Annotated in this window: 68 protein-coding genes, 1 tRNA gene and 1 pseudogene (2 of these 70 cut by a window edge); 67 read left to right on the top strand and 3 right to left on the bottom strand. The window is 48.8% G+C overall.

What is annotated here, in order from left to right; all coding sequences use genetic code 11:
• The 16 genes from BU251_RS09210 to BU251_RS09140 form a co-directional block, all read left to right on the top strand.
• Window positions 1–187 carry the final stretch of a 5-formyltetrahydrofolate cyclo-ligase gene (locus BU251_RS09210; RefSeq protein WP_128700890.1) on the top strand. 377 nt of this gene lie to the left of the window's left edge, so 187 of the gene's 564 nt are visible here — the last part of the coding sequence; the start codon falls outside the window, past its left edge; it ends in the stop codon at window positions 185–187.
• Between the two features lie 87 nt (window positions 188–274).
• The gene (gene rny, locus BU251_RS09205; protein WP_128700889.1) at window positions 275–1,849 is read left to right on the top strand and encodes a ribonuclease Y; all 1,575 of its coding nucleotides are present in this window, start codon (window positions 275–277) and stop codon (window positions 1,847–1,849) included.
• Window positions 1,850–1,976: 127 nt separating this feature from the next.
• Complete coding sequence (locus tag BU251_RS09200) at window positions 1,977–2,798, top strand: TIGR00282 family metallophosphoesterase (RefSeq protein ID WP_128700888.1); 822 nt, start codon at window positions 1,977–1,979, stop codon at window positions 2,796–2,798.
• Window positions 2,773–3,900, top strand: a complete 1,128-nt coding sequence (gene xseA, locus BU251_RS09195) for an exodeoxyribonuclease VII large subunit (protein WP_128700887.1) — start codon at window positions 2,773–2,775, stop codon at window positions 3,898–3,900. The genes BU251_RS09200 and xseA overlap by 26 nt, the downstream gene beginning before the upstream one ends.
• Before the next feature lie 29 nt (window positions 3,901–3,929).
• Window positions 3,930–4,148 carry an exodeoxyribonuclease VII small subunit gene (xseB, locus tag BU251_RS09190; RefSeq protein WP_128700886.1) on the top strand — a complete coding sequence of 73 codons (219 nt, stop codon included), beginning with the start codon at window positions 3,930–3,932 and terminating at the stop codon, window positions 4,146–4,148.
• A gap of 6 nt (window positions 4,149–4,154) precedes the next feature.
• On the top strand, window positions 4,155–6,041 hold the full coding sequence (gene dxs, locus BU251_RS09185; protein WP_128700885.1) for a 1-deoxy-D-xylulose-5-phosphate synthase: 1,887 nt from the start codon (window positions 4,155–4,157) through the stop codon (window positions 6,039–6,041).
• 5 nt (window positions 6,042–6,046) lie between these two features.
• Entirely contained in the window at window positions 6,047–6,250 is a 204-nt protein-coding gene (locus BU251_RS09180) for a 4Fe-4S dicluster domain-containing protein (RefSeq protein WP_228767810.1), read from the top strand.
• Between the two features lies 1 nt (window position 6,251).
• On the top strand, window positions 6,252–7,331 hold the full coding sequence (locus tag BU251_RS09175) for a 3-methyl-2-oxobutanoate dehydrogenase subunit VorB (protein WP_128700884.1): 1,080 nt from the start codon (window positions 6,252–6,254) through the stop codon (window positions 7,329–7,331).
• A 1-nt stretch (window position 7,332) separates the two neighbouring features.
• Window positions 7,333–8,061: a thiamine pyrophosphate-dependent enzyme gene (locus BU251_RS09170; RefSeq protein WP_128700883.1), complete on the top strand. Its 729-nt coding sequence runs from the start codon at window positions 7,333–7,335 to the stop codon at window positions 8,059–8,061.
• A gap of 6 nt (window positions 8,062–8,067) precedes the next feature.
• The gene (locus tag BU251_RS09165) at window positions 8,068–8,619 is read left to right on the top strand and encodes a 2-oxoacid:acceptor oxidoreductase family protein (RefSeq protein ID WP_128700882.1); all 552 of its coding nucleotides are present in this window, start codon (window positions 8,068–8,070) and stop codon (window positions 8,617–8,619) included.
• A gap of 59 nt (window positions 8,620–8,678) precedes the next feature.
• Window positions 8,679–9,977, top strand: coding sequence for a glutamate--tRNA ligase (gene gltX / locus BU251_RS09160; RefSeq protein WP_164908953.1), 1,299 nt, complete (start codon window positions 8,679–8,681; stop codon window positions 9,975–9,977).
• Between the two features lie 156 nt (window positions 9,978–10,133).
• Window positions 10,134–10,277, top strand: coding sequence for a hypothetical protein (locus tag BU251_RS09480; protein WP_164908952.1), 144 nt, complete (start codon window positions 10,134–10,136; stop codon window positions 10,275–10,277).
• 342 nt (window positions 10,278–10,619) lie between these two features.
• The gene (locus tag BU251_RS09155; protein ID WP_128700880.1) at window positions 10,620–11,450 is read left to right on the top strand and encodes a GGDEF domain-containing protein; all 831 of its coding nucleotides are present in this window, start codon (window positions 10,620–10,622) and stop codon (window positions 11,448–11,450) included.
• A gap of 183 nt (window positions 11,451–11,633) precedes the next feature.
• A complete protein-coding gene (locus BU251_RS09150) occupies window positions 11,634–12,281 on the top strand; it encodes a class I SAM-dependent methyltransferase (protein ID WP_164908951.1) in 648 nt (215 codons plus the stop codon).
• A 50-nt stretch (window positions 12,282–12,331) separates the two neighbouring features.
• Entirely contained in the window at window positions 12,332–13,858 is a 1,527-nt protein-coding gene (locus BU251_RS09145; protein ID WP_128700878.1) for a glycosyltransferase family protein, read from the top strand.
• 110 nt (window positions 13,859–13,968) lie between these two features.
• On the top strand, window positions 13,969–14,226 hold the full coding sequence (locus BU251_RS09140; protein WP_128700877.1) for a hypothetical protein: 258 nt from the start codon (window positions 13,969–13,971) through the stop codon (window positions 14,224–14,226).
• 61 nt (window positions 14,227–14,287) lie between these two features.
• Here BU251_RS09140 and BU251_RS09135 read toward each other — a convergent pair whose 3' ends face one another.
• Window positions 14,288–15,811 carry a DUF1846 domain-containing protein gene (locus BU251_RS09135; RefSeq protein WP_128700876.1) on the bottom strand — a complete coding sequence of 508 codons (1,524 nt, stop codon included), beginning with the start codon at window positions 15,809–15,811 and terminating at the stop codon, window positions 14,288–14,290.
• 487 nt (window positions 15,812–16,298) lie between these two features.
• On the opposite strand from BU251_RS09135, the gene BU251_RS09130 reads away from it, so the two are divergent.
• Window positions 16,299–16,373 (top strand) — tRNA-Gln (locus tag BU251_RS09130).
• Here the strand turns inward: BU251_RS09130 and BU251_RS09125 are convergent.
• Together BU251_RS09125 and BU251_RS09120 are read right to left on the bottom strand one after the other, a co-directional pair.
• Complete coding sequence (locus tag BU251_RS09125; RefSeq protein WP_128700875.1) at window positions 16,338–18,029, bottom strand: recombinase family protein; 1,692 nt, start codon at window positions 18,027–18,029, stop codon at window positions 16,338–16,340. The genes BU251_RS09130 and BU251_RS09125 overlap by 36 nt on opposite strands.
• 72 nt (window positions 18,030–18,101) lie before the next feature.
• Window positions 18,102–18,446 carry a hypothetical protein gene (locus BU251_RS09120; RefSeq protein ID WP_128700874.1) on the bottom strand — a complete coding sequence of 115 codons (345 nt, stop codon included), beginning with the start codon at window positions 18,444–18,446 and terminating at the stop codon, window positions 18,102–18,104.
• Window positions 18,447–18,948: 502 nt separating this feature from the next.
• Between BU251_RS09120 and BU251_RS09115 the strand changes: the two genes are divergently transcribed.
• The 50 genes and pseudogenes from BU251_RS09115 to mgtE form a co-directional block, all read left to right on the top strand.
• Complete coding sequence (locus BU251_RS09115) at window positions 18,949–19,521, top strand: RNA polymerase sigma factor (RefSeq protein ID WP_128700873.1); 573 nt, start codon at window positions 18,949–18,951, stop codon at window positions 19,519–19,521.
• Window positions 19,522–19,583: 62 nt separating this feature from the next.
• Complete coding sequence (locus BU251_RS09110; protein WP_128700872.1) at window positions 19,584–19,859, top strand: hypothetical protein; 276 nt, start codon at window positions 19,584–19,586, stop codon at window positions 19,857–19,859.
• 444 nt (window positions 19,860–20,303) lie between these two features.
• A complete protein-coding gene (locus BU251_RS09105) occupies window positions 20,304–20,747 on the top strand; it encodes a helix-turn-helix domain-containing protein (RefSeq protein WP_128700871.1) in 444 nt (147 codons plus the stop codon).
• Window positions 20,748–20,981: 234 nt separating this feature from the next.
• Entirely contained in the window at window positions 20,982–22,289 is a 1,308-nt protein-coding gene (locus BU251_RS09100) for a site-specific DNA-methyltransferase (RefSeq protein ID WP_128700870.1), read from the top strand.
• Window positions 22,282–22,908, top strand: a complete 627-nt coding sequence (locus BU251_RS09095) for a hypothetical protein (protein ID WP_128700869.1) — start codon at window positions 22,282–22,284, stop codon at window positions 22,906–22,908. Before BU251_RS09100 ends, BU251_RS09095 begins: the two co-directional genes overlap by 8 nt.
• A 46-nt stretch (window positions 22,909–22,954) precedes the next feature.
• Window positions 22,955–23,692: pseudogene (locus tag BU251_RS09650) on the top strand (phage terminase large subunit family protein); the annotation flags it as partial.
• A gap of 24 nt (window positions 23,693–23,716) precedes the next feature.
• The gene (locus tag BU251_RS09615) at window positions 23,717–24,727 is read left to right on the top strand and encodes a terminase gpA endonuclease subunit (protein ID WP_320416946.1); all 1,011 of its coding nucleotides are present in this window, start codon (window positions 23,717–23,719) and stop codon (window positions 24,725–24,727) included.
• Window positions 24,727–24,984 (top strand): zinc ribbon domain-containing protein, encoded by a 258-nt coding sequence (locus BU251_RS09085; protein ID WP_128700867.1) that lies wholly within the window; start codon window positions 24,727–24,729, stop codon window positions 24,982–24,984. Before BU251_RS09615 ends, BU251_RS09085 begins: the two co-directional genes overlap by 1 nt.
• Before the next feature lie 177 nt (window positions 24,985–25,161).
• Window positions 25,162–25,371, top strand: a complete 210-nt coding sequence (locus tag BU251_RS09080) for a phage head-tail joining protein (protein ID WP_128700866.1) — start codon at window positions 25,162–25,164, stop codon at window positions 25,369–25,371.
• Window positions 25,368–26,954: a phage portal protein gene (locus BU251_RS09075; RefSeq protein ID WP_128700865.1), complete on the top strand. Its 1,587-nt coding sequence runs from the start codon at window positions 25,368–25,370 to the stop codon at window positions 26,952–26,954. Before BU251_RS09080 ends, BU251_RS09075 begins: the two co-directional genes overlap by 4 nt.
• 50 nt (window positions 26,955–27,004) lie before the next feature.
• Window positions 27,005–28,138, top strand: coding sequence for a hypothetical protein (locus BU251_RS09070; RefSeq protein ID WP_128700864.1), 1,134 nt, complete (start codon window positions 27,005–27,007; stop codon window positions 28,136–28,138).
• 18 nt (window positions 28,139–28,156) lie between these two features.
• Window positions 28,157–28,510 (top strand): Rossmann-fold NAD(P)-binding domain-containing protein, encoded by a 354-nt coding sequence (locus tag BU251_RS09065; protein ID WP_128700863.1) that lies wholly within the window; start codon window positions 28,157–28,159, stop codon window positions 28,508–28,510.
• 27 nt (window positions 28,511–28,537) lie between these two features.
• Window positions 28,538–29,497, top strand: coding sequence for a hypothetical protein (locus BU251_RS09060; RefSeq protein ID WP_128700862.1), 960 nt, complete (start codon window positions 28,538–28,540; stop codon window positions 29,495–29,497).
• 73 nt (window positions 29,498–29,570) lie between these two features.
• Complete coding sequence (locus BU251_RS09055; protein ID WP_128700861.1) at window positions 29,571–29,918, top strand: hypothetical protein; 348 nt, start codon at window positions 29,571–29,573, stop codon at window positions 29,916–29,918.
• Complete coding sequence (locus BU251_RS09050; RefSeq protein WP_128700860.1) at window positions 29,894–30,520, top strand: hypothetical protein; 627 nt, start codon at window positions 29,894–29,896, stop codon at window positions 30,518–30,520. Before BU251_RS09055 ends, BU251_RS09050 begins: the two co-directional genes overlap by 25 nt.
• Window positions 30,517–30,975, top strand: coding sequence for a hypothetical protein (locus BU251_RS09045; RefSeq protein ID WP_128700859.1), 459 nt, complete (start codon window positions 30,517–30,519; stop codon window positions 30,973–30,975). Before BU251_RS09050 ends, BU251_RS09045 begins: the two co-directional genes overlap by 4 nt.
• Before the next feature lie 13 nt (window positions 30,976–30,988).
• Complete coding sequence (locus tag BU251_RS09040; RefSeq protein ID WP_128700858.1) at window positions 30,989–32,131, top strand: hypothetical protein; 1,143 nt, start codon at window positions 30,989–30,991, stop codon at window positions 32,129–32,131.
• Between the two features lie 16 nt (window positions 32,132–32,147).
• On the top strand, window positions 32,148–32,573 hold the full coding sequence (locus BU251_RS09035) for a hypothetical protein (protein ID WP_128700857.1): 426 nt from the start codon (window positions 32,148–32,150) through the stop codon (window positions 32,571–32,573).
• A gap of 307 nt (window positions 32,574–32,880) precedes the next feature.
• A complete protein-coding gene (locus BU251_RS09030; protein WP_128700856.1) occupies window positions 32,881–34,425 on the top strand; it encodes a phage tail tape measure protein in 1,545 nt (514 codons plus the stop codon).
• Window positions 34,422–34,760, top strand: a complete 339-nt coding sequence (locus BU251_RS09025) for a phage tail protein (protein WP_128700855.1) — start codon at window positions 34,422–34,424, stop codon at window positions 34,758–34,760. Before BU251_RS09030 ends, BU251_RS09025 begins: the two co-directional genes overlap by 4 nt.
• Entirely contained in the window at window positions 34,760–35,371 is a 612-nt protein-coding gene (locus tag BU251_RS09020) for a phage minor tail protein L (protein WP_128700854.1), read from the top strand. The genes BU251_RS09025 and BU251_RS09020 overlap by 1 nt, the downstream gene beginning before the upstream one ends.
• Entirely contained in the window at window positions 35,275–35,775 is a 501-nt protein-coding gene (locus tag BU251_RS09015) for a C40 family peptidase (RefSeq protein ID WP_128700853.1), read from the top strand. The genes BU251_RS09020 and BU251_RS09015 overlap by 97 nt, the downstream gene beginning before the upstream one ends.
• Window positions 35,724–39,389, top strand: a complete 3,666-nt coding sequence (locus BU251_RS09010) for a TipJ family phage tail tip protein (protein WP_128700852.1) — start codon at window positions 35,724–35,726, stop codon at window positions 39,387–39,389. Before BU251_RS09015 ends, BU251_RS09010 begins: the two co-directional genes overlap by 52 nt.
• A gap of 2 nt (window positions 39,390–39,391) precedes the next feature.
• Complete coding sequence (locus BU251_RS09005) at window positions 39,392–39,607, top strand: protein kinase family protein (protein WP_128700851.1); 216 nt, start codon at window positions 39,392–39,394, stop codon at window positions 39,605–39,607.
• Between the two features lie 35 nt (window positions 39,608–39,642).
• On the top strand, window positions 39,643–39,882 hold the full coding sequence (locus BU251_RS09000) for a hypothetical protein (protein ID WP_128700850.1): 240 nt from the start codon (window positions 39,643–39,645) through the stop codon (window positions 39,880–39,882).
• Window positions 39,851–40,423 carry a hypothetical protein gene (locus tag BU251_RS08995; protein ID WP_128700849.1) on the top strand — a complete coding sequence of 191 codons (573 nt, stop codon included), beginning with the start codon at window positions 39,851–39,853 and terminating at the stop codon, window positions 40,421–40,423. The genes BU251_RS09000 and BU251_RS08995 overlap by 32 nt, the downstream gene beginning before the upstream one ends.
• 586 nt (window positions 40,424–41,009) lie before the next feature.
• Complete coding sequence (locus BU251_RS08985) at window positions 41,010–42,296, top strand: radical SAM/SPASM domain-containing protein (protein ID WP_128700847.1); 1,287 nt, start codon at window positions 41,010–41,012, stop codon at window positions 42,294–42,296.
• Between the two features lie 3 nt (window positions 42,297–42,299).
• Window positions 42,300–43,652, top strand: a complete 1,353-nt coding sequence (locus BU251_RS08980) for a B12-binding domain-containing radical SAM protein (RefSeq protein ID WP_128700846.1) — start codon at window positions 42,300–42,302, stop codon at window positions 43,650–43,652.
• A gap of 2 nt (window positions 43,653–43,654) precedes the next feature.
• Entirely contained in the window at window positions 43,655–43,945 is a 291-nt protein-coding gene (locus tag BU251_RS08975; RefSeq protein ID WP_128700845.1) for a hypothetical protein, read from the top strand.
• A gap of 14 nt (window positions 43,946–43,959) precedes the next feature.
• Window positions 43,960–44,514, top strand: coding sequence for an Lcl C-terminal domain-containing protein (locus BU251_RS08970; RefSeq protein WP_128700844.1), 555 nt, complete (start codon window positions 43,960–43,962; stop codon window positions 44,512–44,514).
• A 13-nt stretch (window positions 44,515–44,527) separates the two neighbouring features.
• Entirely contained in the window at window positions 44,528–44,710 is a 183-nt protein-coding gene (locus BU251_RS08965; protein ID WP_128700843.1) for a hypothetical protein, read from the top strand.
• A 4-nt stretch (window positions 44,711–44,714) separates the two neighbouring features.
• A complete protein-coding gene (locus BU251_RS08960) occupies window positions 44,715–44,999 on the top strand; it encodes a hypothetical protein (protein WP_128700842.1) in 285 nt (94 codons plus the stop codon).
• Window positions 44,983–45,189, top strand: a complete 207-nt coding sequence (locus tag BU251_RS08955; protein ID WP_128700841.1) for a hypothetical protein — start codon at window positions 44,983–44,985, stop codon at window positions 45,187–45,189. The genes BU251_RS08960 and BU251_RS08955 overlap by 17 nt, the downstream gene beginning before the upstream one ends.
• Window positions 45,190–45,273: 84 nt before the next feature.
• Window positions 45,274–45,606: a hypothetical protein gene (locus BU251_RS08950; RefSeq protein WP_128700840.1), complete on the top strand. Its 333-nt coding sequence runs from the start codon at window positions 45,274–45,276 to the stop codon at window positions 45,604–45,606.
• A gap of 197 nt (window positions 45,607–45,803) precedes the next feature.
• Window positions 45,804–45,971: a hypothetical protein gene (locus BU251_RS09475; RefSeq protein ID WP_164908949.1), complete on the top strand. Its 168-nt coding sequence runs from the start codon at window positions 45,804–45,806 to the stop codon at window positions 45,969–45,971.
• A gap of 66 nt (window positions 45,972–46,037) precedes the next feature.
• The gene (locus BU251_RS08945; protein ID WP_128700839.1) at window positions 46,038–46,583 is read left to right on the top strand and encodes a hemerythrin domain-containing protein; all 546 of its coding nucleotides are present in this window, start codon (window positions 46,038–46,040) and stop codon (window positions 46,581–46,583) included.
• On the top strand, window positions 46,570–46,899 hold the full coding sequence (locus tag BU251_RS08940; protein ID WP_128700838.1) for a cupin domain-containing protein: 330 nt from the start codon (window positions 46,570–46,572) through the stop codon (window positions 46,897–46,899). Before BU251_RS08945 ends, BU251_RS08940 begins: the two co-directional genes overlap by 14 nt.
• A gap of 2 nt (window positions 46,900–46,901) precedes the next feature.
• Window positions 46,902–47,243 carry a DUF488 domain-containing protein gene (locus BU251_RS08935; RefSeq protein ID WP_128700993.1) on the top strand — a complete coding sequence of 114 codons (342 nt, stop codon included), beginning with the start codon at window positions 46,902–46,904 and terminating at the stop codon, window positions 47,241–47,243.
• 85 nt (window positions 47,244–47,328) lie between these two features.
• The gene (locus BU251_RS08930) at window positions 47,329–47,964 is read left to right on the top strand and encodes a DUF6448 family protein (protein ID WP_194946678.1); all 636 of its coding nucleotides are present in this window, start codon (window positions 47,329–47,331) and stop codon (window positions 47,962–47,964) included.
• Window positions 47,965–47,984: 20 nt separating this feature from the next.
• Window positions 47,985–49,445: a potassium/proton antiporter gene (locus BU251_RS08925; RefSeq protein WP_128700837.1), complete on the top strand. Its 1,461-nt coding sequence runs from the start codon at window positions 47,985–47,987 to the stop codon at window positions 49,443–49,445.
• A 21-nt stretch (window positions 49,446–49,466) separates the two neighbouring features.
• A complete protein-coding gene (locus BU251_RS08920) occupies window positions 49,467–50,135 on the top strand; it encodes a response regulator (protein WP_164908947.1) in 669 nt (222 codons plus the stop codon).
• Window positions 50,136–50,137: 2 nt separating this feature from the next.
• The gene (locus BU251_RS08915; protein ID WP_128700836.1) at window positions 50,138–51,169 is read left to right on the top strand and encodes a sensor histidine kinase; all 1,032 of its coding nucleotides are present in this window, start codon (window positions 50,138–50,140) and stop codon (window positions 51,167–51,169) included.
• 197 nt (window positions 51,170–51,366) lie between these two features.
• Window positions 51,367–52,095, top strand: a complete 729-nt coding sequence (locus BU251_RS08910; RefSeq protein WP_128700835.1) for a response regulator — start codon at window positions 51,367–51,369, stop codon at window positions 52,093–52,095.
• 224 nt (window positions 52,096–52,319) lie between these two features.
• Window positions 52,320–52,445: a hypothetical protein gene (locus BU251_RS09600; RefSeq protein WP_275405390.1), complete on the top strand. Its 126-nt coding sequence runs from the start codon at window positions 52,320–52,322 to the stop codon at window positions 52,443–52,445.
• 289 nt (window positions 52,446–52,734) lie between these two features.
• Window positions 52,735–53,271, top strand: a complete 537-nt coding sequence (locus BU251_RS08905) for a DUF2179 domain-containing protein (RefSeq protein ID WP_128700834.1) — start codon at window positions 52,735–52,737, stop codon at window positions 53,269–53,271.
• 201 nt (window positions 53,272–53,472) lie between these two features.
• Entirely contained in the window at window positions 53,473–54,144 is a 672-nt protein-coding gene (locus BU251_RS08900) for a phosphate signaling complex PhoU family protein (RefSeq protein ID WP_128700833.1), read from the top strand.
• Window positions 54,145–54,167: 23 nt separating this feature from the next.
• Entirely contained in the window at window positions 54,168–54,596 is a 429-nt protein-coding gene (locus tag BU251_RS08895) for a GreA/GreB family elongation factor (RefSeq protein WP_128700832.1), read from the top strand.
• A gap of 40 nt (window positions 54,597–54,636) precedes the next feature.
• Complete coding sequence (locus tag BU251_RS09570; protein ID WP_228767809.1) at window positions 54,637–54,915, top strand: hypothetical protein; 279 nt, start codon at window positions 54,637–54,639, stop codon at window positions 54,913–54,915.
• A gap of 23 nt (window positions 54,916–54,938) precedes the next feature.
• Window positions 54,939–55,154, top strand: coding sequence for a GreA/GreB family elongation factor (locus tag BU251_RS09565; RefSeq protein WP_228767808.1), 216 nt, complete (start codon window positions 54,939–54,941; stop codon window positions 55,152–55,154).
• Between the two features lie 11 nt (window positions 55,155–55,165).
• Window positions 55,166–55,722, top strand: partial view of a magnesium transporter gene (mgtE, locus tag BU251_RS08885; RefSeq protein WP_128700831.1) — the beginning only. The gene runs 796 nt beyond the window's last position; the window shows 557 of its 1,353 coding nt (coding positions 1–557); it begins with the start codon at window positions 55,166–55,168; the stop codon falls past the right edge of the window.

Genomic DNA, 55,722 nt, shown 5'->3' with positions numbered 1-55,722 from the left:
GCCGGGCCTGGCCTTTGACAGGGCCGGCAATCGGCTGGGCCGGGGCCACGGATATTACGATAGGTTCCTGGGTCGTCTTCCCAAGGACGTGCCGACTGTCGGTCTTGCCTTCGCTTTTCAGATCCTCGAGGATTTCCCGCCTCTCGAGCCTCACGATCTTTCCGTCACGACGGTCCTTTTTGCTTAACTTGAGGCGCCGGCGCATCATGAATTCCGGCCCGACAATCCCGCATGCATGTTCGTCAAAGCGGGTTCGTGATAGGAGGGGCAAGCAATGTCCACAGGAAATAACGTATTCGTCATGGCAGCTGTTTTTCTCGTCGCCGGCTCGGTCCTCGTTTTTCTGTATTTCATCCTTCGCCGGGCGATGGGGGAGCAGAAGATAAAGAACGCCCACCTCGAGGCGAAGGCGATCATCGACGGCGCCAAAAAAGAGGTGGAAACGATCCGCAAGGAAGCCGACCTGAATGCTAAAGACCAGCTTTTGCGGATGCGTCAGGATTTTGAAAAAGAGACTAAGGAGCGCCGCGAAGAAATCGCAACCCTGGAGAAACGCATGGCGTTGCGCGAGACGAATCTCGAGCGCCGCGTGGATCTTTTGGAGAAGAAGGAGCGGGAACTCGACGATAAGACGCACCAGATCAAAAACCAGGAAGGGGCGCTCAGGGCCAAGGAAGACGAATTGAACAAGCTCCTGGCCGAGGAAAAAGAGAGGTTGCACAAGATTTCCAACATGTCTCCCGAAGAAGCGAAGGTGCTTTTGTTGTCCCGTCTCGACGGGGAGCTTAACAGGGAGAAGGCCGTCCTTATCAAGAAGGCGGAAGACGAGATCAAGGAAACGGCCGACAAGAAGGCCGGCGAGATCGTCGCGCATGCGATCCAGCGCTGCGCGGTCGAGCACGCCGTGGAGTCTACGGTGAGCCTTGTGTCCTTGCCTTCCGATGAGATGAAAGGGCGGATCATCGGCCGGGAAGGCCGCAATATCCGCGCCTTCGAGATGGCAACAGGTATCGATGTGATTATCGATGATACGCCGGAAGCGGTCATGCTGTCGGGGTTCGACCCCGTGCGCCGCGAGGTCGCCAGGATCTCGCTGGAGCGTCTTATTTCCGATGGACGTATCCATCCCGGCCGCATCGAAGAGGTGGTTGAGAAGGTCAAGAAGGAGATGGAGGTCAAGATCAAGGAAGAGGGTGAAAAAGTCCTTTTTGATATCGGGGTGCACGGCGTCCATCCGGAGTTGGTCAAGATGATCGGCCGCCTGAAATACCGGACGAGTTTCGGGCAGAACGCCCTGCAGCATTCCAAGGAAGTGGCGCTTCTCATGGGTGTCATGGCCGACGAGCTGGACCTTGATTCCAAAGTCGCTCGACGCATCGGCATCCTGCATGATATCGGCAAGGCGCTGGATCAACAGGTCGAAGGCACCCACGCCAAGCTCGGCGCCGAGATGGCGCGCAAGTTCGGCGAGACGGACATCGTCGTGCAGGGCATCGAGGCGCACCATGAAGAGGTCGAGAAGACCAGCCTCTACGGCGTTCTGGCCGCCGCCGCCGACGCCATCAGCGCGGCCCGGCCGGGCGCACGGCGCGAGACGCTGGAGACCTACGTCAAGCGCCTGGAAAAGCTGGAATCCATCGCCAATGTCTTCAAGGGCGTTGAGAAATCGTTTGCGATCCAGGCGGGGCGCGAGATCCGCGTCATCGTGCAGCCGGAGAAGATCAACGATACCGACACCACGGTCCTGGCGCGCGACATCCGCAAGAAGATCGAGGAAGGCATGGAATACCCGGGGCAGATCAAAGTCACGGTGATCCGCGAAACGCGTGCGATTGAATACGCAAAATAAGAAAAGACGGTATCAGAGAGTCATAGTGTCAGAGAAAGATGACAATTGAACAGGAAAAGGTTGCGGTTGAAAAGTTTTAACTCCGACACCCTGATCGTTTGATACGTCGACACACCAATAGTTGTTTATGAAAATCTTATTTATCGGTGATATTGTCGGTTCTCCGGGCCGCGCCGCCGTCAAAGGGCTCCTGCCTGGCTTGCGCAAGGCCCGCGGCATCGATGTGGTCATCGCCAATGCCGAAAATTCCGCCGGCGGCTCCGGCATCACGCAGCGCGTCGCGCGCGACCTGTTTCAGTCGGGATGCGATGTCCTGACGTCGGGCGATCATGTCTGGCGCCGGCCCGAGATCGTGGATCTCCTGCATACCCAGACCAATATCCTGCGGCCGTTGAATTTTCCCAAGATGACGCCGGGGCACGGCAGCACGGTTTTCAAGACCGAGGCCGGCGCCAAGGTGGGCGTCATTTGTCTTTTGGGCCGCGTTTTTATCGACGCGATGGTGGAGTCGCCGTTCCGCATCATCCAGGAAGAGATCAAGGTGCTCCGGAAAGAGACGTCTGTGATCATCGTTGATTTGCATGCGGAGGCGACGTCGGAAAAGGTCGCGATGGGCTGGTTTTTGGACGGAGAGGTGTCGGCGGTCCTGGGCACGCACACGCATATCCAGACGGCCGACGAAAAGATCCTGCCCCGCGGCACAGCGTATCTCACGGACGCCGGGATGACCGGACCGTATGATTCGGTGATCGGCCGCAGCAAAGACAAGATCATTGAGCGCTTTCTCACAGGGATGCCGACGAGATTTGAGCTGGGCACAGGCGACATCCAACTGCATGGCGCCGTCATCGAGATTGACCCGGCCACGGGTAAGGCCGTGCGTATCGAGCGCATTCAGGAACATTTTGCCCCCAAGACTGAAGATGCCCAAGATCCTGACGATCAGTGAACTGACGCATGATTTGAAAGAAGTCCTGGAGAATATTTTCCAGGAAGTATGGGTGGAGGGGGAGGTTTCCAATCTGCGCTCTCCCGGTTCGGGCCACAGCTATTTCAGCCTGAAGGACGCCCAGAGCACTTTGCGCTGCGTTTTGTTCCGCAACGCGGCCGCGCGCCTGAAATGCGCCCTTGCAGACGGCATGCACGTGGTCGCGTCGGGCCGCATAGGCGTTTACGGACGTGACGGCCAGTACCAGCTTTATGTCGACACCCTGCAGCCCAAGGGCACAGGCGCCTTGCAGATGGCCTTCGAACAGCTGAAGGTCCGGCTGGCCCAGGAAGGGTTGTTCGACGAGGCGCGTAAAAAACCCTTGCCTTTTCTGCCCGAGACGATCGGCGTCGTCACCTCGCCGACAGGCGCGGTCATCCGCGATATCCTCCAGGTTTTGGAGAGGCGTTTTCCGCGGGCCCGCGTCGTCATCAACCCTGTGCGCGTGCAGGGGGAGGGCTCGGCCGAAGAGATCGCCCGGGCTGTTGAGGAATTCAACGCATGGGGTCAGCCGGATGTGATCATTTTGGCGCGCGGCGGCGGGAGCCTCGAAGACCTTTGGAGCTTTAACGAAGAACGGGTCGCGCGCGCCATCGCTGCGTCCGGCATTCCTGTAGTTTCGGCCGTCGGCCACGAGACGGATTATACGATTGCCGATTTCGTGGCCGACAAAAGGGCGCCGACGCCTTCGGCGGCGGCGGAGATGGTAATGCCTGTCGAGACGGAACTGCGGGAGCGCATTGATCAGCTGGTGAAACATCTCTGGCGCAGCCTCGTCGACGTCGTGCCCCAGCAGAGCCAGCACATCGACGATCTTTGCGAGGAGATGCGGCGCGCCCTGCAGAACAGATTTGAGGCCAAAAAGCTCGAGGTTGACGGTTTCTGCCGCGAGCTGGAAGCGCTCAATCCCCTGGCCATTTTGAGACGGGGCTATAGTGTGACGATGGCCGAGGACGGCCGCACGGCCATACGCCGTACAGACCAGTTGAAAACAGGGGACCGGTTGAAGACGCGGCTCGCAAAAGGGGAGTTCCTGAGCCGGGTGGAAGAGGTCATCGCATAGAGATGCAACAATAACACGCCGAGGGCATTATGGGATTCGAAGAAAGCCTCAAGAAGCTGGAGAAGATCATCGATGACCTTCATTCCGAAAAAATTTCGCTGGAAAAGTCCATTGAGAAGTTTGAAGAAGGCGTCAAGCTGGCCGACCATTGCCTTAAGACTTTGGATGGCATGAGGAAGAAGATCGAGGTCGTTGCCAAGACAAAAGACGGCAAGCTCAAAATCAAGCCGTTCGAAGAGGAAGCCTAGGGGCCCATGTTTTTGGAAACTATCCGTTCGCCGCAAGATTTAAAAAAGATCCCCCGGGACAAGCTGCCGGAGCTGGCTGCGGAAGTCCGCAGCCGCATCATCGGCGTCGTCTCCAAAACCGGCGGGCACTTGGCGTCGAGCCTCGGCGCCGTCGAGCTGGCCATCGCCGTCCATTATTGTTTTCAAGCGCCCGAGGACATCATCATCTGGGATGTCGGCCACCAGGCCTATGCGCACAAGATCTTGACGGGGCGCAACGAGCGTTTCGATACCCTCAGGCAAAAGGATGGCCTGAGCGGTTTTCCTTGCAGGACAGAATCCGTTTACGATCCGTTTACCACCGGGCACAGCTCGACGGCCGTTTCCCTGGCGTTCGGCTGCGCCGCTGCGCGTGACCTGCGGGAGACACACGAGAAGGTGGTCGCGATCGTCGGAGACGGCGCCCTGACAGGGGGTATGTGTTTTGAGGCCCTTAACCACGTCGGGCATCTCGGCAAAGACATGCTCGTCATCCTCAATTCCAACGACATGGCGATCGCCCCCAGCGTGGGCGCCTTGAGCACGTATCTCAACAAGATCATTTCCAGACCCATCTATAACCGTTTCAAGGACGCGCGGGACGCATTTTTAAAACAACGCCTCGGCCGGATCGGCCCGAGACTCCAGAAGCTCGCCGACAAATTTGAAGAACTGCTCAAAGGCCTGATCGTCCCCGGGATTTTTTTTGAAGAGATGGGGTTCAAGTATTTCGGCCCGCTCGACGGTCACAATACGACCCTTTTGATCGACACCCTTCAGAACATCTCCCATCTCAAGGGACCGCTTCTTTTGCATGTCATCACCAAAAAAGGCAAGGGGTTCGCCCCGGCTGAAAACCAGCCCGTCCGTTTCCATGGGACGACTTGTTTTGACATCGCTTCCGGCGAGGTGGCTGCGCCGGAGGAGAAGCCCCAGGCGAGTTTTACGGATGTCTTCAGCGCCGCGCTCCAGGCGTTGGCGCAAAAAGACAAAAAGATCGCGGCGATCACCGCCGCCATGCCCGAGGGCACGGGGCTGACGTCTTTTGCCAAGGTTTTCCCGGAGCGTTTTTTCGACGTCGGGATCGCCGAGCAGCATGCCGTGGGGTTTGCCGCAGGGCTGGCCCGGGCCGGCCTCAAGCCTTATGTCGCGGTTTACTCGACATTCCTGCAGAGGGCTTACGACCAGATAGTGGAGGAAGTATGTCTTCAGAATCTTGGCGTGGTTTTGTGTCTCGACAGGGCGGGAATCGTCGGCGAAGACGGCCCGACGCATCACGGCATGTTCGATATCAGCTACTTGAGGCACCTGCCCAACATGACGGTCATGGCGCCGGCGGACAAGGAAGACCTGGAAGCGATGTTGGCGTTTGCCTCTGAATGTCCGACGCCGGTGGCGATCCGTTACCCGAGAGGGACGGCGCCTTGCCGGAGGGAAAATTTTGCCGTGGCCCCTGTCCGTCAGGGCCGGGCGGAGATCCTCCTGGACGGCGGGGTGGCTACCATCTTGGCCCTGGGCAGTATGGTCGATGTGGCCGTGGATGCCGCGGACATTCTTTCGAGAGAAGGCGTCCGCGTGACGCTTGTCAACGCCCGTTTTGCCAAACCCATCGACGAAGGACTTGTCTTGAAGCTTTATGACGCGACCGAGGCCCTTGTGACTGTCGAGGAGGGCGTTATGGCCGGAGGTTTCGGCAGTGGTGTTTTAGAAGCCTTGCGCGCCGATGGCCGTCTCTTCACATCCGCCAAGAAAGTGAAGTGCCTGGGTTTGCCCGTGTCCTTCATCACATTCGGCAAGCGCAAGGATCTTTTGAAGCAATATGGGCTCTGTGCGGAAGGCATTGCGGCGGCCGTCCGGGAAGCTCTGGGGAGATAGCGGTTATGGCTAAACTGAAGATCAACAGGCAAAGGTGCAAGAGCTGCCAGCTCTGTATCGTCTGGTGCCCCAGGAAAAATCTGAAGCTCGACGGGACTTTAAACGAAGCCGGCGTCTTTCCGGCCGTCGTCATCGACCCGGCCAACTGCACGGGCTGCGGCATGTGTTTTGTGATGTGTCCGGATGCCTGTATCGAGATAGAGGGATAGGATGAAAAAGACGATCCTGTGTTCCGGCAACGAGGCGATAGGGGAGGCGGCGATCCGCGCCGGCCTGAGATTTTATGCGGGTTACCCCATCACGCCCCAAAATGAACTGACCGCTTATATGGCGGACCAGCTGCCTCGGCGCGGCGGCATCTTTATTCAGTCGGAATCGGAGCTCGCTGCCATCAATATGATTTATGGGGCGTCCGCCGCCGGCGCGCGCGTCATGACAAGTTCCTCGTCGCCGGGCATCAGCCTTAAACAGGAAGGGATTTCTTATATTTCAGGGGCCCAATTGCCCGCCGTGATCATCAACGTCATGCGCGCCGGCCCGGGGCTGGGAAACATCTGGCCGGCGCAGTCGGATTATTTCCAGGCGACGAAAGGCGGCGGCCACGGCGATTATCATATGATCGTTCTGGCGCCGGCCAGCGTGCAGGAGTCTTTTGACCTGACCCGATTGAGTTTTGAGCTGGCGGACCGTTATCGTATCGCGGTCATGGTCCTGAGCGACGGCTTGCTCGGCCAGATGATGGAGGGGTTGACATTTGACGAGGAGCTGGCTCCGCCGGCGGCCGTCGAAAAACCATGGGCCCTGACCGGCGCCAGGGACCGCAAGCCGAACGTCGTCCGGTCGCTCTTCATGAAGCGGCCCGATGTCGAGAAGAACAATCTTGTCTTGCAGAAAAAGTATCGCCGGGCCGCCGCGCGGGAAGTCCGTTACGCCGAGACATTCATGGACGACGCCACGATGGCGGTGGTCGCCTACGGTTCTGTGGCGCGCATTGCCGAGGCCGTCGTCCGCCGCCTGCGCGCCAAGGGCCGCAGGGTCGGTTTGTTCAGGCCCGTTACGCTCTGGCCGTTTCCGTCAAAACGCCTGGCAGACCTCAGCCGCCGCGTCAAAAAATTCCTTGTTGTCGAGATGTCCTACGGCCAGATGGTCGAAGACGTCCGCTTGAGCGTCGAGGGCCGCGCCGCCGTTTCTTTTTACGGCCGGTCGGGCGGCGGCGTCCCGACGGAATCGCAGATCGAGCGAGAGACCCTCCGGTGCCTGTCGGCGCCGTTGAAAAAAAGGGGGCGCTAGGATGGCAAAGAGTTATTTAAGGCCTCAGACGCTGACGGATGTGGTGACGCATTACTGTCCCGGCTGCGGCCACGGCATTCTGCACCGCCTCGTGGCAGAGGTCATCGACGAACTGGGTATCCGGAACTCCACTATTGCGGTGGCGCCTGTCGGGTGTGCGGTCGTGGCCTACGATTACTGGGACATTGATTGCGCGGAGGCGGCGCACGGCAGGGCTTTGGCCGTGGCGACGGGCCTCAAACGCGTGCAGCCCGACAAGATCGTCTTCACGTATCAGGGGGATGGTGATCTGGCTGCCATCGGGACGGCAGAGACGATCCATGCGGCGAACCGGGGGGAGAACCTGACCGTTGTTTTTGTCAATAACGCCGTGTACGGCATGACAGGCGGGCAGATGGCGCCGACGACGCTCTTGGACCAGAAGACGGCCACAACGCCGCGGGGCCGCCAGGCTGCGACAGAAGGCTATCCCCTGAAGATATCGGAGATGCTGGCGTTCTTGAGCGGTGTGGTGTCCGTCGAGAGGACCGCGGTCAGCTCGCCCAAAGAGGTCCTCAATACCCGCCGGGCGATCAAAGACGCTTTCATGAACCAGATGGAACACAAAGGGTTTTCTATTGTCGAGGTCCTCTCCATGTGCCCGACATACTGGGACAAGACCCCGGCGGCTGCGGCGCGGTGGATTTCCGAAGAGATGGTAAAATATTTTCCGCTGGGCAAACTTAAGTAGGCAGCCATGACAGAAAAAATCATTTGTGCGGGTTTTGGAGGACAGGGCATCATGGCGATGGGCAAGATCCTTGCCATGTCGGCCCTGCGGGAAGGCAAGAGTGCGACCTGGCTGCCGTCATACGGCGCGGAAGTCCGCGGCGGCACGGCCCATTGCATGGTGGTGCTCTCCGATGGCCCTATCGCTTCCCCGATGGTCGAAAAGGCGGATTCCTTGATCGTCATGAACGATCCCTCGCTGAAACGTTTCCGCACGGCCTTGCGGCCCGGAGGACTTCTTTTGGTTAACGCGACGCTGGCTCAGTGTCTGGGGACATCCAGGCGTCTGCGCGTGGTCAAGGCCCCCCTGACGCAGATGGCGATCGACCTGGGCCTGGAGAAGGTGGCCAACACGATCGCCATCGGTGTTTATCTGGGCCTCAAAAAGATCATTGCCCTCTCGACGATGGAGAAATCCATCGAGGAGGTCCTGGCGCACAGGCCGAATTTAGTCGCCATCAACAAGAGGGCCCTGGAAGAGGGTTTTTTCTTTGCACAAAAACTAAACAAATCCCGCTAGAGAACAAAGTTCTCTGGCGGGACAAAGGCGTCTCAACGAACGGAGTGATTGTCATGCGTGTGAGATTTGCACCGAGTCCGACGGGATACTTGCATATCGGCGGGGCGCGGACTTGCTTGTTCAACTGGCTTTATGCCCGCGCGCAAGGGGGGTCTTTTGTTCTGCGCATCGAAGATACCGACCAGGCGCGGTCAAAAAAAGAATACCTCGAAGAGATCCTTTTTTCCCTCAAGTGGCTGGGCCTTGACTGGGATGAACTGCATTACCAGAGTCAGCGCTTTGACATCTACCGCCAGGTGGCCCAAAAGCTGCTGGATGCCGGTCTCGCCTACAAGGCCGAAGACGGCTCTGGGGCGGTGATCTTCCGGATGCCCCAAAAAACACTTGAGATCGACGACATGATCCACGGCAAGATCACGTTCGACACGGGGCTCATCAAGGACCAGGTCCTGATCAAGTCCGACCAGTCGCCCACCTACAATTTCGCCTGCGTCGTGGACGACGCCGCCATGCAGATCACGCATATCATCCGCGGGGACGACCATATCTCCAATACGCCTAAACAGGTCGTGCTCTACGAAGCCTTGGGGTATCCTTTGCCGAAGTTCGCCCATATCCCCATGATCCTGGGCGCTGGAGGCGGCCGCATGTCCAAGCGCGCAGGCGCTACCGCCATCAGCGAATACAGGTCCATGGGGTTTCTCTCGGGGGCCCTGGTGAACTATCTTATGCTTCTGGGTTGGTCTCCCGGCAACAACCAGGAGATCATTGCGCTCAAGGACGCGATCGCGAAATTCGACATCCAAGATGCCAATAAGACCGCAGCGACATTTGACATGAACAAGCTCTTGTGGCTCAACAGTCAGTATATCAAGAGTTGCCCTATCGAAGAACTGGCCGAGCTCGTCAAGCCGTTCTTGAAAGAACGTAACCTGATTTCCGACAACAATTTTGATGGAAAATATTTAGAGGATGTATTACAATTATTCAAAGAACGGGCGTCGACGCTTGCGGAGTTGAGCGATGCGATGGCATTTTTCTTTGTCAAAGATGTCGCCATGGATCCCGCGGCTGCCGAAAAGTTTTTCGCCCAAGACTTGAATGCCGCCTTCGGGGCTTTGCGGTCGCGGTTTGCCCAATTGTCTGATTTTAGCCCGCCGCGCATTGAAGAGGATTTCCGGCGGACGGCGGCAGAGATGGGGTTGTCGACCAAGCAGTTGATCCATCCTCTGCGCGTGGCGCTTTCCGGCAAGACCGTCGGGCCGGGTATGTTCGAAATGATCGCGACCCTCGGCCGTGACAGGACATTGGAGAGGATAGAGCGCGCGATACAGCTCTACAAAAACAAATCCCGTTAGAGATAACGGATAACCGTAAATATCTATCACCTGACGTTGATGGAAGCGAAAGTTGTTCCGTCGGGTTTGCAGAAAACAAGCGGTCGCCCCGGGGCGACCTATCCCGTTAGAAATCGTGATTCTTAACGGGACCTATCTCTAACGGGACAAATCCGTATGAAGACGCGAAGAGCTTTCAGGCTGGTCCCTTTGGTATGCGCGTTGTTTTTGATGTTATTCTGCCTGGGCTGCGAAACGGTCAAGGGCATGGGCCGGGACATCAAGAACGCCGACCAGTGGGTCAGAGACCATACCTGGTAACGCAGGAGAACTCAAGAAGAACCCGGTATTCCGGGACTTCCCTCGCGTAGTGTGTCTATGCCCGGCGCGTGGCGTGCGCGGCCGGCCGTGACGCCCCCCATGGCCCTTCTTCGCCCGAATTTAATCCCTTGGCCGGAATTCCCTGCCCGCTTTGGGCGGGCGAGGCTACGCCCGTGGATAGGTAATGCCTGCGGCTTTGGCCGCTAGCATAACCATGGCGGTTCGGGACGTCGCCCCACCGGGGCGGACAGGAAAGGACCTACGGGTTATACCCGTGGGGCTCCAGATACCGCAACACAGCTGGACCCCGGTCTTCGCGGATAAGAAGCGAACAGACAGATCATGCTGGACCAGGCCCCAAGAGATATCCTCACCGGATTTTACCAGAGAGACGCCTTGGAACCATATCTGCGGCAGCTGATGGCAGATTCCACGGCGCAAGGCAAACCGTTTTCCCTCGCCCTGATCGACATCGATCGCTTTAAGAAATACAACGACAAATACGGCCATCTTTTCGGCGACGAGATCCTTAAATACGCCACCTCGACGCTGCGGTTGACCTTTTTGGAAGGGCCGTCTTTCTTCTTGCGCTATGGCGGCGACGAATTCATCGTTATCTTCCCCGGCAAGACCGTCAGGGAGGCCTTGTCGGCCATGCGGCAATGCCAACACAACTTGCGCCGCAGGCCGTGTCTTTACGGAAACCGCTTCTACCGCGTATCGGTGAGCTGCGGGATCGCGGGTTTTCCCCAAGACGGCCGGACACCCGACGAGATGATCCGTAACGCCGACGAAGCGATGTATTTTTCCAAAAAGACGGGCCGCAACAGGATCATTCCCTACGGCCGCATCGGTCTTTTGAAATTCCGGCGTATCGCGATGTTTTTGGCCGCGGCACTCTTCGCTGCAGCGGCTGTCACCCTCCTTTATCGCCTTACCTATCAGCAGATCATCCGTCCGAGGCTGGAACAGCTCAAACACATGAAGATCGTGACCGAGCCCAGGAATCTCGATACGGTCATCCTGCGCAACGGCCTGGTCTTCAAGGGCAGCATCCTGACGGAAAATAATGGCGGGGTGGTCCTTCATCTGTATTTTGAAAACGGCGGCGAAGGACAGATGACCATCAGGCGTTCTGAGATTTCCCAGATCAAATATGGCGGCGCCCCCTGATTCATCCCATTTGCCAGAATTTCCTGTCCGCCGTAAGCGGCGGGTGAGGTTCGCGGGGTTTCAGTTCTTCGACGTTTTTTCGTCAATGACATCTTGCGACAGCCGCAGGGACCCCATGGTTATTAGATCCAGGTCATGGCCAATATGGACGGGCAGCAACTTTTCCCTCGGAAGGTGGTCGTTATGATGGACCCTTTTTCAGGCCGGACAATAGATCCGAGAAGGGCGAGATTCCAATATTCCGCGGCCTTTAAGGCGTTTATCAAGAATAAAGGAAGATTGCGTTCGTTTGTTGCGGCCGCCGGCACAGGGCACAGAAGCTTCAAGGTCTACGAGATCACGCGGTTCTTTATTTCCCGCTCGATCGACGGCGACGGGGCGATCTTGGATATCGGCTGCGCCAACGGGTTTTTGCTGCGGTGCCTGCAGGAGTGGTCGGGGCGGTCCTTGGTGCCTTACGGTGTCGACAAGGACGCTTCGCTTGTCCGCAAGGCGAAGCTCCTGTTTCCCCGCCACGCCGCGAATTTCGTCGCCGCCGATCTCTCCATCGAACCGGATTTGGCCAGGATATGGCCGCAGACGCGTTTTGATTACATCTATTGGAATGTCTGGGATAATTATTCCTTCGAGACGCAGAAGGAGACAGAACTTTTGGAGGCATGTTTGCGCCGTCTCAAGGCCGGCGGCCGCCTCATCCTGGGATTTTACGAGTCAGACACGAATAAATCCGCCAAGGTCAGGTATTTGTTGGGCCACGGCTTCAGACAATCCCTCAGAAATTCTTGCCATCGCCGCCAAGGCGAGGTTATTGTCTGGAAAGACGTGAAGTGAGTTTTCGTCGCGGCATGGAGATTTTCCGCAATCGCTAAGGGTGGCGCCGGATGTTTTCCTATGGTTGGCTGTTGTATTTTATTTTCCTTTTGGCAGCTTTTATAAAATTTGTTTTTCACAGCCTTCCGGTTTTCAGGGGTCAGTTCAGGGAAGCGGCGTGGCGGGATGTTCTCCTTGTGGGCCTTGTGACGGCCGCCGGGCTTGTCTTGAGAGTCCGGCACACCTTTCACATAGACCTGGATCCTTACGGCTGGGGATATATCGAGGATGCACTGGCCATCAAGGACATTTTTTTGCTAAAGTTTCCCGCGCGATTCGACCTGGCCGCCGCCTTGCATATACCCGGTTATCCGTTTTTTATATCCCCGGTGCTCGCTGTTGCTGAAAACCTGACAGCGGTTTCATCGTTCAATCTTGCCGCAAGCGTTTTGTCCGTAGGCCTTTTGTATTTCGTCGGCTACGCCTTGACCGCCGATCGCATCGTTTCCTTCCTGGCCGCAGGGCTGCTTGCCGTTTCGCCGCAGCACCTCGTTTACAGCGGGTATGAATTTCCCATGTCGCTTTCCGTATTTCTCGTTGTCCTGGAGTTTTTGTTCTTGATCTGCTTCCTGAAGAGCAAGAGCCGGTTTATCGGCCTGGGCCTTCTTTTCCTTTTTTTTATCACGATCAACATCAAACCGGAAAACATCGTCATGCTTGCGCTGTTCTTGTTCGTCCTTCTCCCAGAGGCGAAGAAAGACGATGCGCTCCGGGAGGCGCTCAAAGGATATCTCGGGATGGCCGTCCTGTTGGCTATTGCAACGTTGTTCTTCTGCCTCCCTTTTATGGTCAACTGGAACGGGATTCAGTCTGCCTGCATCTCTGCCGCCTATCACGGCCGCAATGCCCCCTTTGCCGCGGTTTATTTCATCAAGAACTTTAATCTTTTCCTCTCGCGGACGGGAGGCATGGCGCTGTGGGCGGTCGCAGGCCTGGCCTTGATCCAGATGTTTCACAAGAAAGAACGGATGATGAACGTGGTTGTGGGGTGGTTGTTGGTCAGCCTTATCCCTCTGGCTTATTATGCGCCGGCCAATGCCGAGTGGCAGATATTGCAGATCCTGATCCCTGTTTTTCTTGTGATGGGTTACGTGGTCTCCAAGACGATCGAGCTATTTATCCGCCGCCGCTGGGCGAGGTTTGTCCTGGTTTTCTTTTTGCTGGCCGCGGCCGGTGCGAAGGCTGATAACGATCTGGGGTCTGTCAAGGCGTTCTCATGGAAAGATATCCAAAAGGATTTCCCCGCCTGCCCGGCCCAGGACTGTGTCGTGTCGTTTAAGACCAGCACATCCAAGACCGCGCTCGAATTCTTGTTCCCGCAGGACCGCTGGCTTTTTATCAATGACGCCGGTTTTGAGGATTCTCTGAAACAGTGCAGGGGGGCGATGTATTATTTCAATCCTGTCGTCTATGGTTTGCTGGAAGAGACCGATCGAGAGACCCTTTTGGATGCGCAAGCCGGCCTGTCGCGCAGGTTCGAGGTGGGCAGGAGGGTCGGTCCCCTGGAAATTTTTGAGCTCTATCCCCGCCGCAAGTGAGCGGCGAAGTTGACAAGGCTTGGCAGTCCATAATATAATCCTTGGCAGGCAAGACAATGGCGTCTTGCCGGAGAGCGCGTTGTGCCTGGATCAAGAGAAGGCACAAGAGCATGACGATGAAGTCATCCAAGAAAACAAAGCCGCAGGGGTATCTGTGCCCTTCTTGCGGCGCTCCGACGACGTCGAAGGGGCACCTCTGCGCACCCATGAATGTCCCAGGGACGCCTCGCTGCGGATTTTGCGGAGGCGTTCTGGAGAATCTGCGTCATTCCTGCGCATCCAAATCCGAAAGACCCTCATTTGTCTGCGGCTGTTGCGGAAGGACATCCGCGTCCGAAACAGAGATATGCCATCCGATCAAAATATGACCGCGTTTTTGTTGCGGCATGCCTTCCAGCAAGCGGCATTTCCTTCTTCAAGACAAAACATTTAGACCATAAACAGATTGCGGGAAGAGAATTGGCCGTCTGAGGTGAGGTTGATGCCCAGCTTGTTGAGGCCGATCTGGTCGCCGGGGGTGGGGATGTGAGTCATGTGCATCTCACAGTTGCGTAGTTCCGTCAGTTTCTTCATGGCCAGTTCGGCCGTATGATTGGTCGTTGCGCCGATCGAAAGGGCGATGAGCGTTTCTTGAAGGTCCAGGCTGGTCGATTCCTGCCGCAGGGCCCCTTGTTTGAGTCCCGAGATCTGGTGGATGATCTGGGGCGACAACAGGAGGATCTCGTCGGGTATATTGGCAAGCGTCTTGATGGCATTGAGGATCACGCTCGAGGCCGCGTGCATCAGCTGCGAGTTTTTTCCCGTGATGATCCTGCCGTCGCCGAGCTGGATGGCCGCCCCGCAATAAATGCCTTCGTTGCCTTTACCGTTGGTCTCGGCCTGACGGGCCGCTTCCCTCGCCGGCTCGACGGTCGGCCGGTCGGTCACCTTCAGCCCCAGTTCTTCCATCAGGGACATGGCGCGGTCCACCGTCGGTTTCTTTTCGACCCCCAGGGCGTATTCGGTATTGTAGCGCAAATAGCGCCGTATCAGTTCCTGTTTGGATGCTTCGCGCACGACGTCGTCCTGGACGATGCCGAAGCCTGCCCTGTTGACACCCATGTCCGTCGGTGATTGGTACAGGACGGGGTGCGCTTGTCCTTCGAAGATCCTCTCCAGGATCAGCTTGAGGATCGGGAAACTTTCGACGTCGCGGTTATAGTTGATGGCGACTTTTTTGTAGGCACCCAGATGGAACGGGTCGACGAGGTTGAAGTCCTGGATATCTGCGGTCGCCGCTTCGTAGGCGATGTTCACCGGGTGTTTGAGTTCGATGCTCCAGATGGGGAAAGTTTCAAATTTGGCGTACCCGGCGTTAGTGCCGCGGCGGTGCTCATTGTAGAGTTGGGATAGACAGGTTGAGAGTTTTCCGCTGTTCGGCCCAGGCCCTGTTACGACGACGATAGGCTTGTCCGTTTCAATGTAGTCGTTTTTGCCGAAGCCCTTGTCGCTGACAACGGCGTCTACGTCCACAGGGTAACCCTCAATGGGATAATGGAAGTAGACCTTGATCCCCCTGCGTTCCAGCTTGTTTTTGAAGACGACGGCGGACGGCTGATTGTTAAAGCGCGTGATGACGACGGCCAGGATGTCCAAGTCCCATTTTCTGAGGTCGTCGATCAGCTTGAAGGTGGCGGCGTCATAGGTGATGCCGAAATCCCCCCGCAGCCGGCCGCTTTCGATGTCCCCGGCGTAGATAGAGAGGACGATATTGATCTTGTCCGAGAGCATCTGCAGGAGGCGCAGCTTGACATTGGGGTCATAGCCGGGCAGGACCCTGGCGGCATGGTAATCGAAACACAACTTGCCGCCGAACTCCAGATACAGCTTGTTATCGAACTTGCGGACTCTTTCGGAGATAGCTTGGGCTTGCTCGCGGAGGTATTTTTCGTTGTCGAAGCCGATCCTTTTCATGGTGGGGGGGGGAGCGCCTTTGGTCCCGATGCATTATCATAAGACAGTTGCACAGGATTGTAAAGGACTATAAGAGGTTTTTCGCGGGCCTAAAAAATAAACTTGTCAGGCAGGGGCAGGGATATTACAATAATCATACCGATTTTACCCTTTTCCGTCGTCAGGTCTATTTTTGGGCCTCAGGACGGGCAAAAGCAGTTGATAACCTGGATTGCAATGATTGCCCTGTCCTTCGCGCAGGATGTTGCACCTGGCCTTATCGGAAAGGCCAGTATTACGCTTTCTGCGTAATCGCGCTCAGGGCGGGCAAAAGGTACCTAAAGATTTTTTGTTTTGCCCTGCCCTTCGGCCCAGGATGTAATCGGACCTCGGGACGGGCAAAATGCAAGCTGATAACCTGATGGTGATATTGCCCTGCCCTTCGCACAGGACGGGTCGTGCTCAGGGCGGGCAAAATGCAAGGTAAAATTACCTTAAATATACATTTTGCCCTGTCGTCTAATTGGTAGGACACTAGACTCTGGATCTAGGTGTCTTGGTTCGAGTCCAAGCGGGGCAGCCATTGTTGACAACTATCCGAAACTTCGGGTAGCGATACAGTGGATGCAAGCGCCTTACAGGCTTCTGTAGGGCGCTTTTCGTTTATAGAGGCTATTTCGGTAGGGAGGATGCCTTCAAGAGGTTCGTCAACATACATATTGATTACCAGCCGGTCGCTATACACGTAGATATCCTTGATCAGGGCTTGTATGAGGCTTTTCTGGGTTTCCGGAGAGGCATCTTCGAGGTGTTGTATGGCAAAGCCCATGGTTCGGTATACGAGCTCACCGGAGCAGGCGTTTATGCTGGCAACTCGCTTCTGGGCCTGCAGCTTGTCTATCTCGTCTTCAAGTTTTGCGATCTCGGCTTCCAGGTCATTCATCTTGTCTTTATAGGTGGAGCCTTTGGTGACGGCATTACCCAGGGCTAATTCCAGCAGCTTATTTGCCTGGTGCCGGAACCCGTTTAGCCTGGTTTCCTTTTCTTTAAGGTCTGCCTCTATCTTTTCAAGCTTTGCCTGCGACTCGAGCATTGCGTCGCCAAGGGCTTTTATAATAATGCTTTTGTCCTTGGATGCCCGCCTGAAATAATCGATTATGGCTTTGTCAAAAGTGGTTGCGGAGATGCGCGCAGCCTTGCATCCCAGGGCTTGCTTAGCGCGGCTGCATTCATAATAAAAGAACTTTCTCCGGCCGCGGCCGCCCGAGAAATTGCAGACCATATGGCTGCCACAATCGCCGCATCTGATGATCCCTGCAAGTAGGTATTCGTAGAATCTTTCCTTCTGCACAAAGTTGTGGCCGGGGAGTCTTGCGTTTAATATCTTGTTGGCCCTTTCCCATAGCCACTCTTCTACAATTGGAGGATGAGTGCCTTTATGATACTCTCCGCTGTACTGGATGTAGCCCTTATAGAAGGGATTCTTTAAGATCCTTGAGATAACCTGCCTGCGCCATTCCTTGCCGTTTAGAGTTTTTAGCCCGCGCCTATGTAGTTCAAGGCCTACCTGCGTAAGTGATTTATTATCTGCGGCCATCTCCCAGATAGCTTTAAGATGGAGAGATATCTTCTCATCAAGGACAATCTTGTGTGGCTGGCGGCCGTTAGGTAGAGGTTGTCCGTCTGGTATAAGCTTATATCCGTAAGGCAGCATCCCGCCGACCCATTTGCCTTGGCGCACCCGGGCAATAGCGGAGGCTTTCACGCGCTCGCCGGTAAGCTCCCGCTCAAAGGCTGACAAGATCCCAAGTATACCAATGACCACTCTGCCTATGGCGGTTGAGCTGTCAAGATTCTCGCGTACGGATACGAAAGCGATCTCTTTGGAGTTGAATAGATCAATAAGCCAGTAGAGGTCCCGGGTATTACGGGTCAGGCGGTCAAGACGGAAGAAGATTATTCCGTCAAAAGGGGCAGTTCCTCTACGCACGTGGTCAATAATCATCTGGATGCCGGGCCGGTCAAGATCCTTGCCGGAGTATCCGTCATCGTCTATTCGACCTTTGTTGCCTATCTTGGCGAGCTCATATCCAAAGGCATCCAGCAAGTTTTTGCAGTGGTAGGCTTGGCTGTCCAGGGTAGTAAAATCTCCCTGGGCCTGGTCGTCAGTGGAGCAGCGCGTATAGATAACGTAGCGTTTTTTGTTGGTTGTTTTATCTGTCTTAGGTTTTATGATCATAGATTTCTACCACATTTGAGTGCAGGCATCCGCCAGGCAGAGGAGCGTCTTCTGCCTGGCGGCTAAGAATAGCTATGCCTGGGCTTTCCGCGTTTTGCCTTTGCCCCAGCCAGCCTTCCATCTGGCCACGGCCCCGGCCACAATGGTATCGACAGTCTTTTGATCGCCGATATTCTTTAGCGCGTCGGCGAGCTCCTGCTTGTTAAGCACCCGGAAATTCTTAACTCCGCGCTGCTTAGCCTCTAGCATTAGCTCGTTGCGCGTGCTGCCCGCTGCCAAGATAACGCCTTCTTTAGGAGAGGGAGAATTGTCAACCGGCGCCTTGGCTTTTTGAGTTTTTGATTTTTTCTTGCCGTAATGCTTGGCATGAAGTTTATGCAAAAACTCCCGGTCTTTCTTTTTCTGCTCTGCAGTCATGTGGTAGTCACCTCCTTTCAGATTTTTTGGACACCCCAACCCTATAACAAAACCCCTACAAGTCAAGAGGAATCGATGCCTCTATATGTATATACCGATTTTTTTAACAATTTGTCACAGGGGTGTGACAGTTTGAGAAAAAAATCTGTATACATCTGTAGGGAGCAAATATGGCACGAGGGATAAAAGACGATTTTAATAAGCGATTCGGGAACCGGATTCAGGTGGTTTACGCGAAGAACCTTTCGCCTTCACAGAGAGAGCAGCGAAATAGAAAACTCTGCGAGGCAGTGATAAAAGTTTTGACCGACATCCTGGGCAGAGAGCCAACGCAAAGAGAGCTGTTTGGAATCGATGATCTTACGAAAGTAAAAAGGTATAAATAGCGGTATCTCTTTATATATTTGTGAGACCTCCGTGATTTACTTCATAGTTTTAAAGGGCTAATGTTTACTTAGGGCTCATTTAAAGACACCTCAAGAAATAAAAAAGGAGGTGTCTCATGAGTCTCAATTACGGAGGTTTATTTGAGAGTTGGGAGATTGCGGTTGCCAAGAAAGTTATCAATGATTACAGAAAAGAGCGCACATATTTGGCGCGGGAAGGATTGGATGATTTATTGCAGGAATGTCTTATGCGCTGGCTTGATGTCCGCGATCGCTACGATACAAAGCGTGGCGCTTCAAAAAGGACATATATGGCTGAGGTTGTCAGGAATATGCTTATCAATCTTGCCGAGAAAGCTAGTGCTGATAAGAGGAAAGCGATTTACGAGAGTGTATCCCTGGATGAGCCCTTTAATGACAATGAAGATGAGCCTGCCTTAAAAGATAAACTCACTGAAAGCGATGATGTCCTGCCGCAAATTAAGTCTGAACTCAAGTTAGAGCTTTCCAGAATCTACCAGAAGCTTACTCCGCAGCAACAGAAATTATGCAAGTTGCTTGGCGAAGAAGGCCTGACTATCAGCGAGGCCTCTAGGCAGCTTAATAAACATAGAATGATTATTCACCGTGAGATAGCTCGGATAAGAGAACTCTTTGAAAAGGAGGGACTAAGGGACTACCTGAAATAATTCTTACACGAGGTGTGACAGTTTAAGAAAAAAATCTGTATACATATATAGGGGCAAAGAAAATGACCGATATATGCAAGTTCAAATTCCAGGAAAAGATAGGCAAGAAAGCTATTGAGAAGCAAATTGCCCGCGCCATTGAGACCGCAGAATATACCTTTGGTCCGGCCAAAGTCAGACTGCATGCCAGTTACCTGGCCACGGATGATAAGGTGGCTATCGTTACCTCAAGCGAAGTCGGAGAATACATCGCTCAGATATTTATCGGAATAATGACCCGCAAACTCGGTGAGGATAAATTCACCGTGGAAAGAATAAGGAGGGGTGAGGAGCCATGAAAGTTATTCAGGGACTAAAGAGACTCTATCAAGGCTTGAGCCGGTATAACCGAGATAGACTCATCGAGGCAAACCGGCCGTTTGGCAAGGATCCAAAAGAATTCATAAGGATGCTGATTTGGCTATTTGCAATTTCAGCGATCGTCATCGGCATCGTTTTAATTATCGGAGGGCGGTAGAGAGCAATGGATGATGGCCAGGGAGATTTATTCTTATCCAAGGAGAAGCAACTCTTGAGCTGGTGTAAGCAAAAGAGGATTTTCTCTAAAGCTGAAGTCATCTCCTTTGGCACTAAGAATTATTATCTCCGGGCCGACAGGACGATTCGGGATTTTGTCCGGCAAGGCTTAGTAAGAAAAATAAGCAAGGAAGAATGCATCCGGAGAAATCTCAAAGGCAAGATGGCCTGGTACGAGCTTGTGTCCGTTTAAGAAGGCAGTTTTTATGGGAAGCGAAAAGATTGATATCAGGGATTTGCGCGATGGCAAATTCCTTTGGATAGATAAGGCAGCGTTAAGGATTATAAGTGAGAGCGCTGGCACCATGGGCGTTGCTGTTTATTCATGGCTTTGTTATTACGCTAATTTTAAGGCGCAGGATTGTTTTCCTTCAGTCACTACATTGGCATATCACTGCGGAGTATCCCGGCGCACAATCATGCGCGCTATTAAGCACTTGGAGCAGCTGAAGGCTATCTCTATTGAGAGGAAGAAAGGCAAGCCGAATATTTATAAGCTGCTTAACATGCCCGGGCCGAGAAGTTATCCACAGCCAAGTAGTGACACCGATGTCACCAGTGACAGGGCTGTCACTGGAGTGGTGACACAGGTGTCACCAGAGGTAGTGACGCCCGTGTCACCCGAACAAGAGATATTAAACAAGAGATAACTAACAAAAGATAGTAGTAGAGGTTGTGAAATCTGTGAATAACTCGTTTTTAATGCTTTTGGGTCCTTCCCGGCCGGGTTTGGCGCGGGTCGGGCGAGGCGCGGGCTTTCAGTGATTATGGCTTAAAAAATTGATGTCAATGTCAATGAAAATGGGTCTTACCCGGTAAAGGCGGGGGACTATCTTTTTTATTTAACTATATGTTTCTAAAGAGGTTATGAAAAGGAGGACAGAGTGGCAAAGATTAACATAAAGCCCGAAATCAGTGACATAAAGTTGTCAGAAATAAAGCCCGCTCCCTATAATCCGCGGGAGATTACGAATGAGGCCCTGTCGGGCCTGCGGCACAGCCTGGAGAAGTTCGGTTACGTAGACTTGCTGGTAGTAAATAAACGCAATATGCATATCATTTCAGGGCATCAGCGCTATAAGATTCTGCAGGCAGAGGGTGTTGAGACTGCACCGGCTATTTTGGTTGACGTTGATGAGATCCAGGAACAGGCAATGAATGTGACGCTCAATAACCAGGAGATTGCCGGGCAGTGGACGCAGGCGCTCATTCCGCTTTTGGAGAGGCTGCGCAAGGAGGCAGCTGATGATTATCTTGCTTTGAGACTTAAGAATTTGCGTGACAGCGTTGGAGACATGGGCGTTGAGAATTTAGGCGACGGCAAGACACTACTGGATGATATTCCCGAACCGCCTAAAGAAGCAATTACCAAAAGAGGCGACCTTTGGATTTTGGGCGAACATCGGCTTCTTTGTGGCGATTCTACAAACGAGGGGGATGTGGCGCGGCTTATGGATAATCAGAAGGCGAGTTTGTTTGCTACGGATCCGCCTTACTGCGTTGATTACACCGGCGCTGACAGGCCTACCGGCGGGCATGACTGGTCTGGCGTCTACCATGAGGTTGATATTCCGGATGCCAAGGAATTTATAAAGAAGTTTTATGAGGTGGGCCTTAAGCATATCAAAGAAAATACCGCGCTCTATCTTTGGCATGCCTCAAAACGAAGAGGCATGATTGAGGATATCTGCGATGAACTGGGTATTCTTGCCCATCAGCAGATTATTTGGGTGAAGCCTTGCGCGGTTTTGACATATTCGTTTTATTCTTGGAGGCATGAGCCGTGTCTTCTCATGTGGATTAAAGGACAAAAACCGCCCTATAAACCAAAAGACAAATCTATCGGCAGCGTGTGGATGATAGATTTCTTGCGCTCAGGCGATCCAACTCAAGCAGAATATCATACGGATGTTTGGGAGCTTGACTGGGAAGGCAAGAAGCGCAACCCTGGGCTGCATCATCCAACGGTTAAACCTACGGAGGTCTTCGCTATTCCTATGCGCGTGCATACTTCGCCCGGAGATATTTGTTATGAGCCGTTCAGCGGGTCCGGTTCGCAGATCATCGCAGCTGAGCGGTTAAATAGGCGCTGCTATGCAATGGAGATTGAGCCTATCTTTTGCGACGTAGCTGTCAAAAGATGGGAGGAATTTTCTGGAAGGAAGGCGCATAGAGAAAATAGCAATGGATGAAAAAAGCCAGAACCTAATAGAGATTGCCCGGAAGAAACGCTATATCTCTCTTGTTGAGAAATTGCAGCGGGGAACGCTGTCTGCCAAGGAGCTTAAGGAGCTTGAGGAGTTTGAAAAGTCCGAACAGAGAAAAGAAACCAACGTACTTGACGGAACGGTTGACCTTGGGACAATTTCAGTATTTTTAGAAAAGTCTCCCCGCATGGTCCGGCGTTACATAAAGCAGGGAATGCCGGTTATCCGGGATTCGCAGGGCGAGATATACCGTTTTAAAGTCAGCGAGGTCTTCAAATGGTTTTACGCCTCGCAAAACCCCGAAGACGGCAGCAAGGATTATTGGGAAAACGAATACCGCAAGAACCGCGCCAAACTAAGCGAGCTCGAATTAAAGCAAAAAGAAGGCGAGCTTATTCCTTTCGCAGATCACGCGTCATTAATTAAAAATCAGATAAGGGGAATTAAGGCTGGTTTTTTACGACTGCCGAAATACATCGCGCCTAAATTGTACCAGCAGGAGCCGAAGGTTATCTGCGAGATGCTGGACGCGGAGCTTCGCTATATCATCAATCAGTTTGCGGGAGTAAAAAGTGAGGATAAAGATAGCCAGAGCAATAGTTAATACCGTCCTGCCTTATGCGGCAGAGGAATGGGTTCTGCCGAATAAGATGACGGTGAGCGAATGGGCAGATACGTTCAGGCGCCTTGACGTCAAAACTTCTGCAGAGCCCGGGCAATGGTCAACAACAAGAACGCCCTACTTAAAAGGAATTATGGATGCGTTCACGGATCCGTTTGTCGATGAAATAACAGTCATGGCTGCGTCTCAAGTCGGCAAGACAGAGGCAATGTATAACATGCTGGGCTACGTCATTGACCAGGACCCGGGGCCTACGCTTATGGTTTCGCCGCGGGCCGATGACGCAAAGAGTGTTTCATATAACAGGATACGGCCGATGATTGAAGTTTCGCCGGTGTTGAGCAAGTATCTGCCTGAGAATCTCGATGATATCACGAAACTTGAATATCACTTTGACCGTATGATTCTTTACTTCGCAGGATCCAACTCACCGGCGGATCTCGCATCAAGGCCTATCCGATATCTATTTTTGGACGAGGTGGATAAATACCCGAAATTCTCGGGCCGCGAGGCAGATCCTATAAAACTGGCCTCAGAAAGACAGAAGACATTTTGGAATAAAAAGACTATCAAGGTTTCAACACCGACTACACGCGAAGGATATATTTTCAGGGAATATGAGAAATCAGACCAGAGGCGATTTTATGTCCCCTGTCCTCATTGTGGGAAGCTTCAGGTTTTGCTCTTTGGCCAGATCAAATGGCCGAGAGAGGAATCTTCGCCCGAGAGGATTAAAAACGAGCGGTTTGCCTGGTATGAGTGTTTCTATTGCGGCAAAAAAATAGAAGACTTGCAGAAACAAAAGATAATGCAAAGCGGAGAATGGATTCCCGAGAAGAAAGAGAAAAACAGAAACCGCGGCTTTTGGGTAAGTTCTCTATATTCCCCCTGGCTTACATGGAGCGATATCGCGGCGGAGTTCTTAAAATCAAAAGACTACATCGAGCTTTTGATGAACTTTGTCAATTCTTGGCTGGCCGAGGTTTGGGAGGAGAAGATAGAAGAGACGACAGTGGATAAGGTCCGCAATCTTGCCCGGGACTATGACGAGGGAATTGTGCCTGATGAGGTTTTGGTTTTAACCGCGGGCGTAGACGTGCAAAAGGATCACTTTTATTTTGTTATACGCGGCTGGGGATATTACGAGGAATCATGGCTCATTCGCGCAGGAAGAGCTGAATATTGGGATGATCTAGTAGAGGCTTTGTTTAAGACGGAATACAAAAGATTGACTTCAAATGAGACCTTAAATATTTATATGTCATGTGTTGACTCTGGTTTTAGGACGGATGAAGTATACCGTTTTTGCCGGTCCTGGTCCGATAAGACAAAAGCGATTAAGGGAGTTGAAGAGATCAGCGGAGGCAGATTTTACCGGGCAAATAAAATAGACATCAATTCGCGCACCGGCGCGGTTATCCCAGGCGGGCTTGTCTTGTGGCATTTAAATGTCACGCAGTATAAAGACAAGATCAACCGGCTTGTTACTTCCCGGGATCCGGTGAAATGGCATATATTTAAAAATCCCGGTGAGGAGTATCTGGCTCAATTTACCTCTGAGCATAAGATATTAATCCGTAACCGCACCACCGGCCGGGCAAAGGAAGTCTGGCAGAAGAAAAAAGAAGCTTCGGCAAATCATTTTCTTGACGCTGAGGTTTACGCCTTAGCCGCAGCAGATATTATCCGCGCCTTGAATATCCGCAAAGACGGAGCTGTGAGGGTTTATCAGCCGAAAGCTAAAGGAGAGGAGCATTCAAGGCAGGAGTGGATCCGTAAAAGGGAAGGGTCTTGGCTTTAATGGGGCGATGGCTTGAGAGAAAACCTAACTGGCTGAAAAATGTCGACCGCAACGATTCTGTTGAGCCGCAGAAAAATTCAGGCGGCAGGCCGCAGAATGATTCAAAAGATTACGGCGTCAGATTTATTCCGCTAAAGTGTCCTAAATGCAAAAGCAAAGATATCAAATGTTATTCCAGTCATCCGCCGGTCAGATATCATATCTGCCAGAAATGCGGACATAATTTCAAATCTGTTGAGGCTGAAGACGATGGGTAGTTTTTACTAATTTGTAGTAACGACTATCTTGTCAATTAGAGGATTTCAAGTAATATAGAGTTAAAGATTATATGCGCTAAAGGTTGGCCGCCTTTATAGCGCCCCAATAGTTTTATTAAGCCCGTTACCGTGCACGGCGGTAGCGGGCTTTTTTATTGGGCAAAAAAGGAGTGCATTGTGAGCGCGCCCACAAAACAGGAAATGCTTGACGCTATTGAGACCGCTATCAACGGTTTAAGTTCAGGCGTGAAGTCATACACCATAAACGGCAGGACAATGACTTACCGCGATATCGCCGATCTTAAGCAGATGCGCGACCAGCTTAAGAAAGAATTATCCCCTACTATAGACCGCACAACATACGCGTCTTTTAAGGATCCGTCATGAGAAAAAGTATCGGCGAAAAACTGGCAGGTAGCATTGATAATGTTATCTCTTTTTTCTCGCCAAGGGCCGGTTTTAAGAGACGCATGTTCCGCCAGGCTATCAGCATTTCAGAATCGTTCAGCTCTTACAAAGGCGCTTCAAGGTCAAGGCTCAGGTCAAGCTGGCTTCCAGGGGGAGGCTCAGCAGACGAAGACTTGCTGCCAGAATTAAAAGACATCCGCGAGAGAAGCCGCGACTTAAACCGCAATGACGCGCATGCCTCAGGGATTACCGGCACAATGACTACAAATGTTGTCGGCTCAGGGATAAGGCCGCAGTCAAGAATTGATAAAGATTTATTAAGTATCGATGACGCAGCTGGGAGCAATTTTCAAAAACAAGCTGAGAGGGTTTGGAAGGACTGGCTTCCATATGCCGATGCCGGAAACCGCATGGACTTTTATGAAATCCAGCAGCTCGTGGACAGGCAGATTTTAGAAAACGGCGAAGCGGTTATTATCCCGAAGATGATTAAAGAGCCGGGCAGGCCTTATTCCCTGGCCCTGCAGATTATCGAATCAGACCGGCTTGACACCCCGCCGGGCATGCAGGGGGATAAATCTATCAGGTCAGGCGTTCGAATAGGCGAGAAGGGCGAGCCGGTTTCATATTTCATTCAGAAGACGCATCCCGGAGACATCAGATTCACAAAAAGAGGGGAAAGAGAATTTATAGAGATACCTGTCAAGAACGAATACGGCCGCAGGAATATTTTTCATCTCTACTTCGTTCAGCGCTCAGGTCAAACAAGAGGCGTTCCTTTCTTTGCACCGGTCCTGACTTACTTCAAAGACCTGGCAGAATACGCTGAGGCCGAACTTGTGGCGGCAAGAATAGCAGCGTGTTTTTCGCTTTTTATTACTTCGGAAGCATCGATGGATGTAGCGGTTAATTCAGCCTACGAAAGAAACCCGTCAGGGCAGCTAATCGAATCGCTGGAGCCGGGCATGATTAAACATCTTCTGCCCGGAGAGAATATCACCTCGTTTAATCCGCAGAGGCCGGGAGCTACCTTTGAGCCGTTTGTGGAAAGGATATTAAAGGCTATCTCTGCTGCCCTGGGTCTGCCCTATGAGCTCGTGGCCAAGGATTTCTCAAAGACAAATTATTCAAGCGCCCGGGCAGCGTTATTAGAGGCGCGCAGGTATTTCAGGATGAGACAGGAATGGCTTGCCCGAAAACTCTGCCAGCCGGTTTGGGAGATGCTTTTAGAAGAGGCCTATCTTAGCCGTCAGATAAAAGCGGAGACATTTTATGAAAATGAGCGTTATTGGACGAACGCTTCATGGATTGCGCCCGGATGGGAATGGGTCGATCCTCTAAAAGAAGCCCAGGCTGCCGAGGTGGGGTTAAAGAACGGCATCGTTACTTATTCTGATCTCTATGCGCAGGAAGGCAAGGACTGGGAAGAGAGTTTTGAGCAGAGAAAGCGCGAAGCCACAAAAATGAAAGAATTAGATTTGGAATTTCCAAGCGATGAGAAAGCAAAAGAGCCAAAAGAAGCCAAAAATCCAAGCAGCCAGGAAGATAACGATCAGCAATAAAACGCAGATGGCCATGCCGAAGGAGTTGGATATTCGGATAGGAGAACAAGATGCCAAATAAAGATATTCTTTTTCGTACGGACATAGCACGGGCCGGGGGCGTCCGGGTCAGCAGAAATAACGAGGTGATTGAGGGATTCGCGGTTGTCACCAAAGGCGTCACGCATGACGAAAGGGGGGAGTTTGATGAAACAGCATTAGACAAAATCGTTGAGCTGGGGAATCAGCCGAAGATGGGGATTAAGTCAAGGTTTGGCCATCCCAACATGAGCTCAACTGCCCTGGGGACGTTTCTGGGCAGGGTTAAAAATTTCAGGCGGGACGGCAGCATAGTCCGGGCAGATCTGCATATTGACCAAACCGCGCACAAGACGCCTGACGGAGATTTAGCGGGTTACATCATGGAGCTTGCGGAAAGCGATCCCGACGCGTTCGGCTCTTCTATGGTCATACATTGGGACGAGGAGTACCGGCAGGAAAAAGACGGATCATTGACAAAGGATGAGAAAGGAAATACGCTGCCGCCGCTTATCCGGGTGAAGAAATTGATGTCAGTAGATATTGTTGACGACCCGGCGGCAAATAACGGCCTTTTCGGCATGCCGTTTTTCTCTGAGTCGGTGAAGCCGTCGGCGGAGATGACGGCTTTTCTGGATAAGTTCTTAGAGCAGCCGGATGCGGTTGAGCGGGTAATCGCGTTTTTGGAGAGGTATCGCATGAATAAGGATGAATTTCAAACAATTTTAAAGAAACAGGAGGTGAAAACCATGTTTGAAAATTTAACGGTAGAGCAGTTGAAGAAAGAACGGCCGGATATTTTTGATTCCGTCTTTAAGCTGGGCCTTGACGAAGGAGTCAAAAAGGGCGGCGAGTACGGGCAGAAGCAGGAAAGAGAGCGGGTTGTTTCGATCCTAAAGAAAGCGAAGGCCTTCAAGGATATGAATGATCTTGCTATTGCCGCGGTTGAGAACGGATTGACTTTAGAGCAGGCGACAATCAGTTTTCAGGATAAGCAGCTCGCGGGCCTGCAGCATGCCCAGGCCCCGGATGTCGGGCCTGATAACGATGAGGACAAAGGCAAAAAGCCGACAACCCATCTTGAAAGGGCGCATGCCTATAAACAGGAGCATAACTGCAGCATGACAGACGCGTTAAAGGCGACTGCAGAAAAAAGAAAGCAGTAAAAACGAAGGAGGAGAAAGATGTCACAGTTTAATATCGGGTCAAAAGCGTTTGTGGCAGGCGAAGCATTAGAGGCTTACCGCAGGGTGAAGTTAAGCGCAGGCAGCGGCACGCAGGTCGAATACGCGGATGCAGGAGAGGCCTTTATTGGTTTTACCGCGGCAAAGGCAGCGCAGGGAGAGATGGTCAGCGTAGATCTAAAGACCACGGGCCGGACGTTTAAAGTCGAAGCTAACGGCGCGATTGCTGTCGGCGGGAATTTTTACGGCGCAAACGACGGGAAGGTGAGCGCCACGGTAAGCGGTTCTATTCAGGGCCGCGTGCTTGAAGCAGCGGCTTCAGACGGCGAGATTATCGAAGGGTTGTTGCTGTAAATAAACATTTAAAGACAGGAGGATACAATGGGAGTTGATTATCAGGGTTCAAGAGCAGTGCCGAGGTTAGAGCTGGGCGAGGCTGCATTGGAGTTTATCCAGCAGCAGGATGAGTTTATCGGGACGCAGGTGTTGCCGATATTCCCCACCAAAAAGAAGGCAAGTATTTTTCCCGCGATAACGAGGGAAAGTATTACGCGCGAAGCAGACACCAAAAGGGCCCCGCGCGGAAATTACAACAGAGACGGGTTCCAGGCAAAGGATAAGCAGTATAACTGCGAGGAATACGGCCTTGAAGGGCCTCTTGACGACAGCGAGAGGAGCCTTTATGCGACGGATTTCGACGCAGAGCTTACCACGGTGCAAATTATCACGCGGCGCGTTCTGCAGGCTCAGGAAAGGCGCATTGCAGGGATTGTGTTCAATACGACCACATTTGCCGGGCCCGCGCTATATACCGATAATTCCGGAGCTCCTTGGGATAACCCAAGCTCAGATGTTCCGCTTCAAGTGCGCGCAGCGAGGGAAAAGGTGAGAGCCAATTGCGGCATTGACCCGAATACCCTCATCTGCAGCAAGGCCAATATCGACCGCCTGCTGGCTAACAACAGCATCAAGGACGCGATCAAATATGTGGCCAGGCTTACCGAGGCAGAGCTGCTTAATGCGCTTGCGGATATTCTGGGTGTGCGCCGGATCCTTGTAGGCAAAGGCATCTACAATACAGCCAAAGAAGGCAAGCCTTTCGCTAGCGCGGATATCTGGAATGACGATTACGCGATGGTGGCAACAATCGGGGATTCGCAGCGGCTTTCCGATCCAAGCGTCGGAAGAGTGTTCTTATGGAGCGCTGACAGCCCGGAGAACGCGACGGTCGAGCAATACCGCGACGATGCGGCAAGAAGCGATATTTTCCGCGTAAGGCAGCATGTCGACGAGCTTATTATAGACCCGTATTTTGCGCATCTAATGAAAGTCGACGCCTAAGCAAGCGTCTTAAAACAAGCAATGCGCCGGGAGGCTTTAACGGCCTCCCGGCAAGGCTTGGAAAGCGGGGGCTATGGCTTTCAAGGATAATTTAGCGCAGGATGCGGCAGAAACATTCTTAAACTCGGATGAGTTTGCCGAGGAAATTACCTACACGCCTAAAGGCGGATCAGCGAAAGTTATTAAAGCGCTTGTGAACCGCAAGCGCATAGACCCTGCCTACGAGGATGCGGGCCGCGTTCTCATAAACCAATGTGAGATATTTATTGCCAATGATGAAACATCCGGTGCCGCGTCTATTAACAAAGGCGGGGATATTGTTTCGCTTGCAGAGGTTGTCGGCGGAGGCGCAATTGACTGGGTAGTGGCGGATATCTTAGGACAAGACGAAGGAGTATGGCATTTGCTTTTGCAGAAATGAGCGAGCTAAAACTGGAGATTAACACAAAGAATTTAGAGCGGGCAATCAGGCTTTTTCCGAAAGAGCTAAAATACAAAATTGCCGACGGGATGGATCATGCCACGCGCAAATTCTTAAAAATCTTCAAACAAACACGGCTTCAGGGCCCGCCAGGGATAAAGGGCAGGCCTCATGGGATTTTTACGCATTTCAGCAGGGCAAGCCTCCTGTCGCAGGATATCGAGGGCATGGGCATGGTGATTTTCTCGGATTCAAAGATTGCCCGCATGCATGAACAGGGTGCAACGCTTAAAAATCCAGGGGGCGGCAAGCTTGCCGTGCCGCTTTCGGCAAGGAAAGAACTATTTACCTCTGACGGCAGGCTTAAGAAACAATACAAGCAGCCGCGGCTGCTTAAAAATGTTATCCCCATTCAATTGAAAGGCAAGACATTCCTGGCCAAGGTTAAAAAGAAACTGCGCGAGCTGATCCCTATTTTTGTTTTGAAAAACAGCGTGCGCATCCGGCCAAGGCTCATGTTCTATAAAACATGGGATGACATGCAGAATGAGCGGATAGATATTTTAAACAAATCAATTGAAAAGGCGCTGAATAAAGTATGACGGTCAGAGAAAGCATTTTAGAGAACGTAAAGACAACGCTTGAGGCAATCTCAATCGCAAACGGTTATCACAATGACATTGCCAGCGTGCAGAGGTGGCGGCAGTCCGGGAATTCGCTTGTCTTGATCCCTTGCATAGTGATTAATGCCGGACCCGAAGAAAAAGAGCCGGTGCCTAACCCTTTTACAACCTGCAAGTTTACCGTCTATCTTGATGTCTGGACAAGGCAGGCGCAGGATGATCCGCAGCCGACAGACGCGCTCTTAAATAGTCTTTTGGGAGATATCGAAAAATCGCTTATGGTTGACTACACGCGCGGGGGTTTTGCCAAAGATACGAATATCAAGTCCAATGTCCTTTTTGAAACTTTGGAAGGCCAGCCGCAGGCAGGCATCATCATAGAGCTGGAGATATTTTATCAGCACAAACAAAACGATCCCGAAATTTCGGGATAGAGGAGGTTAAATCATGCTTACACGTAAGCGTCAATTAGCAGCAAAAATAGAAGCGGTAGAAGGCACCGCTGAAACTTTGGCTGCGGCAGATGCCAGGCTTTTAGTCTATAACCCGAAGGTGAGTTTTGATATTGCAATGTTTGAGCGCAACCCTGCCAGACAGACATTTTCGAACATAGGCAAAATCCCCGGCAAGCGGCCTGCAGGATTATCATTCCGCTTAGAGTTACGAGGTTCAGGCGCAGCTGCTACTGTGCCGGAATGGGGCAAGCTGCTTCAGGCCTGCGGATTTGGGGTTAATACTCTAAAGTCCATGAATATAGGTGCGATTACCAACGGGCCTTTTCAGCATGGAGAAACGATTACCGGCGGCACATCTGCGGCTAAAGGGAGAGTTGTTATTAATACCGCTAACGGCGCAACCGCGATCCTGTTTGTTACTATTTCCGGGACCTTTGTCAGCGGAGAAGTAATTACCGGAGGTACGTCAACTGCAACTGCCGCTACATCATCTGTGCCGTCAACTGTCGGCAATGAGTTTAAGCCGATCTCAGATAGCATTCCGTCTCTTACCCAGGGCTGCTACGAGGACGGCCTGCGAAAACTTTTAAAAGGATGCCGGGGCAAGGTAAAGTTTGGCTTTAAGTCAGGAGAGCCGGTACTTCTTGATTTTGATTTTCAGGGCGTAGAAGCAGGGGTAGCGGATACGGCATTTCTTAGCAACGTCACTTACGAAACTACCAAGCCCCCGGCGTTTTTAAGCGCGCTTTTCTCAGTGGATGCTTATTCCGCTAAGGTCGGAGAAATGGATATCGATTTCGGTAGCATCCTGGCAGAGCGAGACGATATAAATGACCAGCGCGGGATCTTGTCTTTTGCTGTTACCGGCAGAAATGTCCTAGGTTCATTTAACCCGGAGATGGTTTTATCTGCTGCGTATGATTTTCATGCCAAGTGGTTTTCAGGCGCTGAGATGGTGGTTGATTTTACAGTGGGATCTGTCGCCGGGAATAAGTTCAGGTTTTATATTCCCCGCGCGCAGTATACCAAGGTTGAAGATGAAGATAGGGACGGCCTGCAAATAGCCAAGAGCACGTTCAGTCTCAACGGCTCGCTTTTATACGGGGATGATGAATTAAGCATTTTAGCGTTATAAAAAAAGGAGGTAGCCCATGCTTACCGGAATAAACATTTATGAAGCCAAGCCTTATAAGTCAAAACTCGATCCGGATAAGGATAATTCCACAATCTTTCACGTCGGACTTTTGGATTCTTATTTAAGGGCTTATATCGAGGATCAAACCACGTCTTTTGAATTCAGCTCCAAGAACCCGAAGGATCCGGCTAAGGCAAATATTAACGCCTCAAAGCGTAATCTTTTAGTGGTCAAGTTCGGGCTTAAGGGTTTTGACAACTTTTTGGATCCGCGGGATAAGAAGCCGCTTAAGTTTGACACGGTTTCAACGGCAATAAACGGGAAGAATTATACGGCTGTTACCGATGAGATTATTTCGATGCTGCCCAAGGCTTTGATAGACGAGCTTTCGGAAGTGATTTTAGCCGAGAATTCGTTGAGCGGGGACGAAGAAAAAAACTGATCCTGGCGGTCGGGCTGCACAAGTTTAAGCTCGACTGCCAGACGTGCTCAGACGCTTTAAAGCTGGAGCGCGGCTGCGAGGAAGATTCGCCGATTGAGGGCGTCTGGAAGTTAAAGGACTGGGAATTCAGGCGGTGTCCAAGGAAACTTGTTACTAGAGCGAGCATAGAATATTTGAACGCGTATCTTTTTTTCGAGAAAGGATATCTGCCTAATCCCGGCGGCTGGTTAGATCAGCCGCTTAAATTTATCCAGGCAATGAAGATAATCGAACGCGAGATTGCGCTGGCAAAAGAAAAAGAGGATTAATGCCTACTAACAGAGAACTCGAAATCATCATGAAATTAAAAGACGAGGTCTCAAAGCGCCTGCAGGGGATAGAAGGCAATCTGCAGAAGTTCGCCAATTCCTGCAAGCAGCTTGGTGGCACGCTTCGTCAGGTAGGCAGAGAGATAGCGCAGGTCGGCCAGAACCTTGTTTTTATGGGCGGCGCATTGACCGGGCCCCTTGCTCTTGCCTTTAAATCCGCAGAGAAATATTCCCTCTCCGTTTCAAACGAGCTTAAACGCCTTGATAACGCCTTTATCGGCCTGCGGGTAAGTATTGCCGAGGCATTAGTGCCGGTTGCGCATAAGCTGGCCAATGTCTTTGGCAATCTGCTTAATATGTGGAATAGCCTGACACCGGCAACACAGCAAATGATCGTTCAGACTATTGCAGTGACTGGCATTTTTATGACGCTTAGCGGAGTTGTAGTTGCTTTGATAGGGCGGCTGATACGTTTGAGCGGGCTTATTATTGGCTTGGTCGGCAAGCTGGCCTTATTTGCCCTGGCGCATCCTTGGATTGCCGGGATTGCTGTTGCCGTATCAATTCTTATTGTTGTATTTCTCAAATTCAGAGATGCAGCGGTGCCGGTCCTGAATGCAGTTGAGATCGGCGCGGAGATGGTCTACATCGGATTTGTCAAACTTATCAAATATCTCTTGGTGGGTTTTGACAAGCTGGCCCTTGGGCTAGAGAAATTTTACGATGTTTTGGGCAAGCTTCCCGGAAAACTCGGCGAGCCATACAGGGAGGCATCAGAGCACATCAAACGCTTCCGCGATAATCTGCAGGGCCTGATCAAAGCCTCTGATGCGGAGATGGACAGGGTAGGCAATAAGATTTCAAACGTCCTGGTGACCGGCGAGGGCAGCCTCGTTAAAGGATACGACAAGGCAAAGAATGCGATAAATGGTTTTATTGATGCCCTTAAGAATTTAGGCAAGGATGTAAAGATTGAGGAAGTGGCGCAGAAGTTTGACGCGATTCAGTCTATGGGGGAAGGCGTTGCCCGGTCATTGGGAAGCGTATTTAAGCACTTTTTTAGCGATGCGTTCAAAGGACAGATTGATGATGTAAGAGATTATTTCGCTGAATTAGGCAATATGATGCTGGAGGTCCTTGCTGAGGTCTTGGCCAGGATGATTCTTGTTAAGACTATCGGTTCAATTTTTCCCGGTATGATCCCGTTTTTCCATCAGGGCGGAATGATTTATCACTCAGGCGGCCAGATCTTACCTGTCCGAGCGCACGCAGGGCTTGCGCCTGATGAGGTGCCGGTTATTGCCCAGACCGGAGAAGGAGTTTTATCCAGGCGCGGTATGGCTGCCTTGGGCGGGCCGGACAACTTAAGATCTCTAAATGAAGGAAAGCCTGCCAAAGCAGGCATAACCATAAATGTGAATCAAGTTATCCAGGCGTGGGACGCGCAGGACGTATGGCGAAACCGCAAGATGTTATCAAACGCCATTGCGGATGACATTTATAACAACGGCAAGATTCGGTCGGTAATCAGGAGTTATACATGAGCGATTTTACTCATCTTCCGGATTTTCTCATTGATGAGGCGGTGGAATACAAAACGCTTGTGTCTGAGTTTGAAAACGGAGCAGAGCAGAGACGGCGTAAATGGGCGAATCCTTTAGCAAAATGGACACTCAGATTTAATAACAGGACCCAGGCGGAGATGGCAGAAGTTTTAGATTTTTTTAAGAGCAGGTTTGGGGCATTCATGGCATTCACCTGGACGAATCCTAATGATTCGTTTGAATACACCGTGCGTTTTGTTGAGGACAGCTTTCAGTTTAGCCGCAAGGCATACGGAGTGTATGACTTTGAATGCGAGTTTGTTGAGGTGAAATAATGCCGCGAGAAATAGACGCTACATTCAAGCAGGAGAAAGCCAAGCGCGAGAATGCGCCGATATTTTTATATACGCTTGAAAAATATGACGGCACAAACGATCTCTATCTTGCGAGCTTTGACGAGGATGTAATTTATAACGGCATTACTTATTCGCGGTTTCCTATAACTCATGAGTTTGTAGGCGAGAACAATCAAGGCCAGATTGACCAGGTTAAGGTGCGCCTCGCCAATGTCTCAAGGCTGATCCAGCTTTACTTGGAGCAGTTCGATTTCCGTGGCAAAAAAGTCACGATACGCATGGTCTGGCTGGATCAATTATCTGATCCGGACGCCTTTATGGACGACATATTTTACATCGACAGCTATACGGCAGACCAAAACAATGTGGAGCTTACCCTGACAGGAAAGTTTGACGTTCTCGGCGTAGACCTTCCGGCAAGGCGGTATTCGCGCAATTACTGTAGCTGGAAGTTTAAAGCCGCGGAGTGCGGTTATTCGGGAGCAGAGTTTACATGCAACAAGACAAAACAGAGATGCAAACAACTGAACAATTATCAGAGATTCGGGGCGTTTCCGTCGGTACCGGCAAGGCGCATCTACGTGATGTAGAGCAATTTATTATCGGCAAATATCTTGGGCTGCCGTACCGGCACCGCGGCCGGTCCTTAGAAGGGCTTGACTGCTGGGGATTCTTAAAGCTTGTCTACGCTGATCTAGGGGTGAGGCTGTTTGATATTGAGGATTTGGAATACAGCAAGATCTGGGGAGCGCAGGGTAAGGATTATTTTAAAGAGCATTACTTTCATGACTGGGTGAGCGTTAAGACGCCTGAGATGCTCGACGGAGTATTGTTTGTTAACTCAAGGAAAATTGCCAATCACGCAGGCATAATTTTGAGCAATGGAAGGTTTATCCATTGCGCAAGACCGGGAGTGATTATTTCAAGGATAAACGACCCCTCGTGGCAGACGAAGATAGAGGGATTTTACAGGTTAAAAGACAGGATATGCTGACCATAAGGAATATAGAAAATCCGTTTAAGCTAGAAGAGGCTCAAGTTAAGGAGGTTTCTTACTCCCGCCACAAGACGCTTCAGGAAGTCTTGATTGAGTCCGGCTTTGATTATGAGAATAAGCGCGTTATTGTCAGCGGCAAGCGCATTGAGAATCTGTCCGCATATCTTGATAATGAAGACGAGATTACCATTATTCCGGAAGTAAAGGCGCCGGTGGTGGCGATTATCTCCGCTATAGTTTCCGCAGTATGGGCCGTGGCCGTAGCGCATCCATTCTTATTTACGTTCTTTGTGCTATCAATGGGCTATGCCATTTATCAGCATATGAACCAGCCGAAAATGCCGGATTTCAATTTAGGTTCGGCAACCGGCATAGATGAAGGATCGCCTACTTACGGCTGGGACGGTGTGCAGACTATCCAGGAGGTAGGGGTGCCGGTGGCGGTTGTCTACGGCGAGCACAGGATCGGCGGCAACATCATCAATCAATTCCTTTGGGAAGACGGCGACAGCCACTATTTGAATGTTCTGCTTGCTCTTTGTGAAGGGGAAATCGAATCGATTGAAGCAATAGAGATTAATAATAATCCCATCGCTAACTTCAGCGGAGTAACGGTTTCAAAGCGTTTTGGCGCAAACTATCAGAGCCTTGTCAGTAACTTCGAGGATCTGCACAACCTTTATCCGGTCAATGCCAACCTGGTAAAAGACAGCCCTTATATTTATACCACTGTGGATTTGGATGTGGAAGGTTTTGAAATTCACTTAAGGCTGAATAACGGGCTTTACCAGCAGAGTTCAGGATCCGGAGATATCCAGAGTTGGAGCGTCACTTATAAGGTTGAATACAAGCTGCATTCCGAAGGCACTTATATTGATTTAGGCGAGACTACTATCTCTGAAAAATCCCGCTCTACAGTGCGCAGGGTATTCCGTAAAGCAGGGCTTGCTCCCGGGCAGTACGACATCAGAATCACCCGCACTTCAGACGACAGTTCTCTTTCACCACTTCGGCAAGGTGATTTAACGTTGTTTCAAATAGATGAACTTAAGACCGATGACTTAAGTTATCCGAATACCGCGCTTTTAGGGCTACAGCTTTTGGCCACAGATCAGCTTAACGGCGGAACCCCGAATGTTACCGCAGTTGTTAAAGGCAAAAAGGTTTTGGTGCCGGACATCAGGAATTCCGGCGCGCAGGTCAGCTGGGAGGATTATTACTGGGACGGAAGCAATTACCGGCTCTTATCCGACGATACTTTGCTTGAATGGGACGGCATAACCTATGTCCAGAAATATTCAGCTAATCCGGTATGGTGCCTGAGGGATTTCATTATTAGTAACCGTTACGGGCTAGGGGAGTTTATTTTAACAACGCATCTGGATAACGCTTCGCTCTTGGAGATGTCGCAGTATTGCGAGGAGAAAGTTGCTGACGGAAAAGGCGGTTTTGAGAAACGCTTTAGGTTAGACGTTGTCATTGACTCCAATCATAAAGCTTTAGATATTCTGATTCAGTTGAGCGCTGTATTTAACGCCATGCCGGTATACAGCGCAGGCGGGATTGCTTTCAAGATAGATAAACAGACTTTGCCGACTCAGCTTTTCGGTATGGGTAATATTGTCAAAGACAGTTTTGTGCAGAGTTGGAAGACGATTAAAGAAGTGCCGAATGTGATTGAGGTGCAGTTTACGGATAAAGAGAAAAACTACCGCCAGGAGACTATCGCTTATATCGATGAGGAGGATTTAGCTAACGGCGCGCCGATGCGTAAAAGCCAGGTCCGTTTATTTACTACCGGTGCAAGCTATGCTATCCGCGCAGCGCGCTATGCCTTAAAGGTAGCAAAGTATATCAACCGCTCAATTGTTTTTAAGGCAGGTATTGACGCGGTTGCATGCCAGGCAGGGGATATCATTTCTCTTTCGCATGATGTGCCGCAGTGGGGATTTTCAGGCAGGGTAAAGGACGGCTCCACAACGGTATTAATTAAGCTGGACCGGCCGATGACCATTGAAGACGGCAAATCCTACAAAATACAAATCAGGTTTTCAGATGATTCAATCGATGAAAGATTAATTACTTCTCCGGCCGGGACATATACAGAAATTAGCTGCCAGGCATTTACAAATACGCCGCAGGGTTTTGACGTTTTTGCCATAGGCGAGACGAATAAGGTCAAGAAAGACTTTAGGGTTGTAGCTATTCAAAGAGAAGGCAAGAATGAAGTGCAGATTCAGGCCTTGGAGTATAACGAAGCTGTCTATGACGACTCTGATATCATCCTGCCTCAAAATAATTATTCCTCTTTATCAGGGGAAATTCCAACTGTAACAAATCTTACACTAACCGAATCTCTGGTTAAGAAGACCGACGGCACCATTGAGAATGCCATTGATGTTTGGTTTGACCGGCCGGTATTTGTTGATCATTATGTCAAATCCTTTGCCAGAGCAAAAATTTATTTAAGCGATGACGGGGGCTTAAGTTGGGGAGCAAGAGGGGAAACCACCGGATCGTATTTTAGAATCATCGGCGATATCGTTGACCGGCATACCTATAAAGTCAGGGTTACTTCATTAACGGATATGGATGAGGAAAGTTCTCTGACCGCGGCTCCCGAAGCCTCTATTGCTGTTGTGGGCAAATCCGCGCCTCCCAGCGACGTTTCAACTTTCTTGGTTAATCAGAATAGGGATCAGCTTTATTTCGGCTGGAGCGAGATCTCGGATGTGGATGTCTGGGGATACGAAATCAGGCGGGGAGTAGACTGGGAAAGCGGCGAGGTGATAACTTTCCAGCAGGGGACGCATTATCTTACCACGGGCCTTAAAAAAGGCATTGACCAGAAATTCTGGATTAAGGCCATTGATACTTCAGGCAACTATTCTGAAAACCCCACACAGTCGGTCCTTACTGTAGGCGAGATCCCATTTAGGAATATAGTTGCTGAATATCAGGAGCATCCATTATGGCCAGGCGTAAAGACAAATCTTGAAGTCAGTTTTGAGACGCTGGTAATTTCCGACGGATTTCTTTCCGGAGAATATGATACGCCTGTGCGGGATATAGGATATGTAGCAGCGGCATTTATTGAGATAGAGGCTATCATTTCCTTATCAACCGGCAGAAGGTTTAACAGCGACCCGGATGCGCGGTTTAATGACAGCCTGTCTTACCGCTTTACAGGGCAAGAGACGCAAAATGTAGCCAGCTTCAAGATACGCTTGTCTGAGGATAATATCAACTGGTCCGAATGGGCAGATTATCAGCCGGGAGATTATTACTGCAGATACTTTCAAATTAAGATGGTCCTTACGCGCGAAAACCTAGGCGATTATGTGACTTGCTCAACTTTACAGTACCTTGCAGATTTGCCGGACGTGGATGATTTTGGAAGCGATGCAGTTTCTGACGCGAACGAGGGCAAAGAGGTATTTTTTACCAAGACTTACCACGAGGAGCCGAATGTGCATATTGAGATAACTTCCGGGGGAGGTGTTTATACGCAGTTTGTTGATAAGTCTACGACAAGTTTTAAGGTCAAACTGTTTAATGCTCAAGGCGTTGCGCAGACCGGTGCTTTTGACTGGCACAGTCACGGAGTTTAAAGATGGGAAAGAAACTTATACCAAGTAAGGTAATCATTGAGTTTGACAACGGCGTCTTTGCAAGCGGCGTCATTCTTTATAAAGTCAATGATGGCGGCGAAATAACCCGGGTAAAGACTATCGGGATTAAGAACGCTGACTTTAGCAAACCGGTGCTTAACGGCCTGCTGCAAAAGTTTATTAAACATGCGGAAAGCGCGGAAGGGGTTCGGGAATGATTTGCTCAAGATGCAAACAGGAGATCCCCGCTGATATGGCCTATGTGCTGATAAGAGGAAGCATTATTTTGCGCACGCCCAAAAAGCGGCCTTTGGTGTTTACCTGCATTGAGCAGGCGTATAACTACGCACAGGCTTTATTTATGCATGATGTCTGCTGGATCGAGACTTTGCGCGAGCACGGCGCGGATCTTTACGACATGAATAAAGTAGCTGAAAGCTATAAGAATAGGGAGGTATCCGATGGCTTGGGACAAAACAAAGCCGGAAAATGACATGCTTTTGATTAACTTCCCGGCTGCCTGCAGGGCAAACTGGGAAGCCTTGGAGTTAGGCACAGACCCGAATCTCTTAATTACCAATGCGAAAGTGGCGCCCGGAGCGGGGATTGAAGACACAAAGCTTGCGCAGATAGTTACACCGAATAAAGTGAGCGGCGCAGCTTTAACCGGACTGGCAAGCATTCCTTCTGCTGCCGGGGTCCTGCCGGAGGCCAATTCGCCGAATAAGCTGAAAGCTGATGTCAGCGATACAGCGCCGGATTATTTAGACGGCCTGATAGATGCTATGGTATTTCAGATTTCAGCAGGAGACAAGCTGCAGCTAAAGGACGGCGGTGTCGGCACTGAAAAGCTGGAAGGCGGGGCAGCTTCGCCGGGGAATAACAAGAGTTACGGAACGAATGCAAGCGGCGTGAAAGGGTTTTATGAAACAATTCCAGTGCATCTTAGCTCTGTTCAAGACGGCCAGGGTCTAAGATATATAAGCGCAAATTCCCGGTTTGAGAATGCGCCGCCCAGAGCGGTATACGCATAAAGGAAAAACATGGGAAATTATACAAGCGGGCCTCCAAAAAGTTCAGGCGGAAATCCAATACCTGCAGCATGGACAGACGATCCATTAGTTCAGGATGTTACGCCTATTAAGAAGACGCATATTGTTGAACTGAGGGCTTGTTTAGAGGCCTTGGACGGCCATTATCATGTATTCAACGGCAATAATTCAAACGCAGAATTGCCGGATGTATCGGTGGCATGGGCCGAGTCAAACGCGCAGATTATTGTAGATGAGACGCCGCCAAAGGCCTCGCATACAAACGAGATCATAAATTTTATCAAGGCGTTTAACGGCCATTATCACTATGTGCCTGCATACAGCGTTAATTCTGACGCTTTTGCGCCCGGCTTTGCTTTTGAGGATGATCCGGTTGTTGCGCTTATTACCTGGATCAAGGCATCGGCTCACGAACAGTTAAGGACTCATTTAGAGAATTTAGCGGGGCATACGCATATAGTCTGCTGCGAATGCGAGTGCACTTGCACTTGTACCTGCACTTGTACGTGTACTTGTACCTGCACCTGCCAGGAGCAGTGCTGCAGCGAATGCGATTGCGGAGATTAAAATGAAGCCAAAGTCTGCCTATATTTTTGTGACCAATAAATGCAACCTGCGCTGTAAATACTGCTATGAAGAAAACCGCGCAGGCGACATGACGCCCGAGACTATGGTTGCGGGCATAGACTGGCTGGTAGGCCATTATGAAAAGGAGATGTTTGCCCGGCCTTTTGAAAGTCTGACCTTTACATTCTTTGGCGGAGAGCCGCTTCTTAATTTTCCTACGGTCAGGGCCGGTATCGATTACCTTAGGGATGTATGCGATAAGCTGAACTTTAGGGCCGGTATTCATATCTTGTCCAACGGGACGGTATTGACAGATGAGATGACAGACTATTTTAAAAGTATCCGCCCATATGGCAATTTCAACTGGCACTTCCAGGTGTCTTTGGACGGCTGCGAGGAAACTCACAATGCCAACAGGGTATTTGCCAATGATGAGGGAAGCTATAAGGTCATTTCAGAGAACATTAAAAAGATCCGGGAGATTTTTAAAAGTGTGGGCGTGCGCATGACCGTCACTCCTGAGAACATAAAATCACTCTCAAAAGATTTTGAGGCTTTGCTTTCTTTTGGCACGCCTGTGACAAACCTCACGCCCATTGTAGAAGGCGACTGGAATGACGAGGTAATCAGCACATTTATAGATGAGCTTAAAAAATGCATCGAGCTGTATTACCAGAGAGGCCATAACCAGTATTTTAACTATCTGCACCATTCTTTGGAGAGGATAGTAGACAATTCATTTAACCGGCAGAAAGGCTGCAGGGCCGGGGAATACTTAATAGGCATTTCAACTGAGGGCAAGATCTATCCTTGCCACAGATTCGTTGCCTACTCTAAAAAATATGATTTTTGCCTGGGCGATGTCTGGAAAGGGATAGACGAAAACGGCAAGGCTTTTAAGAAAATCAAAGAAATGCGCCAGAAGGCGGTTAAATGCCTTAACTGCAAGGTGTTTTCCTGCAACAGGTGTTTTGCGACAAACATGTATTTAAATCAGGATCCCGCGGCGGTTCCTGACAACGGCTACTGCGAAATGAATGAAAGGATATCCAGTGCCTTACGGCCAATAATAAGGAGGCTGCTTGTGGAAGGTAAATTATTACTTAAAGAGGGCGAAATGGCAGACCTAAAAGATAAAGGCGTTATATATAAGGTCAACAAAGATGAGCCTGCGGAGCTTGTAGAGGACAAGTTAGACGTAATGGCCCGTTGTATGATCCGCCTGGTGAAAGAGTTGCAGGATGTAAAGAAGGGGCTGTCTTTGCTTACCGCGAAGCCTAAGGACTAAGCCATGAAGTATTTATGCATCGTTCCATATGAATATACCACTATAACGATGATGTATCGGAATTCGCCGGTGGGTATTTACAAGGTTGCGACAAAATTGCGCAGGGAAGGCCATGCAGTTGAGCTTTTTAACATGTATCCTCTTTACCGGCCGAGGAAGTTTATGGAGAACAAGCCTGACGCAATGTATTTCAAGGGCATGCCGGTATCGCAATTCATCGGTTATAAGAAATGCGGCAACTTTGAGAATGAAAAACTCTGCAGGGAGTTTCACAGGCTGGGCTTGCCGATCCAAGAGCTGACAAAAAAACTGGAGGAGTTTCAGCCTGACAAGATCTTTGTAGGCAATACCTTTACTTTTCTTTGGCGGGCAGTTTATGAGATCGTAGCCGAGTGTAAAAGGACAATGCCGAAGGTTCCGGTAAAGGTCGGCGGCCTATACGCTATTCTTTGTCCGGAACATGCTGTGGCATCAGGGGCCGATGAAATAATGACCTTAGAAGAAAAGACTGTAAACGATAATTTTATCAAGATAGATACGGATTTATTCGGAGATAACATTCCTGAGAGGATATTCCTTGGGACCTCGGTGGGCTGTCCTAACCATTGCTCGTATTGCGCCGTTCACATTGTGGAAGGCTGCACAAAAGTGAATACCAGTCCGGATGAAGTGGTGAGTGAACTTAAATACTATACGTCAATGGGAATAAAGAAGTTTATCTTTCTCGACGCCAATATCCTCTACGGATACGAAAATCACTTTAAAATTATTCTCGATAAGGTTATCCAAGAAGGTTTAAACATCGAGCTTTATTCCTACGGCGGCGTAGAGGCGCGCTTATTAACTGATGAGATTGCAGAGAAGATGGTTAATGCCGGGTTTCGTTCGGTCAATATCCCGATTGAGAGCGCCAGCGATATTATCATTAAAGAATGGAGAAGAAATTGTTTTGTTGCCGATTGGGAACGGGCAATGAATATCGCAAAGAGGCATTTCCAGAGGCTTCGTTCTTTTCTAATCATTGGCGCGCCAAACCAAACCACGGAAGACATTAAACACACTATTGACCTGATTAAAAGCTATGGAGCAGAGGCAGTAACTCTGCCATATACGCCGATCCCGGGCACTCCTGACTACGAAAAGTATAAGCACATAGATTTAGAAGACCTTAATCCGGCCTTTTATCCTTGCGCGCATGAAAGGATGAAAGCAGCGGATTTAGAGAGGTTTTACTCTGAAAATAGGAATGTCAAATTTTGCTTAAGAGATTGGGATGATGTTCAACAAAAGATACCGCCGCCCACAAAGACAGTATTTGAAAGCGGTCCGGCGGTAAAAATTAAAGGAGGAACTTAGCTATGGGAAAGGTTATTAATCACGAGGAGATCATTGTTGATGATGTTGCCAGGAGTTTGACGCCGTCAATTTATGATCCGGGCATCGGTGTGCCTGCTTCTTTTGCGCTTATTCATGCGGAAGGCGGTCAGATGAGGTATTTCGTTAACGGGCAGAATCCTACACCGTCATCCGGCGCCCTTTTAGAAGACGGGGATATTGTAGAACTGCCCTCTATTTATCACATAAAAGATTTCAGGGTGATCAAGACGGGGAGCGAGTCAGGAAAAATTACAGCAACTTACGAAGCATAGAGGAGGTGTTAAAAATGCAACTGCATCTTAAGCACAGGAAAGCAAGCAGGATAATAAAGCGGGTAACAGAGATAACTTCAAACGGCGGGCTCCCGAAGACGGGACAATATATGGTCTATGTTATGGGAGACGACGGTTATTATCAGAAAGGATATCCAATTGGCGGCGGACAGAGGTTCATTGATAACGGTGACGGAACAATAATCGATATGGCCACAGGTCTTATGTGGATAAAGGATCCACAGGCAGCAGGGTTAGGATCGTCTATGTACTGGTATGACGCGATCAACGCCTGCGAGAATCTTGACTTTGCCGGTCATGACGACTGGCGCATGCCGAATATTAACGAACTTTTATCAATTGTAGACCATTCAAGGTATGATCCGGCATTTGATCCAATGTATTTCATACCATTTCCGGATACATGGACGCCTAATTGGTCGTCAACTGTCTGTGCGCCATGGCTTGACGGAGCCTGGTGTATGTATCCATATGATGGTTATAAAACAGTCTGGAGCAGAGTTAGCGATATGTGTTTTGTCCGGCCTGTCAGAGGCGGTCAGTCTTAAAAGGAGGTAGAAAATGGCAAAAGCCACAGTGGAATATAAGAATGGAAAGAAAATCGTTACCTATCCTAACGGCGAAAAACAGGAGTACTCAAAGGGAAACCTTAAAACCGCAAAAGATATGTTTTTGAAGCAGAGGCAGAAGATAGATGAAAATATTGCTTTGATTGATGACGATCTTGCGAAGATGGTGGTGTAGTCTTATGCAGAATAGCGGGAACTGGACAAAATATATTACGCCGGTCTTAGTAACAATCGCCATTTTTATGCTCGGCACGATTATGGCGCAGGTGAGCCGCATTGACGAGAAGCTCTTTCAGCACCTAGCGAATGACCAGATACATATGCCGCGCAGCCAGTTTGTTTCAAAGGCGGAGTTTGATCTGCACTGCAAATTCTTTGAAAAAGAAAACGACCGAATTTTGAAGGCAATCGACGATTTAAGAAACGATTTAAAGGTAAGAAGCCGAGATGGAAGAAATCAGTAAAGTAAGGCTTGAATTTGATCTGCATGAGTATCGGCGGCTTGCCTTGGTTATCCGGGATCACAAGAGCCTGCTCTATAAATTAAAAATGAACGAACTGATTAAGCAAGGCCTTATAAAAGATATGAATCTTGTTATAGGCATATTGGAAAGGGCTGAGGTTAAACCGAAAAAAGAGGAGGTGGAAAAATGAAGGTGTTTATAGCTTTTACTTTAGGGAATATAGTCGGAGGGTTAGGGATGTTTTTATATCTCTGGCTGAAAGGCAAGGTGCAGAATGTCGGAAAGCGAAAAGTTTAGTTTATTAAAATTCGCCGGGAGCTTCTTTCAGTTTTTGCCTTGGGTCAAGACACTGCGTTATGCGACCGGTATTGCGCTTGTCGGCTTTGCGGGCCTGACAATATATCGGGCATTCTTTATGCCTACGCAGACCACGAAACAGATCACGCATATCATCGCTCAGCCGGGAGCGCAGGTGACGGTAGATCAGAAGAAAGAGGAAAAGAAATCCGGGATCGAAGTTAGTCCTTTTGTAGAGGGGTATGGTTTTGCTGAATCTGACGACCGCAAAGGTGTAGGCGCTAAGGCCGGTATAAGGGTAGATTTCTAAAAAATATCCTGTCAGCTATTTCTGCAGCCCCCTGATTCTTAAAAATACCAAAATAAAAACCCTCCGGTTAATTTAACCGGCGGGTTTTTTATTTTTAAATGGCATTACACTAAAAAGAATGGTATAATGGTAACAAATAACTGTAAATATGGGAATATTGTTTTTTAACGTCTTTCGAAGCCCACGGGAGTTACTCTATGACTAAAAAAATGAAAAAAACTACCATTGAAATTACTGAAAACCAATATTTTTATCTTAAAGAGAAATCGCTCCAGCTGCAGAAGCAGAAGAAACATTACTCGATAGTTTCCATTATTAGGGAATTGATCGAGGAAGACAGGAGGCGTTTAAAAGGCCGGAATTGAAAAGTATCCACAAATTTAAAGGGATGATTTGAATCATTTGTAGATTTATCAAATGAAAGGAAAGCCATGTTACCAGTCGGCCCTTTAATGATTGAGCACAGGCTTATAGAGCGGATGATCGCTCTTATGGGCAAGGAAGTGCAAAAGATCGGGCAAGGTCTTGCGCCTGATATGGAGTTTATCCGGACAGCGGTTGATTTTATAAAGACCTATGCCGACCGCCTGCACCACGGCAAGGAAGAAGATATTCTATTCAGGGATTTGGCTAAAAAACAGTTGTCCACAGAGCACAAAAGGATCATGGATGAGCTTGTCAAAGAGCACGCTCTCGGCAGAGAAAATACCCAAAAGCTCGTTGAGGCCAGAAATAAATATCTTGCTGGAGAAAAAGATTCGGTCAAGGTAATTGTAGGGAATATGGGTATCCTTGTGAAGTTTTATCCCAAGCATATTGAAAAAGAAGATAAGCATTTCTTTTTGCCGGTGATGAATTATTTCACCAAAGATGAACAATCCGCTATGCTGGTTGAGTTTAACGATTTTGACCGCCAGTTTATCCACGCCATATATAAGAATATCGTTTTAGAATGGGAGAAAAATGAAGGTAAATAAATTATTAGCTAAAGCATTCGTCCTTTCGGATCTACTCAAGTATCAGGCTGACGCAATCGTCAGTCAGGAAATCGTGAAGAAAGATACTGGCACCGTTACCCTATTTGCGTTTGATAAAGGACAGGGTTTAAGCGAGCATACGGCTCCGTTTGACGCGCTAGTTTATCTTGTGGATGGCCGGGCCGAAATTAAGATTTCCGGTAAGCCTTCTATTGTGAAAAAAGGCGAAATGATCATCATACCTGCAAACAAACCGCACGCTTTGAAGGCTATGCAGAAATTTAAGATGCTTTTAGTTATGATTAAAAACCAGTGAAGATGATAAAAATAAAAAGAATTTATGAAAGTCCTATGAAAGCTGATGGCTTCAGAATCCTTGTTGATAGGCTGTGGCCGAGAGGCATAAGCAAAGAAAAGGCAAAGATCGATCTTTGGTTTAAAGATATTGCCCCAAGCGACCATCTGCGAAAATGGTTTGCCCATGACCCGGCAAAATGGAAAGAGTTTAAACGCAGATATTTTAATGAGCTTGATAAAAAGAAAGATGTTATCGCTCAAATTCCAAAAAAGTCTGAAAGCAACATAACGCTTTTGTATGCTGCAAAAGACGACAAACACAATAATGCGCAGGCTCTAAAAGAATACCTTGAAGCAAAATAGAAAAGGGGTTCTTGATGGCAGAGATATTTAAGGCAGCAGAAATCTTAAAGATAGCCGTCCGGATCGAAGAAAAAGGAGGCATTATATGAGCAAAATCAATGGTGCAGTGTTTATCTCGGTCTTATTCTTGGCGATGACTTTTATGCCGGGTAAGGTATTTGCCCACTGTGACACGATGGACGGACCGGTAGTCAAGGATGCGCAGGTTGCTTTAGAGAAAAACGACGTTACGCCGATTTTGAAATGGGTTAAAAAAGATGCTGAGTCAGAAGTTCGTTCGGCCTTTCAAATGGCCACGGTTGAAAGGACGAAGAATCCTCAAAACAAAGAAGCCTCGGAGAAGAAATTCTTTGAGACGCTTATCCGTATTCATCGGGCTGGTGAAGGCGCTTCTTTCACGGGCTTAAAACCAGCAGGAGAGGTTGAGCCGATAGTGGCAGAGGCGGATAAGGCGTTCGATGCTGGTTCGGTTACTGAATTAACGGATAAAATGACCCACCACTTAACAGAAGGCGTTACAGAGCGGTTTAATCGTGCGATTGAGACTAGAAAGCATAAAGATGAAAGCGTTGAGACTGGACGGGAGTATGTTGAGGCGTATGTCCAATATATACATTATGTGGAGGGCATTCATACCGCTATCGCTGGCAAAGGCGGGCATCACGAAGAAACTATGCAGGCAGAACACGAAGATCACGATACAAAACAAACACGGGAATAGCCTAATAGGAAAAGTTAATTATGGCGTTTGAAACAATTTTATTATGGGTTGCGGTGCTAATATTCGTGAGCGCTGTCTCAAGCAAGCTTTCGGACAGGTTCGCTATACCTGCTTTGTTGCTATTCTTGGTAATCGGGATGCTCGCCGGATCGGAAGGGATCGGCAGGGTTTATTTTGATAATGCGCGGCTGGCTAAATCCATCGGAGTCATCGCCCTTATTTTTATCATTTTTTCCGGCGGCCTTGATACTAACTGGAAAGATACTAAGCCGATAGTTTGGCCGGGAATTATTCTTTCCACCTTAGGAGTTTTGCTAACCGCAGTCATAACAGGTTTTTTTGCCGTGTATATCTTTAAATTTTCTCTGCTTCAAGGAATGCTTCTCGGCTCCATTGTTTCCTCCACTGATGCTGCAGCAGTATTTAGTATCTTAAGGTCAAAACGAATAAGCTTAAAACAGCCCCTGAAGCCATTACTTGAATTTGAATCCGGCAGCAATGATCCGATGGCGGTATTTTTGACCGTCGGTTTTCTTGCTATCCTGACTGCCAAGAATATGGGTATCGCCGCTTTGATTCCCAGGTTTTTTCTGGATATGGGCATGGGCGCGGTTATAGGCTATTTGATGGCCAAAGTCATTGTTTATTCCATTAACCGCCTGAAATTGTACTACGAAGGGCTGTATCCGGCCGTGGTTATTTCTTTGATCCTTTTGACTTATGTAATCGCAGTTTTCCTGAAAGGCAATGGGATACTGGCGGTGTATGTTGCAGGCCTGATGCTTGGCCAGGCAGACTTTCCGAATAAGAGGATGATTACAAGATTTCATGACGGCCTGGCATGGCTGATGCAAATCGCGATGTTTATAACATTGGGCCTACTCGTTTTTCCTTCCCATATTATTCCGTTAATAGGCCCGGGATTGTTATTGACGTTTCTTCTTATGGTGGTTGCCCGTCCTGTCAGCGTATTGCTGTGTCTGTTGCCGTTTAAAATGAACATGCGCAAAAAAGCCATGGTCGCATGGGTTGGCCTTAGGGGCTCGGTTCCGATTATCCTGGCGACATTTCCTTTCATGGCGGGTATCGCGCAGGCAGACAGCATTTTTAATATTGTCTTCTTTATTGTTATCGCCTCGGTTCTTATCCAAGGCACTTCTATCCCGGTTGTCGCTAAAGTATTGAAACTGGACCTTCCCTGGACTAATAAAACACGTTATCCCCTTGAATTCGAAAAGACAGAAGGTATTGATGCCGAATTAACCGATATTATTGTCCCGTATAATGCAGGCGTTGTCGGCAGGCCAATTATTGAATTAAGCGTTCCCCCGGATGCATTGATAGTGCTTATTTCCCGCAACGATAAATTTATCATTCCAAATGGCTATACAATTATAGAAGGGGGAGATGTCCTTTTGGTCCTTGCTAATCAGCGTGATTTAACTATGCTGCAAAACATCTTCTCGCAGCTTGCGCAGTAATATTAAAAAAGGAGCAGGGTTTTGAGAATTTTATTAGTTGAAGATGAAATAAAGATGGCCAGTTTTATCCAGCGCGGCCTGAAAGAAGAAGATTATGTGGTTGATGTGGTCAATGACGGAGAGAAGGCTTTATTCCAAGCTGAAATTAACCCATATGATCTTATAATCCTTGATGTTATTCTGCCGGTTAAGGACGGTATTACTGTGTGTCGGGAACTCAGGAGCAAGAAAATAAATGTGCCTGTTTTGATGCTTACCTCCAAAGACAGGGTACGGGATAGGGTTTTAGGTTTGAATTCCGGCGCCGATGATTATCTGGCTAAGCCGTTTGCTTTTGAAGAGCTCTTAGCCAGAATCAGCGCGCTGCTGAGGAGAAATAAGCAGGACAAAACCGGCATTCTTAAGATTGCCGACCTGGAAATGGATCAGCTCAGGCATAAAGTTGCCCGGGCCGGAAAAGAAATCCAGCTCACCAGTAAAGAGTTTGCCCTTTTGGAATACCTTATGCTTAATGCCACCCATGTCGTCACTAGGACTATGATTTCTGAGCACGTATGGCATGAGGATTTTGACAGCTTCACTAACGTTATTGATGTGTATATGAATTTTTTGCGCAATAAGATTGATAAAGGACAGAAAAAGCAGCTTATCCATACCATTCATGGGAAAGGGTATGTTTTAAAGGAATAGGAATGCGCGCTAAAACCATTAAATTAAAAATCAGCATATTATACGCATCCATATTAGGGGTTTTATTATCTTTATATATTGCTTTCTTATTTATTATTCCTTCGGCTGCGCTAAAAGACAATAAACTGCTTTATATATTAATCCCTATCCCTATAACTTTATTATTCGGGTATTTTATCGGCCGGGTGATTGTTGCAAGGATTTTAAGGCCAATTAAAGAAATTACCGATACCGCCAACAACGTTACTCATGAAGATTTAAGCCTGAGAGTCAAAGCAGAGAATGTTGATGAAGAGTTGCGCAGTTTGATACAAGCTTTTAATGATATGGTTTCGCGGCTGGGGGAGTCATTCGAGTATATCACGGATTCGAGTTCATATATCGCCCACGAATTAAAAACCCCGATAGCCATTATCCGGGGGGAGTCGGAATTTGCCTTAAAAAAGGAAAGAGACAAAGAAGAATATAAAAGAGTCATCAGCGTCAGCCTGGAAGAGACCAAGAGGATGCTTAAAATCATCGAGGATTTGCTGCTGCTGACTAAAATGAATTACCAGCCAGATGTTCTGAAATTTGAGCAAATCGAATTAACTCAATTTATAGGGATAATTTATGAGCAGGCGAAAATTTTAGCTTCCCCAAAGAATATAATAGTAAACATTGATATTCCGCAAGAGGCAGGCACAATCAACGCGGATGAGCTGCACTTGAGGCGTTTATTTTTAAATCTAATAGATAATGCGATAAAATTTACCCCCGATAACGGCAGCATTGGTATAAGTTTAAAATACGAAAACCAAAAAGCCCTTGTTTCTATCGTGGATACAGGAATTGGCATTGAAGAAGAGAATATGCCAAAACTTTTTGAAAAGTTTTTCCGTATCGAAGGAAAGACTAAAGACAGTTCTCCCAGCAGCGGATTAGGTTTGAGCATCGCCCAATCAATAGCCGAACTGCATGGAGGTGAAATTTCAGTAACCAGCCGTGCGGGGCAAGGCTCTAATTTTTCCGTTTCCATCCCTCTTCTTAATTAACAAATCTTAAATTCTTCCCCCATTTTTCGAACAGCTAATTATTAAAAATTTTAATTTCTTTTTAACGTTTCTTTAATCCGTCATAAGTTATACTTATGGCAGGATAAAAAGAAAAAAAGAAAATTTGGGTGGCTGTGGAGATTTATTAGGAAATGTAGTTTAACTCTGCAGCCGCCCGCTCATTTAGAGGAGCAAAAATGACCAAAATTCTTATTGTTGAAGATGAAGATAAGGTAAGGAAAATGTATCACACGATGCTTAAAAATGAAGGCTTTGAAGTTCTTGATGCTCCCGATGCCATCCAGGCATCCTGTATATTAAATAAAGAGCCCGTAGATATAATGCTACTTGATATAAAAATGCCGCAGGTTTACGGTAGTATTTTTTACGATATGATGCAGAGATCTTACAAGAAAGTCAAAGTAATCGTCGCAAGCGTTTATCCTGTTGACGAGCAGAAGAAGATGATTGAGGGTGCCGCTGATTATTATGATAAAGCGCAAGGCCTGGATTTGCTGCTGGAAAAAATCAAGAAGGCCGAACGTAGTATAAAACAGCAAAAAAGCATATTGGTGATTGACGATGAGCCCCGTATCAGGAAGGTATACCGCCACTATTTAGAGGAATACGGCTACCGCATCATTGAAGCCCATGACGGTAATGCCGGTTTAGATATATTAAGGAAAAGTAATGAGGTTGCCTTAGTAATCCTTGACCTTGCCATGCCCAAACAGAGCGGGTTTGAAATTTATGAGCAGATAAAAAAAGAGTTCCCGGGCATAAAAATATTAGTCGCCAGCGTTTTTAATCAAAATGACCAACAATTCTTCCTTCCTAATGCCGATGAGTATTACGATAAATCAGAAGACGCAGCCGGGCTGGTCAAGAAAATCGAAAAACTAATATATACAGATTCTCCCGCGTAAGTAATAAAAGGCCCTTATGTTAAACAAGGGGGCAAGGAGGTTCATTATGTGTCCATATTTTATTAATTCAAAACTCCAGAGTTTATGCGCTTGTTATCCAGGAACGTTATTTTGCCCGAGTCTTCAAAGAAGGCATGATTTTTGTTTTAGCAGATTCAGGGATTGTCCGTATTTTAAAATAGAGGCATTTACTGACACAAGCTTAAACCAGGAAGGAGGTGCATATGGCAGAGAAACAGATGTCTCTTCAGCAGCTGAAAGAAGCGCTTGAACAGGCCAGTATCGCAGTAGGAGATGTTATTACGATAATTGAAGAAGCGAGCGAAAATAAAGAGGCGCCCGCTCAATAACAAAAATAATAGGCTGTTTAAGCAAATCCAGGGTTAGCAGATGCTAACCCTGGATTTTAAAAGGAGGCGGCATGTGTCCGTATCTGCTTGAGTTAAAAACGCAGACCGTATGCAGTTGTCATCCTGAAGGCGCCTTTTGCCCTAGCGAAGAGTTAATGAAGAAGTCTTGCTTGGGGAATTTTAAGGATTGCTCTTATTTTAAGGCAAAAACATCCCCTGGAGAGCCTGAAGCGCCGACAGATAATTCTTTTGGCAATAAAGAATAAAAGGTCTAAAGGAGAAATTTGATATGCAGTTTTATATACCGCAAAACATTTTTGTTCAAATAGCTATCCCCCTTTTGATTTTTCTGGCCCGCGCAGCGGATGTAAGCATGGCGGCAATGAGGATTATTTTTGTTACCCGGGGGATAAGGGCGCTTGCCGCAATTATAGGGTTTTTTGAAATGCTGATTTGGCTTGTAGGCGTCACCCAAATAATGCAGAATTTAAATAACCCCATAAATTATATTGCTTTTGCGGCCGGATTCAGCATGGGGACTTTTGTCGGCATCACCATAGAAAAAAGAATAGCTATAGGAAATTTAGCGGTTCAATTTATAACAGACAAGGATCCGGCTGGCTTATTAACGTATTTCCGCGCAAATGGTTACGGCGCAACCACAATCGACGCACAGGGGACATCCGGCCCTGTAAAGATTATTTTTATAATTGTGCGGCGCAAGTTATTGGACCGGACATTAGATATTATAAAGAAATTCGACCCTAACGCATTTTATGCCATAGGGGATGTAAGGACGGCAGCGCGCCTTAGCCCTGCAATATAAGAGGAAATGAATCATGTGCCCTTATTTTGTTGCTGCAAGGCCGATTGGTTATTGCGGATGTTACGGAGACGGCTTATTCCGTCCAAGTATCAAACGCAAAAAGCAGTATTGTGTGGGGAAATTTATGGATTGCCCATTCTATCAATTAGAAATGAAGCCTATTATTATCAAGTCAGTGCGGGGATCAAAAAGTAATGAGGCATGAATATTTTAATTTGGTTATTGCAAAAGCATTGGATGGATATGAGGGATATTTCAATAATGGACATTGAAAGAGATCTTAAGAAATTAAATGATGATTTGCTTAAAAGCTGCCGCTTAACGCAGGAGGCTATCAGCAAAACATCCAGCGTCCTGATGCGCTTTGATGCCCAAAAGATACAAGAGATAATAGACAATAACAAAAAAATAGGAGCTCTTTGCGTCGCCTCCGGGGAATATCTTACTAATATCATTAAACAGTATCAGCCCGAGGGCAGCGTCTTAACATTCATCTCTTCAAGCATAAGCGTTAATATTGAATTAAAACAAATTGGGGACTTAACCGCTGGTATTGCGGAAAGCCTACTAAGTTTAAATACAGATATCCCCGAAAGGTATAAAATCAATATTTCTCAATTTGCTAAAATTTTTCAAAATATTGTCTGGGATTCGGTCATTTCTTTTTTAAAACAAGACGCAGGGTTAGCTAAGAAGACTATTTTAGCAAGCCTGGAGCTAAGAAAGATATGCAGCCGTATGCAGGATGATTTAATGGAAACAAATAAAAAATCAGAAACAGCGGAAAGAGGCGAATCTATTTTATTATTTGTTATTCAGAGCGTAGGTGATATTGCTGCGCATACTGTCAACATTGCGGAAATTAGCGCATAAGGATTAAGAATGAGTTAAGCTAAATGTGCATAATTAAAAAAAGCGACTACAGGAGAATTAAGGAATTAATAATTGGCTATGAGGCCGGGAGTTTTCCTGATCGACAAACAAAAAAGCGCATTTTATTCCTCAAAGAAAAGCTAAATAAAGCAAAAAAAGTTGATGATGCTTCCCTTGGGCTCGTTGATATCGTATACCTTAATTCTGCAGTAAGGTTTAAAAATATATCAACTGCGGAAGAGAAGGAATATTTATTTGTCATCCCAAAAATTGAGTGTAAAGAGCTGGGCAGGGTTTCTGTGCTTTCTAATTTAGGAATTGCTTTGCTGGGACATAAAAAAGGAGACACCGTAGAAGTAAAAGAATTCGACGGATCAAAATACAGCGTCCAGATATTAAAGATACAGCCCACATCAGAGTTATGGATTAAAAGGCTCGAGCAATATATATAAAGAATAGAAAACTAACCGAAAATATAGAGAAGGAGTCGCAATGAAAGACAAGCAAATTTATATAACAAAGCCGGATTTTGACCGCCTCACAGAAATAATCAAAAATATGAGTTCCCGGCAGGATATTGACAGGCGGTCCCTTGATGAGCTGGAGCACAGCTTCAGTTCGCGGGATGAATTGGGATTAATTAAAGAGGTAAGGAAAATAAAGAACTCAAGGAACGATGCGGAATGGGCGCGGATCGAAGAGCTTGAAGCCGAATTAAACAGGGCAATTATAGTTGATACCGACAAAATCCCGCCTGATTCGTTACGATGAACTCAAAGGTCTATCTCAGGGATATGGATACGGGTAAAGACGAATTTTATCAACTGGTATATCCTGAAGACGCAGATATTGAGCAAAACAAAATCTCTATTTTAGCCCCCATCGGCACAGCAATATTGGGTTATAAAGTAGGAGATGTTATCGAATGGAAAGTCCCGGCAGGGGTAAGAAGGCTTAAGATTAAGAAAATATTATATCAGCCGGAAGCGGCCAAAGAATATCATCTCTAAACATAGGCGATATGAATAAGAAAATTATAAAAAAAGCAGAAGAACTGATAACGCAAAGAAAACTCTCCGAATTAAAGGAGATTATCCCGCAGCATCCGGAAGACATAGCGTATTTTATCTTCCATCTTTTTAACCCATCCTGGAAGATGATCGTATTCCGCATGATTCCTCCCGACACAGCCGTGGAAGTCTTTATGAGTTTTCCTGTAGAGGAACAGGAAAAAATGCTCGAGGATTTAACCACATCTGAAATCAGGACAATCTTAAATGAAATGTCGGTTGACGACAGGACCGGATTATTTGAAGAAATGCCTGCGGAGCTGGTTAAAAAATTTATGAGCTATCTTTATTATGAGGAAAGAGAGATAGCCCAGCAGATACTTAATTATCCCGAGAATTCCGTGGGAAGGCTGATGACTCCGGACTTTGTGCAGCTTTATGAAGACATGACTGTTGAAGCCGCCCTGGAGCACATAAAACAAATCGGCTTAAAAACAGAAACAATTTATCACGCTTATGTATTAAATGCCGAAAGGAAATTAATAGGCGTAGTATCGCTTAAAAAAAT

Origin of the sequence: Candidatus Velamenicoccus archaeovorus (genome assembly GCF_004102945.1) — a bacterium.
Taxonomy (GTDB): Bacteria; Omnitrophota; Gorgyraeia; order Velamenicoccales; family Velamenicoccaceae; genus Velamenicoccus; species Velamenicoccus archaeovorus.
Note: the sequence above shows the minus strand (reverse complement) of the source record. Positions and strands in the feature narration are given on the sequence as shown.

Coding starts and splice junctions, on each gene's coding strand:
- rny (WP_128700889.1), top strand. CDS start 275: ATGTCCACAGGAAATAACGTATTCGTCATGGCAGCTGTTTTTCTCGTC.
- BU251_RS09200 (WP_128700888.1), top strand. CDS start 1,977: ATGAAAATCTTATTTATCGGTGATATTGTCGGTTCTCCGGGCCGCGCC.
- xseA (WP_128700887.1), top strand. CDS start 2,773: ATGCCCAAGATCCTGACGATCAGTGAACTGACGCATGATTTGAAAGAA.
- xseB (WP_128700886.1), top strand. CDS start 3,930: ATGGGATTCGAAGAAAGCCTCAAGAAGCTGGAGAAGATCATCGATGAC.
- dxs (WP_128700885.1), top strand. CDS start 4,155: ATGTTTTTGGAAACTATCCGTTCGCCGCAAGATTTAAAAAAGATCCCC.
- BU251_RS09180 (WP_228767810.1), top strand. CDS start 6,047: ATGGCTAAACTGAAGATCAACAGGCAAAGGTGCAAGAGCTGCCAGCTC.
- BU251_RS09175 (WP_128700884.1), top strand. CDS start 6,252: ATGAAAAAGACGATCCTGTGTTCCGGCAACGAGGCGATAGGGGAGGCG.
- BU251_RS09170 (WP_128700883.1), top strand. CDS start 7,333: ATGGCAAAGAGTTATTTAAGGCCTCAGACGCTGACGGATGTGGTGACG.
- BU251_RS09165 (WP_128700882.1), top strand. CDS start 8,068: ATGACAGAAAAAATCATTTGTGCGGGTTTTGGAGGACAGGGCATCATG.
- BU251_RS09480 (WP_164908952.1), top strand. CDS start 10,134: ATGAAGACGCGAAGAGCTTTCAGGCTGGTCCCTTTGGTATGCGCGTTG.
- BU251_RS09155 (WP_128700880.1), top strand. CDS start 10,620: ATGCTGGACCAGGCCCCAAGAGATATCCTCACCGGATTTTACCAGAGA.
- BU251_RS09150 (WP_164908951.1), top strand. CDS start 11,634: ATGATGGACCCTTTTTCAGGCCGGACAATAGATCCGAGAAGGGCGAGA.
- BU251_RS09145 (WP_128700878.1), top strand. CDS start 12,332: ATGTTTTCCTATGGTTGGCTGTTGTATTTTATTTTCCTTTTGGCAGCT.
- BU251_RS09140 (WP_128700877.1), top strand. CDS start 13,969: ATGACGATGAAGTCATCCAAGAAAACAAAGCCGCAGGGGTATCTGTGC.
- BU251_RS09135 (WP_128700876.1), bottom strand. CDS start 15,811: ATGAAAAGGATCGGCTTCGACAACGAAAAATACCTCCGCGAGCAAGCC.
- BU251_RS09125 (WP_128700875.1), bottom strand. CDS start 18,029: ATGATCATAAAACCTAAGACAGATAAAACAACCAACAAAAAACGCTAC.
- BU251_RS09120 (WP_128700874.1), bottom strand. CDS start 18,446: ATGACTGCAGAGCAGAAAAAGAAAGACCGGGAGTTTTTGCATAAACTT.
- BU251_RS09115 (WP_128700873.1), top strand. CDS start 18,949: ATGAGTCTCAATTACGGAGGTTTATTTGAGAGTTGGGAGATTGCGGTT.
- BU251_RS09110 (WP_128700872.1), top strand. CDS start 19,584: ATGACCGATATATGCAAGTTCAAATTCCAGGAAAAGATAGGCAAGAAA.
- BU251_RS09105 (WP_128700871.1), top strand. CDS start 20,304: ATGGGAAGCGAAAAGATTGATATCAGGGATTTGCGCGATGGCAAATTC.
- BU251_RS09095 (WP_128700869.1), top strand. CDS start 22,282: ATGGATGAAAAAAGCCAGAACCTAATAGAGATTGCCCGGAAGAAACGC.
- BU251_RS09085 (WP_128700867.1), top strand. CDS start 24,727: ATGGGGCGATGGCTTGAGAGAAAACCTAACTGGCTGAAAAATGTCGAC.
- BU251_RS09075 (WP_128700865.1), top strand. CDS start 25,368: ATGAGAAAAAGTATCGGCGAAAAACTGGCAGGTAGCATTGATAATGTT.
- BU251_RS09070 (WP_128700864.1), top strand. CDS start 27,005: ATGCCAAATAAAGATATTCTTTTTCGTACGGACATAGCACGGGCCGGG.
- BU251_RS09065 (WP_128700863.1), top strand. CDS start 28,157: ATGTCACAGTTTAATATCGGGTCAAAAGCGTTTGTGGCAGGCGAAGCA.
- BU251_RS09060 (WP_128700862.1), top strand. CDS start 28,538: ATGGGAGTTGATTATCAGGGTTCAAGAGCAGTGCCGAGGTTAGAGCTG.
- BU251_RS09055 (WP_128700861.1), top strand. CDS start 29,571: ATGGCTTTCAAGGATAATTTAGCGCAGGATGCGGCAGAAACATTCTTA.
- BU251_RS09050 (WP_128700860.1), top strand. CDS start 29,894: ATGGCATTTGCTTTTGCAGAAATGAGCGAGCTAAAACTGGAGATTAAC.
- BU251_RS09045 (WP_128700859.1), top strand. CDS start 30,517: ATGACGGTCAGAGAAAGCATTTTAGAGAACGTAAAGACAACGCTTGAG.
- BU251_RS09040 (WP_128700858.1), top strand. CDS start 30,989: ATGCTTACACGTAAGCGTCAATTAGCAGCAAAAATAGAAGCGGTAGAA.
- BU251_RS09035 (WP_128700857.1), top strand. CDS start 32,148: ATGCTTACCGGAATAAACATTTATGAAGCCAAGCCTTATAAGTCAAAA.
- BU251_RS09030 (WP_128700856.1), top strand. CDS start 32,881: ATGCCTACTAACAGAGAACTCGAAATCATCATGAAATTAAAAGACGAG.
- BU251_RS09025 (WP_128700855.1), top strand. CDS start 34,422: ATGAGCGATTTTACTCATCTTCCGGATTTTCTCATTGATGAGGCGGTG.
- BU251_RS09020 (WP_128700854.1), top strand. CDS start 34,760: ATGCCGCGAGAAATAGACGCTACATTCAAGCAGGAGAAAGCCAAGCGC.
- BU251_RS09015 (WP_128700853.1), top strand. CDS start 35,275: ATGCAACAAGACAAAACAGAGATGCAAACAACTGAACAATTATCAGAG.
- BU251_RS09005 (WP_128700851.1), top strand. CDS start 39,392: ATGGGAAAGAAACTTATACCAAGTAAGGTAATCATTGAGTTTGACAAC.
- BU251_RS09000 (WP_128700850.1), top strand. CDS start 39,643: ATGGCCTATGTGCTGATAAGAGGAAGCATTATTTTGCGCACGCCCAAA.
- BU251_RS08995 (WP_128700849.1), top strand. CDS start 39,851: ATGGCTTGGGACAAAACAAAGCCGGAAAATGACATGCTTTTGATTAAC.
- BU251_RS08985 (WP_128700847.1), top strand. CDS start 41,010: ATGAAGCCAAAGTCTGCCTATATTTTTGTGACCAATAAATGCAACCTG.
- BU251_RS08980 (WP_128700846.1), top strand. CDS start 42,300: ATGAAGTATTTATGCATCGTTCCATATGAATATACCACTATAACGATG.
- BU251_RS08975 (WP_128700845.1), top strand. CDS start 43,655: ATGGGAAAGGTTATTAATCACGAGGAGATCATTGTTGATGATGTTGCC.
- BU251_RS08970 (WP_128700844.1), top strand. CDS start 43,960: ATGCAACTGCATCTTAAGCACAGGAAAGCAAGCAGGATAATAAAGCGG.
- BU251_RS08965 (WP_128700843.1), top strand. CDS start 44,528: ATGGCAAAAGCCACAGTGGAATATAAGAATGGAAAGAAAATCGTTACC.
- BU251_RS08960 (WP_128700842.1), top strand. CDS start 44,715: ATGCAGAATAGCGGGAACTGGACAAAATATATTACGCCGGTCTTAGTA.
- BU251_RS08955 (WP_128700841.1), top strand. CDS start 44,983: ATGGAAGAAATCAGTAAAGTAAGGCTTGAATTTGATCTGCATGAGTAT.
- BU251_RS08950 (WP_128700840.1), top strand. CDS start 45,274: ATGTCGGAAAGCGAAAAGTTTAGTTTATTAAAATTCGCCGGGAGCTTC.
- BU251_RS09475 (WP_164908949.1), top strand. CDS start 45,804: ATGACTAAAAAAATGAAAAAAACTACCATTGAAATTACTGAAAACCAA.
- BU251_RS08945 (WP_128700839.1), top strand. CDS start 46,038: ATGTTACCAGTCGGCCCTTTAATGATTGAGCACAGGCTTATAGAGCGG.
- BU251_RS08940 (WP_128700838.1), top strand. CDS start 46,570: ATGAAGGTAAATAAATTATTAGCTAAAGCATTCGTCCTTTCGGATCTA.
- BU251_RS08935 (WP_128700993.1), top strand. CDS start 46,902: ATGATAAAAATAAAAAGAATTTATGAAAGTCCTATGAAAGCTGATGGC.
- BU251_RS08930 (WP_194946678.1), top strand. CDS start 47,329: ATGAGCAAAATCAATGGTGCAGTGTTTATCTCGGTCTTATTCTTGGCG.
- BU251_RS08925 (WP_128700837.1), top strand. CDS start 47,985: ATGGCGTTTGAAACAATTTTATTATGGGTTGCGGTGCTAATATTCGTG.
- BU251_RS08915 (WP_128700836.1), top strand. CDS start 50,138: ATGCGCGCTAAAACCATTAAATTAAAAATCAGCATATTATACGCATCC.
- BU251_RS08910 (WP_128700835.1), top strand. CDS start 51,367: ATGACCAAAATTCTTATTGTTGAAGATGAAGATAAGGTAAGGAAAATG.
- BU251_RS09600 (WP_275405390.1), top strand. CDS start 52,320: ATGGCAGAGAAACAGATGTCTCTTCAGCAGCTGAAAGAAGCGCTTGAA.
- BU251_RS08905 (WP_128700834.1), top strand. CDS start 52,735: ATGCAGTTTTATATACCGCAAAACATTTTTGTTCAAATAGCTATCCCC.
- BU251_RS08900 (WP_128700833.1), top strand. CDS start 53,473: ATGAATATTTTAATTTGGTTATTGCAAAAGCATTGGATGGATATGAGG.
- BU251_RS08895 (WP_128700832.1), top strand. CDS start 54,168: ATGTGCATAATTAAAAAAAGCGACTACAGGAGAATTAAGGAATTAATA.
- BU251_RS09570 (WP_228767809.1), top strand. CDS start 54,637: ATGAAAGACAAGCAAATTTATATAACAAAGCCGGATTTTGACCGCCTC.
- BU251_RS09565 (WP_228767808.1), top strand. CDS start 54,939: ATGGATACGGGTAAAGACGAATTTTATCAACTGGTATATCCTGAAGAC.